52 protein-coding genes and 1 tRNA gene (2 of these 53 only partly in view) are annotated in these 56,560 nt (G+C 65.9%); 29 read left to right on the top strand and 24 right to left on the bottom strand.

The window, feature by feature from the left end:
- From M2282_RS08660 to M2282_RS08630, 7 genes are all read right to left on the bottom strand, one after another.
- A protein-coding gene (locus tag M2282_RS08660) for an FmdB family zinc ribbon protein (protein ID WP_280808370.1) crosses the window boundary here: on the bottom strand, window positions 1-238 show its 5' portion. It extends 101 nt beyond the left edge of the window; the window shows 238 of its 339 coding nt (coding positions 1-238); the start codon lies at window positions 236-238; its stop codon lies beyond the left edge, outside the window.
- 83 nt (window positions 239-321) lie between these two features.
- Window positions 322-1,770, bottom strand: coding sequence for a sodium:solute symporter family protein (locus M2282_RS08655; protein ID WP_280808369.1), 1,449 nt, complete (start codon window positions 1,768-1,770; stop codon window positions 322-324).
- A gap of 13 nt (window positions 1,771-1,783) precedes the next feature.
- Window positions 1,784-3,349, bottom strand: coding sequence for a ubiquinone biosynthesis regulatory protein kinase UbiB (ubiB, locus tag M2282_RS08650; protein WP_280808368.1), 1,566 nt, complete (start codon window positions 3,347-3,349; stop codon window positions 1,784-1,786).
- The gene (locus M2282_RS08645; RefSeq protein ID WP_280808367.1) at window positions 3,346-3,903 is read right to left on the bottom strand and encodes a ubiquinone biosynthesis accessory factor UbiJ; all 558 of its coding nucleotides are present in this window, start codon (window positions 3,901-3,903) and stop codon (window positions 3,346-3,348) included. The genes ubiB and M2282_RS08645 overlap by 4 nt, the downstream gene beginning before the upstream one ends.
- Window positions 3,904-3,954: 51 nt before the next feature.
- The gene (locus M2282_RS08640; protein WP_280808366.1) at window positions 3,955-4,980 is read right to left on the bottom strand and encodes a Tim44 domain-containing protein; all 1,026 of its coding nucleotides are present in this window, start codon (window positions 4,978-4,980) and stop codon (window positions 3,955-3,957) included.
- Window positions 4,981-5,012: 32 nt separating this feature from the next.
- Window positions 5,013-5,744, bottom strand: a complete 732-nt coding sequence (gene ubiE, locus M2282_RS08635; protein WP_280808365.1) for a bifunctional demethylmenaquinone methyltransferase/2-methoxy-6-polyprenyl-1,4-benzoquinol methylase UbiE — start codon at window positions 5,742-5,744, stop codon at window positions 5,013-5,015.
- 156 nt (window positions 5,745-5,900) lie between these two features.
- Window positions 5,901-6,314, bottom strand: coding sequence for a DUF971 domain-containing protein (locus M2282_RS08630; protein ID WP_280808364.1), 414 nt, complete (start codon window positions 6,312-6,314; stop codon window positions 5,901-5,903).
- 109 nt (window positions 6,315-6,423) lie between these two features.
- On the opposite strand from M2282_RS08630, the gene M2282_RS08625 reads away from it, so the two are divergent.
- On the top strand, window positions 6,424-7,209 hold the full coding sequence (locus M2282_RS08625; RefSeq protein WP_280808363.1) for a hypothetical protein: 786 nt from the start codon (window positions 6,424-6,426) through the stop codon (window positions 7,207-7,209).
- 18 nt (window positions 7,210-7,227) lie between these two features.
- Here the strand turns inward: M2282_RS08625 and M2282_RS08620 are convergent, their stop codons facing one another.
- The 3 genes from M2282_RS08620 to serA all read right to left on the bottom strand — a co-directional run bounded on the left by M2282_RS08620 (window position 7,228) and on the right by serA (window position 13,226).
- Complete coding sequence (locus M2282_RS08620) at window positions 7,228-7,668, bottom strand: HIT family protein (RefSeq protein ID WP_280808362.1); 441 nt, start codon at window positions 7,666-7,668, stop codon at window positions 7,228-7,230.
- On the bottom strand, window positions 7,665-11,543 hold the full coding sequence (locus tag M2282_RS08615) for an FAD/FMN-binding oxidoreductase (RefSeq protein WP_280808361.1): 3,879 nt from the start codon (window positions 11,541-11,543) through the stop codon (window positions 7,665-7,667). The genes M2282_RS08620 and M2282_RS08615 overlap by 4 nt, the downstream gene beginning before the upstream one ends.
- 450 nt (window positions 11,544-11,993) lie before the next feature.
- The gene (gene serA, locus M2282_RS08610; RefSeq protein ID WP_280808360.1) at window positions 11,994-13,226 is read right to left on the bottom strand and encodes a phosphoglycerate dehydrogenase; all 1,233 of its coding nucleotides are present in this window, start codon (window positions 13,224-13,226) and stop codon (window positions 11,994-11,996) included.
- Between the two features lie 226 nt (window positions 13,227-13,452).
- Here serA and ugpB point away from each other — a divergent pair, with 226 nt between their 5' ends.
- The 6 genes from ugpB to M2282_RS08580 all read left to right on the top strand — a co-directional run bounded on the left by ugpB (window position 13,453) and on the right by M2282_RS08580 (window position 20,964).
- Window positions 13,453-14,766 (top strand): sn-glycerol-3-phosphate ABC transporter substrate-binding protein UgpB, encoded by a 1,314-nt coding sequence (ugpB, locus tag M2282_RS08605; RefSeq protein ID WP_280808359.1) that lies wholly within the window; start codon window positions 13,453-13,455, stop codon window positions 14,764-14,766.
- A gap of 99 nt (window positions 14,767-14,865) precedes the next feature.
- Window positions 14,866-15,747 carry a sn-glycerol-3-phosphate ABC transporter permease UgpA gene (gene ugpA, locus M2282_RS08600; protein WP_280808358.1) on the top strand — a complete coding sequence of 294 codons (882 nt, stop codon included), beginning with the start codon at window positions 14,866-14,868 and terminating at the stop codon, window positions 15,745-15,747.
- A gap of 39 nt (window positions 15,748-15,786) precedes the next feature.
- A complete protein-coding gene (gene ugpE / locus M2282_RS08595; protein WP_280808357.1) occupies window positions 15,787-16,638 on the top strand; it encodes a sn-glycerol-3-phosphate ABC transporter permease UgpE in 852 nt (283 codons plus the stop codon).
- A gap of 3 nt (window positions 16,639-16,641) precedes the next feature.
- Window positions 16,642-17,649 carry a sn-glycerol-3-phosphate ABC transporter ATP-binding protein UgpC gene (gene ugpC, locus M2282_RS08590; RefSeq protein WP_280808356.1) on the top strand — a complete coding sequence of 336 codons (1,008 nt, stop codon included), beginning with the start codon at window positions 16,642-16,644 and terminating at the stop codon, window positions 17,647-17,649.
- 2 nt (window positions 17,650-17,651) lie between these two features.
- Window positions 17,652-18,398 carry a glycerophosphodiester phosphodiesterase gene (gene ugpQ / locus M2282_RS08585; protein WP_280808355.1) on the top strand — a complete coding sequence of 249 codons (747 nt, stop codon included), beginning with the start codon at window positions 17,652-17,654 and terminating at the stop codon, window positions 18,396-18,398.
- A 67-nt stretch (window positions 18,399-18,465) separates the two neighbouring features.
- Window positions 18,466-20,964, top strand: coding sequence for a DUF3772 domain-containing protein (locus M2282_RS08580; RefSeq protein WP_280808354.1), 2,499 nt, complete (start codon window positions 18,466-18,468; stop codon window positions 20,962-20,964).
- Window positions 20,965-21,012: 48 nt separating this feature from the next.
- On the opposite strand, the gene M2282_RS08575 is transcribed toward M2282_RS08580, so the two are convergent.
- The gene (locus M2282_RS08575) at window positions 21,013-21,291 is read right to left on the bottom strand and encodes a hypothetical protein (protein ID WP_280808353.1); all 279 of its coding nucleotides are present in this window, start codon (window positions 21,289-21,291) and stop codon (window positions 21,013-21,015) included.
- 111 nt (window positions 21,292-21,402) lie between these two features.
- On the opposite strand from M2282_RS08575, the gene hemA reads away from it, so the two are divergent.
- From hemA to M2282_RS08545, 6 genes are all read left to right on the top strand, one after another.
- Entirely contained in the window at window positions 21,403-22,674 is a 1,272-nt protein-coding gene (gene hemA / locus M2282_RS08570) for a glutamyl-tRNA reductase (protein ID WP_280808352.1), read from the top strand.
- A gap of 97 nt (window positions 22,675-22,771) precedes the next feature.
- Window positions 22,772-23,860: a peptide chain release factor 1 gene (prfA, locus tag M2282_RS08565; RefSeq protein ID WP_280808351.1), complete on the top strand. Its 1,089-nt coding sequence runs from the start codon at window positions 22,772-22,774 to the stop codon at window positions 23,858-23,860.
- Window positions 23,860-24,708, top strand: coding sequence for a peptide chain release factor N(5)-glutamine methyltransferase (gene prmC, locus M2282_RS08560; protein ID WP_280808350.1), 849 nt, complete (start codon window positions 23,860-23,862; stop codon window positions 24,706-24,708). Before prfA ends, prmC begins: the two co-directional genes overlap by 1 nt.
- A 32-nt stretch (window positions 24,709-24,740) precedes the next feature.
- Entirely contained in the window at window positions 24,741-25,067 is a 327-nt protein-coding gene (gene grxD, locus M2282_RS08555) for a Grx4 family monothiol glutaredoxin (protein ID WP_013543189.1), read from the top strand.
- 17 nt (window positions 25,068-25,084) lie between these two features.
- Entirely contained in the window at window positions 25,085-25,594 is a 510-nt protein-coding gene (locus M2282_RS08550; protein ID WP_280808349.1) for a cupin domain-containing protein, read from the top strand.
- A gap of 52 nt (window positions 25,595-25,646) precedes the next feature.
- The gene (locus M2282_RS08545; protein WP_280808348.1) at window positions 25,647-26,930 is read left to right on the top strand and encodes a hemolysin family protein; all 1,284 of its coding nucleotides are present in this window, start codon (window positions 25,647-25,649) and stop codon (window positions 26,928-26,930) included.
- 61 nt (window positions 26,931-26,991) lie between these two features.
- Here the strand turns inward: M2282_RS08545 and M2282_RS08540 are convergent, their stop codons facing one another.
- Window positions 26,992-27,672, bottom strand: a complete 681-nt coding sequence (locus M2282_RS08540; protein WP_280808709.1) for a lytic transglycosylase domain-containing protein — start codon at window positions 27,670-27,672, stop codon at window positions 26,992-26,994.
- A gap of 53 nt (window positions 27,673-27,725) precedes the next feature.
- Window positions 27,726-29,471: a proline--tRNA ligase gene (locus tag M2282_RS08535; protein WP_280808347.1), complete on the bottom strand. Its 1,746-nt coding sequence runs from the start codon at window positions 29,469-29,471 to the stop codon at window positions 27,726-27,728.
- A gap of 145 nt (window positions 29,472-29,616) precedes the next feature.
- Between M2282_RS08535 and M2282_RS08530 the strand changes: the two genes are divergently transcribed.
- Together M2282_RS08530 and M2282_RS08525 are read left to right on the top strand one after the other, a co-directional pair.
- Window positions 29,617-30,285 carry an RNA pyrophosphohydrolase gene (locus M2282_RS08530; protein ID WP_280808708.1) on the top strand — a complete coding sequence of 223 codons (669 nt, stop codon included), beginning with the start codon at window positions 29,617-29,619 and terminating at the stop codon, window positions 30,283-30,285.
- A complete protein-coding gene (locus tag M2282_RS08525) occupies window positions 30,233-30,826 on the top strand; it encodes a CNP1-like family protein (protein WP_280808346.1) in 594 nt (197 codons plus the stop codon). The genes M2282_RS08530 and M2282_RS08525 overlap by 53 nt, the downstream gene beginning before the upstream one ends.
- A 57-nt stretch (window positions 30,827-30,883) precedes the next feature.
- On the opposite strand, the gene proB is transcribed toward M2282_RS08525, so the two are convergent.
- From proB to rplU, 4 genes are all read right to left on the bottom strand, one after another.
- Window positions 30,884-32,023: a glutamate 5-kinase gene (proB, locus tag M2282_RS08520; protein ID WP_280808344.1), complete on the bottom strand. Its 1,140-nt coding sequence runs from the start codon at window positions 32,021-32,023 to the stop codon at window positions 30,884-30,886.
- A gap of 76 nt (window positions 32,024-32,099) precedes the next feature.
- Window positions 32,100-33,176, bottom strand: a complete 1,077-nt coding sequence (cgtA, locus tag M2282_RS08515) for an Obg family GTPase CgtA (protein ID WP_280808342.1) — start codon at window positions 33,174-33,176, stop codon at window positions 32,100-32,102.
- Window positions 33,177-33,247: 71 nt separating this feature from the next.
- A complete protein-coding gene (rpmA, locus tag M2282_RS08510) occupies window positions 33,248-33,508 on the bottom strand; it encodes a 50S ribosomal protein L27 (RefSeq protein ID WP_013543198.1) in 261 nt (86 codons plus the stop codon).
- A 12-nt stretch (window positions 33,509-33,520) separates the two neighbouring features.
- Window positions 33,521-33,832 (bottom strand): 50S ribosomal protein L21, encoded by a 312-nt coding sequence (rplU, locus tag M2282_RS08505; RefSeq protein ID WP_042578903.1) that lies wholly within the window; start codon window positions 33,830-33,832, stop codon window positions 33,521-33,523.
- A 183-nt stretch (window positions 33,833-34,015) separates the two neighbouring features.
- Between rplU and M2282_RS08500 the strand changes: the two genes are divergently transcribed.
- The 10 genes from M2282_RS08500 to M2282_RS08455 all read left to right on the top strand — a co-directional run bounded on the left by M2282_RS08500 (window position 34,016) and on the right by M2282_RS08455 (window position 43,418).
- Window positions 34,016-35,008 (top strand): polyprenyl synthetase family protein, encoded by a 993-nt coding sequence (locus tag M2282_RS08500; RefSeq protein WP_280808341.1) that lies wholly within the window; start codon window positions 34,016-34,018, stop codon window positions 35,006-35,008.
- A 52-nt stretch (window positions 35,009-35,060) separates the two neighbouring features.
- Window positions 35,061-35,137: transfer RNA gene (locus tag M2282_RS08495), tRNA-Pro, on the top strand.
- A 115-nt stretch (window positions 35,138-35,252) separates the two neighbouring features.
- Window positions 35,253-36,986 carry a type IV-A pilus assembly ATPase PilB gene (gene pilB, locus M2282_RS08490; RefSeq protein WP_280808340.1) on the top strand — a complete coding sequence of 578 codons (1,734 nt, stop codon included), beginning with the start codon at window positions 35,253-35,255 and terminating at the stop codon, window positions 36,984-36,986.
- A gap of 24 nt (window positions 36,987-37,010) precedes the next feature.
- Window positions 37,011-38,240: a type II secretion system F family protein gene (locus M2282_RS08485; RefSeq protein WP_280808339.1), complete on the top strand. Its 1,230-nt coding sequence runs from the start codon at window positions 37,011-37,013 to the stop codon at window positions 38,238-38,240.
- A complete protein-coding gene (locus M2282_RS08480) occupies window positions 38,240-39,205 on the top strand; it encodes a prepilin peptidase (protein ID WP_280808338.1) in 966 nt (321 codons plus the stop codon). The genes M2282_RS08485 and M2282_RS08480 overlap by 1 nt, the downstream gene beginning before the upstream one ends.
- Window positions 39,206-39,215: 10 nt before the next feature.
- On the top strand, window positions 39,216-39,824 hold the full coding sequence (gene coaE / locus M2282_RS08475; protein ID WP_280808337.1) for a dephospho-CoA kinase: 609 nt from the start codon (window positions 39,216-39,218) through the stop codon (window positions 39,822-39,824).
- Between the two features lie 73 nt (window positions 39,825-39,897).
- Entirely contained in the window at window positions 39,898-41,391 is a 1,494-nt protein-coding gene (locus tag M2282_RS08470) for an MBOAT family O-acyltransferase (RefSeq protein ID WP_280808336.1), read from the top strand.
- Between the two features lie 6 nt (window positions 41,392-41,397).
- Entirely contained in the window at window positions 41,398-42,417 is a 1,020-nt protein-coding gene (locus tag M2282_RS08465) for a hypothetical protein (protein ID WP_280808335.1), read from the top strand.
- 36 nt (window positions 42,418-42,453) lie between these two features.
- Complete coding sequence (gene zapD, locus M2282_RS08460; protein WP_280808334.1) at window positions 42,454-43,209, top strand: cell division protein ZapD; 756 nt, start codon at window positions 42,454-42,456, stop codon at window positions 43,207-43,209.
- Window positions 43,206-43,418 (top strand): DNA gyrase inhibitor YacG, encoded by a 213-nt coding sequence (locus tag M2282_RS08455; protein ID WP_280808333.1) that lies wholly within the window; start codon window positions 43,206-43,208, stop codon window positions 43,416-43,418. The genes zapD and M2282_RS08455 overlap by 4 nt, the downstream gene beginning before the upstream one ends.
- A gap of 12 nt (window positions 43,419-43,430) precedes the next feature.
- Here the strand turns inward: M2282_RS08455 and M2282_RS08450 are convergent, their stop codons facing one another.
- Genes M2282_RS08450 through secA form a run of 5 tightly spaced genes read right to left on the bottom strand, consistent with a single transcriptional unit; the run spans window position 43,431 to window position 50,805 of the window.
- On the bottom strand, window positions 43,431-45,377 hold the full coding sequence (locus tag M2282_RS08450) for an acyltransferase family protein (RefSeq protein WP_280808332.1): 1,947 nt from the start codon (window positions 45,375-45,377) through the stop codon (window positions 43,431-43,433).
- Between the two features lie 55 nt (window positions 45,378-45,432).
- Window positions 45,433-45,891 (bottom strand): (deoxy)nucleoside triphosphate pyrophosphohydrolase, encoded by a 459-nt coding sequence (locus tag M2282_RS08445; RefSeq protein ID WP_280808331.1) that lies wholly within the window; start codon window positions 45,889-45,891, stop codon window positions 45,433-45,435.
- A complete protein-coding gene (locus M2282_RS08440) occupies window positions 45,888-46,763 on the bottom strand; it encodes an ATP-binding protein (protein WP_093438874.1) in 876 nt (291 codons plus the stop codon). The genes M2282_RS08445 and M2282_RS08440 overlap by 4 nt, the downstream gene beginning before the upstream one ends.
- Window positions 46,760-47,989 (bottom strand): bifunctional glutamate N-acetyltransferase/amino-acid acetyltransferase ArgJ, encoded by a 1,230-nt coding sequence (gene argJ / locus M2282_RS08435; protein ID WP_280808330.1) that lies wholly within the window; start codon window positions 47,987-47,989, stop codon window positions 46,760-46,762. The genes M2282_RS08440 and argJ overlap by 4 nt, the downstream gene beginning before the upstream one ends.
- Window positions 47,990-48,018: 29 nt before the next feature.
- The gene (gene secA / locus M2282_RS08430) at window positions 48,019-50,805 is read right to left on the bottom strand and encodes a preprotein translocase subunit SecA (RefSeq protein ID WP_280808329.1); all 2,787 of its coding nucleotides are present in this window, start codon (window positions 50,803-50,805) and stop codon (window positions 48,019-48,021) included.
- Window positions 50,806-50,986: 181 nt separating this feature from the next.
- Here secA and M2282_RS08425 point away from each other — a divergent pair, with 181 nt between their 5' ends.
- Together M2282_RS08425 and M2282_RS08420 are read left to right on the top strand one after the other, a co-directional pair.
- Window positions 50,987-51,295, top strand: coding sequence for a hypothetical protein (locus tag M2282_RS08425; RefSeq protein ID WP_280808707.1), 309 nt, complete (start codon window positions 50,987-50,989; stop codon window positions 51,293-51,295).
- 53 nt (window positions 51,296-51,348) lie between these two features.
- Complete coding sequence (locus tag M2282_RS08420; protein ID WP_280808328.1) at window positions 51,349-52,335, top strand: ornithine cyclodeaminase family protein; 987 nt, start codon at window positions 51,349-51,351, stop codon at window positions 52,333-52,335.
- A 9-nt stretch (window positions 52,336-52,344) separates the two neighbouring features.
- Here M2282_RS08420 and M2282_RS08415 read toward each other — a convergent pair whose 3' ends face one another.
- The gene (locus M2282_RS08415; RefSeq protein ID WP_280808327.1) at window positions 52,345-53,493 is read right to left on the bottom strand and encodes a threonine synthase; all 1,149 of its coding nucleotides are present in this window, start codon (window positions 53,491-53,493) and stop codon (window positions 52,345-52,347) included.
- Window positions 53,494-53,594: 101 nt separating this feature from the next.
- On the opposite strand from M2282_RS08415, the gene M2282_RS08410 reads away from it, so the two are divergent.
- A complete protein-coding gene (locus M2282_RS08410; protein WP_280808326.1) occupies window positions 53,595-54,221 on the top strand; it encodes a helix-turn-helix transcriptional regulator in 627 nt (208 codons plus the stop codon).
- 92 nt (window positions 54,222-54,313) lie between these two features.
- Here M2282_RS08410 and M2282_RS08405 read toward each other — a convergent pair whose 3' ends face one another.
- On the bottom strand, window positions 54,314-55,552 hold the full coding sequence (locus M2282_RS08405; protein ID WP_280808325.1) for a threonine synthase: 1,239 nt from the start codon (window positions 55,550-55,552) through the stop codon (window positions 54,314-54,316).
- Between the two features lie 103 nt (window positions 55,553-55,655).
- Here M2282_RS08405 and M2282_RS08400 point away from each other — a divergent pair, with 103 nt between their 5' ends.
- Window positions 55,656-56,560, top strand: partial view of a LysR substrate-binding domain-containing protein gene (locus M2282_RS08400; RefSeq protein ID WP_280808324.1) — the 5' portion only. The gene runs 16 nt beyond the window's last position; the window shows 905 of its 921 coding nt (coding positions 1-905); the start codon lies at window positions 55,656-55,658; its stop codon lies off the right edge, out of view.

Genomic DNA, 56,560 nt, shown 5'->3' with positions numbered 1-56,560 from the left:
GCTTGGCGCCTTCGCTCGCAACGGGGGCGGTGGCGGGCTCGGCCTTCTTGCCGCTGCCTTCGCGGAAATCGGTCACGTACCAGCCCGATCCCTTGAGCTGGAATCCGGCGGCGGTGACCTGCTTTTCGAAGGCGCTGGCGCCGCACGCCGGGCACACCGTGAGGGGCGCGTCGGACATCTTCTGCAAAGCGTCCTTGGCAAAGCCGCAGGCGCTGCACTTGTAGGCGTAGATGGGCATGGGGAAATAGGGTCCAGAAAGCGGCGCAGCTGCCGCTCGCAAAGCCCTCGATTATAAGGGCCCACCCCGCCGCCCGGGCGGTTTCAGGCCGGCTCGGTGGCCAGTGGCCGGTGCGGCGTGTGAGTGTTCGCTACCCACTGCGGCAGAAGCGAACCGGCCGCCATGCCGGCGAACGAGGCCAGCACGCCGGCCAGCTGGGCCGGGAACACGGTGCCCCAAGGCAAGGCCAGGAACAGCAGCCAGGTGCCGATGCCGAGCAGGATCGACGCGATGGCGCCCTGCGTCGTGGCGCGGCGCCAGTAGAGGCCGCACACCAGCGGCACGAAGGCCCCCACCAGCGGCACCTGGTAGGCGCCCGAGACCAGTTCGTAGATCGGCGTGCCCTGCATGCGGATGGCGTAGGCCAGCACGGCGGCGCTGAACAGCAGCACCGTGATGCGCATGGTCCGGAGGTTCTCGCGGTCGGTGCCCGAGGGGCGGAACTGGCGCCAGATGTTCTCGGTGAAGGTGACGCTGGGCGCCAGCAGCGTGGCCGAGGCGGTCGACTTGATGGCCGACAGCAGCGCGCCGAAGAACAGCACCTGCATCACGAACGGCATCTTCTGCAGCACCAGCGTGGGCAGCACCTTCTGCGGATCTTCCTTGAGCAGCACGGCCACCTCCTCCGGCATGATCAGCAACGCGCTGGCCACCAGGAACATCGGCACGAAGGCAAACAGGATGTACGCCACCCCGCCGATCACCGGGCCGCGCTGGGCGGCCTTGACGCTGTTGGCCGACATCACGCGCTGGAACACGTCCTGCTGCGGAATGGAGCCCAGCATCATCGTGATGGCCGCGGCAAAGAAAAACACCATGTCGTGCCAGTTGGGCTCGGGCCAGAACTTGAAGAGATCCTTGCTGACCGCGAAGGCCACCACCTTGTCGGCGCCGCCGGCCATGTTGCCGGCAAACACCGCGATGATCGCCAGGCCGGCGACCAGGATGATCATCTGGATGAAGTCGGTCACCGCCACCGACCACATGCCGCCGAAGAGCGTGTAGGCCAGGATCGAGACCACCCCGATCACCATGCCCAGAGGAATGCTGATGGCGCCGGCCGACAGCACGTTGAACACCAGCCCCAGCGCCGTGACCTGCGCCGAGACCCAGCCCAGGTAGCTCAGCATGATGATCAGCGTGCAGGCCACCTCGACGCTGCGTCCATAGCGCTCGCGGTAGTAGTCGCTGATGGTCAGCAGCGTCATGCGGTAGAGCTTGCCCGCGAAGAACAGGCCCACCAGGATCAGGCAGGTGCCGGCGCCGAACGGGTCTTCGACCACGCCATGCAGGCCGCCCTCGATGAACTTGGCCGGGATGCCGAGCACCGTTTCGGACCCGAACCAGGTCGCGAAGGTGGTCGTGACGATCATGAAGAGCGGCAGATGCCGCCCCGCGATGGCGAAGTCGGTGGTGTTCTTCACCCGCTTGGCGGCATAGAGCCCGATGGCGATGGTGACCAGCAGATAGACGATGACCAACGTCAGCAGCACGGGGGAATCTCCTCTAGAACAACTTCACACGCACCAGCAATTGCATGGCGAGCAACCCCAATACAAAACCTATGCCACCGTAGATGATGGTCTGGAGCAACCTGTTGGTGCGTTTTTGCGCAGCCAACAGTTCCAGCAGTTCGCGGCGGTGATCGGGTGGCCGATTTTCCAGGAAATCGTGAAGCAATCGAGGTAGTTGCGGCAGCAATTTTGCATAGCGCGGCGCTTCGGCCTTGAGCTGCTGGAACAGCTTCTTCGGCCCGATCTGGTCGACCATCCACTTCTCGAGGAAGGGCTTGGCGGTGTGCCAGAGGTCGAGCTCGGGGTCGAGCTGGCGGCCCAGGCCCTCGATGTTGAGCAGCGTCTTCTGCAGCAGCACCAGCTGCGGCTGGATCTCGACATGGAAGCGCCGCGAGGTCTGAAAGAGCCGCATGAGCACCATGCCGAGCGAGATTTCCTTCAGCGGCCGGTCGAAGTACGGCTCGCAGACGGTGCGGATCGCCGCCTCCAGCTCGTCGATGCGCGTGCCTTCGGGCACCCAGCCGCTTTCCAGGTGCAATTCGGCCACGCGCTTGTAGTCGCGCCGGAAGAAGGCGACGAAGTTCTGCGCGAGGTATTCCTTGTCCGACTCGGTGAGCGTGCCGATGATCCCGAAGTCCAGCGAGATGTAACGCCCGAAGGTCTCCGGCGCCAGGCTCACCTGGATGTTGCCCGGGTGCATGTCGGCATGGAAGAAACCGTCGCGGAACACCTGCGTGAAGAAGATCGTGACGCCGTCGCGCGCGAGCTTGGGAATGTCGACACCGGCCGCGCGCAATCGGTCGAGCTGGGCGATGGGCACGCCGTTCATGCGCTCCATCACGATCACCTCGGGGTGGCAGAAGTCCCAGAACATCTCTGGGATCAGCACCAGGTCGAGCTCGGCCATGTTGCGGCGCAGCTGGGCCGCGTTGGCGGCCTCGCGCACCAGGTCGAGCTCGTCGTGCAGGTACTTGTCGAACTCGCCGACCACCTCGCGCGGCTTCAGGCGCTTGCCGTCGGGCGAGAGCTTTTCGACCCAGCCGGCCATCATGGCCATGAGCGCCAGGTCTTTCTCGATCACGCCGCGCATGTTGGGGCGCAGCACTTTCACAGCCACGTCGCGGATTTCGCCCTGGTTGGTGCGGATGGTCGCGAAGTGCACCTGCGCGATCGAGGCGCTGGCGATCGGCGTCTCGTCGAACTGCACGAATACGTCGCCCACCGGCCGGCGGAAAGCGCGCTCGATGGTCGCCACAGCCACGGCCGACGGGAACGGCGGCACGCGGTCCTGCAGGAAGGCGAGCTCGTCGGCGATGTCGGGCGGCAGCAGGTCGCGCCGGGTCGACAGCACCTGGCCGAACTTCACGAAGATGGGGCCCAACCGCTCGAGCGCCTCGCGCAGCCGCTGGCCGCGCGGCGCATCGAGGTTGCGGCCGATGGAGACCACGCGGGCCACCACGCGCAGCCAGGGCTTCTGGAAGCTCGTGAGCACGAGCTCGTCCAGACCGTAGCGCAGCGCGATCCAGACGATGAATACGCCGCGGTAGAAGCGCCTCATTCGGCCTGGCCCGCCGAACCGCCGGCCTTGGCCGTGCGGTCGCCGACGAACTGGCGCAGCGCCGTCACCACGCGCCGCACGCCATTGCCCAGGGTGTGCGCGGGCACGTCGCCGATCACGCGTGCGAGGTCGTCCTCGACGTCCCAGCGCACATGGTCGACCAGCCAGTTGACCTCGGCAGCCAGTTGCACGTCGCCGACGATCTGCACGGAGGGCTTGTCGCCGCGCAGCGTGGCGCGGGCGATCTCGAAGGGGGATTCGTCGGTGACGGTGAGCGTGAGTTCAGGCGTGGAACCGGGCGGCGCCAGGTCGAGCAGGCCGGCCGGCGTGGCCACCAGCTCCATGGTCACGAAGCGCCACTGGAAGCGCACCACCCTGCCCTGCTGGCGCAGCAACCGCTGCTGGGCCTCGGGCTCCTGCTGCAGCACATGGTTGAGGAACAGAACAGCGCGGTGCTGAATCTCGTGGACCGCCCAGTCCGGCGGCTGGAGGCGCTCGCCGACGCGGTTGAAGAGGTCGCCGAGAAAAGAAAAAGGGGACGATGGTGTGGCCATGTCCCCATTATCGTTTCTGTACGCGGCCCGGCGGCCGCGAACATCTGTCGTTTACTGCAGCGCTTGAACGCCGGCAACCAGCCAGCCGCCAGCGCCGCTGGTCGGCTTGGTCATGTTCCACACTTCGCGGAACGGACCCGGGCCTGCCGAGGCGTCCTCGCGGATCATGCCGGAGAACTCCACGCTCGCCATGTAGGCGTCGGGCAGCTCTTCGATGCCGAGCAGCTTGGCGTCGAGCATCACGACTTCGGTCTTGTTCGACGCACCACCGGTGTGGCTCGCACGGTCTGCCAGCTGCGTGCGGATTTCTTCGACCATCTCGTCGGTCATCATCGAACGCAGCATCGACACGTCGGCGCGGTCCCATGCGTCCTGCAGCGTCACGAAATTGCGCTTGGCGGCGCCAAGGAATCCGTCCACGTCGAAGCCCGTGGGGATGCCCCAGGACTGCGAACCACCGAGGGCGGAACCGATCATGCTGCCGCCCGCTGCGGCGCCTGCGGCCGAAAGGCTGCTGCCATGGCGGTCACCGTCGGCCGGCGTGGCATCGAAGGCGGTGGCCGAACGCTCCCATGGGCGTGCCGAAGCATCGTTGCCCACGTTGGCCGGGCTGTACTGCACCGGTGCGCTGGCATTCGCGGGGTTCCCGCCAGCGCCCTGGAAAGCGAAGCCGCCCTGGCCATTGGCACCGGCCGAAGCAGCCGAGCGCGCCTTGAAGATGCGCCACACCGCGAAGGCGGCGAACACCAGCAGACCGATCAGGAGGATGTTGCCGAAGCCGGCGCCCAGGCCCAGCGAATGTGCAAGCCATGCGAGGCCGAGGCCGGCGGCGAGACCGCCGAGCATCGCGCCCCAAGGACGCTTCGGTGCGGCGGCAGCGGGCGCGGGCGTCGCGGGCTTGGCGGCCGAGTTGGTCGCGTTCTGCTGCGCAGGGGCCGCCGGCGGCGTGGACTGGCGCTGCGTCACGTTGGACGACTGGCGGCCGAAGGACTTGCCGCCACCCACACGGGCGGCGTCTGCCTGCACGCTCACGAGCACCAACGCAGCTGCCAGGAACAAAGAACTCAAACTTTTCATGTCGTCTCCTCTAGAGCGAAAAATTCGCCTCATCAACACTTGATTCCAACATGCAGGGCAGCGATGCCACCCGTCATGTTGTGATAGTCCACATGTCCAAAACCGCCCTCTTTCATGAGGGTCTTGAGCTCCTCTTGCGAGGGATGCATGCGGATCGATTCGGCCAGGTAGCGATAGCTCGCGTCGTCGCCGGCCACGAGCTTGCCAAGGCGCGGCAGCACGTTGAAGGAGTACAAGTCGTAGGCCTTGGTGAGCGGCTTGGCGATCTTGGAGAACTCGAGCACCAGGAGCTTGCCGCGCGGCTTGAGCACGCGGTTCATTTCCTTGAGCGCGATGTCCTTGTGCGTCATGTTGCGCAGGCCAAAGGCCACGGTCACGACGTCGAAGTGGTCATCGGGAAACGGCAGCTTCTCGGCATCGCAGACCAGCGTGGGCAGCGCGACGCCGGCATCGAGCAGGCGGTCGCGGCCGGTGCTCAGCATGGCTTCGTTGATGTCGGTGTGGACCACCCGGCCGGTGGCGCCGACCTTCTTCGAGAAGGCAAGCGCGAGGTCGCCGGTGCCGCCCGCGATGTCGAGCACGCGCGAGCCTTCGCCCACGTTCGCCACCATCACGGTGTAGGCCTTCCAGGCGCGGTGCAGGCCCACCGACATCAGGTCATTCATGACGTCGTAGCGCGAAGCTACAGAGTCAAAGACGCCGCGGACACGTTGCGCCTTCTCGCTTTCGTCGACTTTCTCAAAGCCGAAGTGGGTTGTACTCATGCAACCGATGTTAGGCCGGAAGCCTACACATCAAGGCGACGACCCCGCGCCCACGGGGGCATTTGTTGCTTTTTCTTCAAACGAAGAAGCCCTGCAACGCGCGCACCTGCTGCCTGCAGAGCTATCTTTTCAATAGCACCGAAGAAATCCGAAGCATCAGTGGCTGCTGCACGCAGACCCGCCCTTGTCGATCATGGGCGCATCGCGATCGACACCCGCTTCGGCGAGCCGGCGCTCGTACTGCGCCCACAGGTCGCCTTGGTTCGCGCCGAGTTCGTAGAGCAGGTCCCACGAGTAGATGCCGGTATCGTGGCCGTCGCTGAAGGCCGGCTGCACGGCGTAGTTGCCGACGGGTTCCAGCCCGACGAGTTCGACATCGCGCTTGCCCGTCTGCAGCACCTCCTGGCCCGGGCCATGGCCCTGCACTTCGGCGGAGGGCGAGTAGATGCGCATGAGCTCGAACGGAATGCGGAAGGTCGCGCCGTCCGAGAAGCCCACTTCGAGCACACGCGACTGGCCGTGCACGGTGATTGATTGCGGCGTCGGTGCGCCCGGTTTCAAGCCTGCCATAGCGGTATTCGGTGTTCCGTTCGGAAAATTCTCGGGAGGCGCGCAGTATGCCGTGCGGCTGTGCCCGCATGCGCCTCGGCCCACGAATACCAGCGCTTAGCATCACGGCATGAAGACACGTCAACGCCATCGATCACCGCGCCCGAACTGGGCGGCCCTTGCCCTCTGCGCTGCGCTGGCAACAGGCTCCGTCATGCCGGCGCATGCCTTCCTCGGCCTGCTCGGCAAGGCAGCAGGCAAGGCCGCAACCGCCGGCAAGGCGGCGGGCACGGCCGGCAAGGGTGCTGCGGTGGGTGCAGGCGCCGTCGCTGCCGAGAGCGCAACGGGCGTGGCGGGTGTTGCCGGCAAAGGCGCAGCAGCACTGGGCGACGATGCGGCGCATGCCGCACAGTTCGGGACGCGGTCCGCAGGGCCCGAATTCAGCGCGGTGAATGCCGCACTGCCACCCGAGGTCGCCGCCTATCTCGCCAAGCCCGCGAAGGACCTGACACCCAAGGACACCTCGCGGATGATGGACAGCTACCGCCAGATGGTCGAACGCGCGGGCAAGAGCGGCGACTTCACAGCGGTCGAGCGCCTGCCCACGTCGGCGGGCACGGGCCGCACGCTGCCGGTGAACGAAACGACGGCCAAGCCGGCTCCATCGGCGCCCAGGACCGATGCAACAGCGGCATCGTCGAGCGTGCCGTCCGCGCTGCCCATTCACGCACTGCGCGTGCTGGCGCATGCATCGAATGCGGGCAACCGTGAGGCCCAGGCCGAACTGGATCGCGTGTGCCGCGACGGCAGCGCGGCATCCAAGCGCTTCTCGATGGAAATGCGCGCAACACCCGAATTCAAGGAAAGCTGCGCGAACCGAAAACTGGCGGCAACCCGCACGGCCTCCGCGCGCTGAGCGCGAACGGCCTCGCTCTCAGTCCTGCAGCAACGCCAGCCGACGGACCATCTCCGCCTCCAGCTTCGGCAGCAGCGCCTGCACATCCGCCACGCGATCGACCGGTGCCGCGCGCTGAGCGGCCGCCCAGAACGGCGAAGGAAAGTGGCTGTCCCATTCGAAGCGCGCGATCACGTGCCAGTGCAGGTGCGGCACCATGTTGCCGAGCGCGGCGAGGTTGATCTTCGTGGGCTTCAACTGCTCGCGCAGGCATTGCTCGACCACCGTCACCGCCTCCATGCACAGCACACGGTCCGCGGCGTCGAGGTCTGAAAACTCCGGCGCGTGCTCGCGCCAGATCACACGGTAGAAAGCCGGAAAGCCCACCTCTTCCGCATGGATCACGCGCACCTTGGCGCCCTCGAACACCACGCGGCCACCCGGCCCCTCGCAGAAGGGGCAGCCTGGATGCACCGTCATACCAGCACCCGCTCGATGCCGCCGTGGTTGGCGGCGGCCACGTACTTCGGCATCCAGTCGTCGCCGAGGATCTTGTTGGCCATCTCGACCACGATGTAGTCGGCTTCGAGCAGGCCATTGTTCAGGTCGTTGCCGTAGCGCGAGAGGCCCTGCAGGCAACTCGGGCAGCTGGTGAGGATCTTCACGTTGTCCTTGGCACCTACAGCGCCGCTCTCGCGCAGTTCGGCCTCGCCCTTCTTCAGTTCTTCTTCCTTGCGGAAACGGATCTGCGTGGAGATGTCCGGCCGCGACACGCCCAGCGTGCCCGACTCGCCGCAGCAGCGGTCGTTCTTGAGCACGTTGTCGCCCACCAGCGCCTTCACCGTCTTCATCGGGTCCTGCAGCTTCATCGGCGAGTGACACGGGTCGTGATAGAGATAGCCGCCACCGCCCGCACCGGCGAGCGTGATGCCCTTTTCGAGCAGGTATTCGTGGATGTCGATGATCCGGCAACCCGGGAAGATCTTGTCGAACTGGTAGCCCTGCAGTTGGTCGTAGCAGGTGCCGCAGCTCACCACCACCGTCTTGATGTCCAGGTAGTTGAGCGTGTTGGCCACGCGGTGGAAGAGCACGCGGTTGTCCGTGATCATCTTCTCGGCCTTGTCGAACTGGCCGCTGCCGCGCTGCGGATAGCCGCAGCACAGGTATCCCGGTGGCAGCACCGTCTGCACGCCCGCATGCCAGAGCATCGCCTGCGTGGCCAGGCCCACCTGCGAGAACAGCCGCTCCGAACCGCACCCCGGGAAGTAGAAGACAGCCTCGGTTTCCGACGTGGTCGCCTTCGGGTCGCGAATGATCGGCACGTAGTCCGCATCCTCGATGTCCAGCAGCGCGCGCGCCGTCTTCTTCGGCAGGTTGCCCGGCATCTTCTTGTTGATGAAGTGGATCACCTGCTCCTTGATCGGCGCCGGCCCCAGCGTGGCCGGCGGCGCGGCGGTCTGCTTCTTCGCGAGGCCGCGCAGCAGGTCGTTGGCCAGGCGCTGCGCCTTGAAGCCAATGCCCACCATGCCCGCGCGCACCGCCTTGATGGTCTGCGGGTTGGTCGCGTTGAGGAAGAACATCGCGGCCGCATTGCCGGGCCGGAAGCTCTTCTGGCCCATCTTGCGCAGCAGGTTGCGCATGTTCATCGACACGTCGCCGAAGTCGATCTTCACCGGGCAGGGCGTCAGGCACTTGTGGCACACGGTGCAGTGATCGGCGACGTCCTCGAACTCTTCCCAGTGCTTGATGCTGATGCCGCGCCGGGTCTGCTCTTCATAGAGGAAGGCTTCGACCAGCAGCGAGGTCGCGAGGATCTTGTTGCGCGGGCTGTAGAGCAGGTTGGCGCGCGGCACGTGCGTGGCGCACACCGGCTTGCATTTGCCGCAGCGCAGGCAGTCCTTCACGCTGTCGGCGATGGCGCCGATATCGCTCTGCTGCATGATCAGCGACTCGTGCCCCATGAGGCCGAAGCTCGGCGTGTAGGCGTTGGTCAGGTCGGCATGCAACGTGACCGCCTCGCCCGCCGGTGCACGCAGCAGCTTGCCCTTGTTGAAGCGGCCTTCGGGGTCGACACGGGCCTTGTATTCGGTGAAGGGGCGCAGCTCTTCGTCGCTAAGGAATTCGAGCTTGGTGATGCCGATGCCGTGCTCGCCCGAAATCACGCCGTCCAGGCTGCGCGCCAGCGCCATGATGCGCACCACCGCGGCATGCGCGGTCTGCAGCATGTCGTAGTTGTCGCTGTTCACCGGGATGTTGGTATGCACGTTGCCGTCGCCCGCGTGCATGTGCAGCGCGACCCACACGCGGCCCTTGAGCACGCGCTGGTGGATGGCGGTGCACTCCGCCAGGATCGGCGCGAACTCGGCGCCCGAGAAAATCTCCTGCAGCGGTTGGCGCAGCTGCGTCTTCCAGCTCGCACGCAGCGAGTGGTCCTGCAGTTGCGGGAACAGCGCATCGACGTTCTGCAGCCAGCCGGCCCAGAGCGCCCGCACCTCGTGCACCAGCGCCACGGCCTGCGCCACGCGGTCTTCGAGCAACTCGGCCGCCGGAATCTCGTGCGCGTCGTCAGTCTTGCCCAGCGGCAGGTTGCCGCGCGTGAGGAAGGTTTCGAGCTCGTCGGTGAGCGCGAGCTTGTTCTGCAGCGACAGTTCGATGTTGATGCGCTCGATGCCGTCGCTGTACTCGGCCATGCGCGGCAGCGGGATCACCACGTCTTCGTTGATCTTGAAGGCGTTGGTGTGCTTGCTGATGGCAGCCGTGCGCTTGCGGTCCAGCCAGAACTTCTTGCGCGCCTCGGGGCTGATGGCGATGAAGCCTTCGCCGCTGCGCGAGTTGGCGATGCGCACCACCTCGGAGGTGACGCGCGCCACCGCATCGGCGTCGTCGCCCGCGATGTCGCCGAACAGCACCATCTTCGGCAGGCCGCCGTGCTTCTTCGATTTCGTGGCGTAGCCGACAGCCTTCAGATACCGGTCGTCCAGGTGTTCGAGGCCGGCCAGCAGCACGCCCGAGCGCTTCTGCTCGGCGAACATGAAGTCCTTGATCTCCACGATGCTGGGCACTGCGTCCTTCGCGTTGCCGAAGAATTCGAGGCACACGGTGCGCGTGTGCGCAGGCATCTTGTGCACCACCCAGCGGCAGCTGGTGATGAGGCCGTCGCAGCCCTCCTTCTGGATGCCCGGCAGGCCCGAGAGGAACTTGTCGGTCACGTCCTTGCCAAGGCCTTCCTTGCGGAAGGTCTTGCCGGGAATGTCGAGCTGCTCGGTGCGCAGTTTGGTCTTGCCGTCGGCTGCGAAATACTGGAGTTCGAACACGGCGCGCTCGGCATCGTGGATCTTGCCCAGGTTGTGCCCGATGCGCGTGACTTCGAGCCATTCGGCCTGCGGCGTCACCATGCGCCACGAGGCCAGGTTGTCCAGCGCCGTGCCCCAGAGCACAGCCTTCTTGCCGCCCGCATTCATCGCGACGTTGCCGCCCACGCACGAAGCTTCGGCGGAGGTCGGATCGACCGCAAACACGAAGCCAGCGCGCTCGGCCGCATCGGCCACGCGCTGCGTGACGACGCCGGCTTCGGTCCAGATGGTCGGCACGGGGTCGGCAAGCCCGGGCAGCGAGATGTGCTCGACCTCGGTCATCGCCTCGAGCTTCTCGGTGTTGATGACGACGCTGTTCCAGGTCAGCGGAATCGCGCCGCCGGTGTAGCCGGTGCCGCCGCCGCGCGGAATGATGGTCAGGCCCAGCTCGATGCAGCCCTTCACCAGCAGCGCCATCTCCGCCTCGGTGTCGGGGCACAGCACGACGAAGGGGTACTCCACGCGCCAGTCGGTCGCATCGGTCACGTGCGACACGCGCGAGAGGCCGTCGAACTTGATGTTGTCCTTGGCGGTGAGCCGGCCCAGCACCCGCGTGGCCTTGCGGCGGAGGGCTGCGACGTCGCGGAACTTGGTGTCGAAGGCGGCAACCGCATCGCCCACCAGCGCGGTGAGCTCGCCGACCAGCTGGTCGCGCGGCATGTCGCTGTCGGGGGTGCGGCGCTTCTGGACTTCGGCCAGGCGGTGCTTGAGCGCCTCGACCAACTGGCCGCGGCGGCGCGGATTGTCGAGCAGGTCGTCAACGAGGTAGGGGTTGCGCTGCACCACCCAGATGTCGCCCAGCACCTCGTAGAGCATGCGCGCCGATCGGCCGGTGCGGCGCTCGGCGCGCAGGGTCTGCAGCAGTTCCCAGCCGCGTTCGCCCAGCAGGCGAATCACGATCTCGCGATCGGAGAAGCTGGTGTAGTTGTACGGGATCTCGCGCAGTCGGACAGGCTCTGCGGCCTGTGCCAACAGCGTATTCAACGCGGTCGGAGCATTCATCGGGTGGGGCCCTTGGCCAGGCGCTGCGCGCCCATGTAGCCGGGGGGGTGGATTTTAGGGCAGGGCTTGGGGTCTTGCCTCGCCGTTCTGGCGTTGCCCTTGTGCTAGGAGCGCGCTCGACTTGGGGGCGCCCGTCGTGAGGTTGATGCTGCTGCCCTCACCCCTGCCCTCTCCCAGAGGGAGAGGGAGTAATACGGGGAGTCGGGTCCGGGAAGGAGTGATCGACGACAGCGCTGACTGCGGCGATGGGTGCTGTGCCCTTGGGCGGCCGTTGAGGCACCGCCGAGCAGCGCAGCGACGGGCGGATCAGGGCTCGCCGCTGTTTGAGCCGAAGGCGAGTTCGGCGAGACCCCGCCCGTCGCGAGCAGCGCAGGGAAGCCGCGAAGCGGCCGGTGACGTCGGCCGCCCAAGGGCACAGCACCCATCGCCGCCCCCCGGCAACCAAAAAAATCAGAACAGCACGCGACTCCGAATAGTCCCGTTCACCTTCGCCAGCTTCTCCAGCGCCAGGTCCGATGAGGCGGCGTCGATGTCGGTCACGACATACCCGACCTTCTCGTTCGTCTGAAGGAATTGCGAAGAGATATTGATGTTGTTGTCCGAAAAGATCTTGTTGATCTCCGACAGCACACCCGGCACGTTCCGGTGAATGTGCAGCAACCGGTGCTTCCCAGGATGCGCAGGCAGCGCCACCTCGGGGAAATTGACCGAGGAAGTCGAAGTGCCGTTGTCGCTGTACTTCACCAGCTTCTCGGCCACTTCCAGCCCGATGTTGGCCTGCGCCTCCATCGTCGAGCCACCGATGTGCGGCGTGAGGATCACGTTATCCAGCCCGCGCAGGGGCGACAGGAACTCGTCCTTGTTGCTGCGCGGCTCCACCGGGAACACGTCGATCGCGGCGCCCAGAAGCTTCTTTTCCTTCAGCGCACCGGCCAGTGCATCGATCTCGACCACGGTTCCGCGCGAGGCGTTGATGAGGATAGCCCCCGGCTTCATCGCGGCGATCTCGGCCGCGCCGATCATCCATTGCGTGGCCTGCGTCTCGGGCACGTGCAGCGTCACGATGTCGCTCTGCGCGAGCAGCTGATGCAGGTCGCGCACCTGGCGCGCATTGCCCAGCGGCAGCTTGGTGACCACGTCGAAGAACGCCACATGCATGCCCAGCGCCTCGGCCAGCACCGACAGCTGCGCGCCGATCGAGCCGTAGCCCACGATGCCCAGCGTCTTGCCGCGGATTTCGTAGGCGTTGTCGGCCGACTTGAGCCAGCCGCCGCGGTGCGCCACCGCGCTCTTCTCGGGCACGCCGCGCAGCAGCAGGATCGCTTCGGCCAGCACCAGTTCGGCCACCGAGCGCGTATTCGAATAGGGGGCATTGAACACCGCCACGCCATGCTCGCGGGCCGCGTCCAGGTCGACCTGGTTGGTGCCGATGCAAAAGCAACCTGCCGCCACCAGCTTGTGGGCCGCGGCAAACACATCGGCCGTCAGCTGCGTGCGCGAGCGGATGCCCAGGAAGTGAACGTCGGCGATCTTCGCCTTGAGTTCGGCGTCGGGCAGCGCGCCCGGCAGCGACTCGATGTTGGTGTAGCCGGCGGCGCGCAGCACCTCCACGGCCGAGGGGTGGATGCCCTCGAGCAAGAGGAACTTGATCCTGCTTTTGTCGAGGGAGGTTTTGCTGCTCATGGCGGTCTCGCAAAGGGCCCTGGCCGTGGCGACAAGCTGGGCCAAAAAAGGGAGGGCGATGCTAGCATGGTGCGGCGCAGCATGCAGGCCCGCAACCCGCGCCGAGCTTGATGCCAAAGGGGTTTCCCCGATTGGAAGATGACAGCGGTCCGTGCGCCAATGTGACGCGGCTGTGTCATCCACATGCCCTAGCATCCGCGCTTTCATTTTCCCTTCAGGAGTCTTCATGCGATTCAAGACGCTCGCGCTGGCATCGGCGCTGGCCGCGACCACGCTGTTCAACGTGGCCCAGGCCCAGACCGAAATCCAGTGGTGGCATTCCATGACTGCCGTCAACAACGAGTGGGTCAACGACCTGGCCAAGCAGTTCAACGAGAGCCAGAAGGAATACAAGATCGTGCCGACCTTCAAGGGCACGTACGACGAATCCATGACGGCCTCCATCGCGGCCTTCCGCTCGGGCAACGCACCGCACATCCTGCAGGTGTTCGAAGTGGGCACCGCCACCATGATGGCCAGCAAGGGCGCCGTCATCCCGGTGGGCCAGGTCATGAAGGACGCGGGCGAGAAGTTCGACCCGGCCGCCTACATCCCCGCCGTGGCCGGCTACTACACCGCCCCCAACGGCCAGATGCTGAGCTTCCCGTTCAACAGTTCGACCACGGTCTTCTATTTCAACAAGGACGCCTTCAAGGCGGCAGGCCTCCCCACCGACAAGGCACCGTCGACCTGGCCCGAAGTGGTGGCTGCGGCCGCCAAGCTCAAGGCCAGCGGCCACAAGTGCCCGTTCACCACCGCCTGGCAGAACTGGACCCAGCTCGAGAGCTTCTCGGCCTGGCACAACGTGGAATTCGCGACCAAGGCCAACGGCCTGCAGGGCCTGGACACGCGCCTGAAGGTCAACTCGCCGCTGCACCAGCGCCATGTGGAGAACCTGGCCAGCATGGCCAAGCAGGGCCTGTTCATCTACAAGGGCCGCGGCAACGTGCCTGAGGCCTCGTTCGTCTCGGGTGAGTGCGCCATGATCAACACCTCGTCGGGCTTCTACGGCAACGTGGCCAAGAACGCCAAGTTCGCCTACGGCCTGGCACCCCTGCCTTACTACCCGGACGTGCCGGGCGCACCGCAGAACACCGTGATCGGCGGCGCGAGCCTGTGGGTCATGTCGGGCAAGAAGCCGGCCGAGTACAAGGGCGTGGCCAAGTTCTTCAGCTTCATCTCGACGCCTGAAGTGCAGTCCGCCAGCCACAAGCGCACCGGCTACCTGCCGGTGACCACCGCCTCGTACAAGCTCACCGAGGACTCGGGCTTCTACAAGCAGAACCCCGGCACCGACGTGGCCGTGACGCAGATGATCCGCAAGGTCACCGACAAGAGCCGCGGCATTCGCCTCGGCAACTACGTGCAGATCCGCGCCATCGAGGACGAAGAGCTCGAACAGGTCTGGAACGGCAAGAAGACCGCCAAGGAAGCGCTCGACGCCATCGTGACGCGCGGCAACGAGCAACTGGAACGCTTCCAGAAGGCGAACAAAAGCTAACGATTGAAGGCCGGGCTCTCTGTGTCCGGCTAATATCGCCCGCCCCCGTTCGCTCTTGCAACAGAGCGGGCCGGGCGGGATTTTTTATTCAGAGGGATCATGGAAAAACGCGTTTTCTTTCGCTCGGGCTGGTTGCCCTGGCTGCTGCTGACGCCGCAGATGGCGGTGATCCTCGTGTTTTTCTTCTGGCCGGCGGGGCAGGCCATCCTGCAGTCGCTGCAGCAGCAGGACGCGTTCGGCACCTCGGTCGAATTCGTCGGCTTCGACAACTTCAGGCACCTGTGGGGCGACTCGAGCTACGCCGCGTCGTTCAAGACGACGGCCGTGTTCTCGGTGCTGGTGGCGAGCATCGGCATCAGCCTGTCGCTGCTCCTCGCCGTGTTCGCCGACCGCATCACGCGCGGCGGCACCTTCTACAAGACCATGCTGATCGTGCCCTACGCCGTGGCGCCCGCCGTGGCGGCCGTGCTCTGGGTCTTCATGTTCTCGCCCTCGCTGGGCGTGGTGGCCTATGCGCTGGGCAAGATCGGCATCGACTGGAACCACCTGCTCGACTCGGGCCACGCCATGACGCTGATCGTGATGGCCTCGGTGTGGAAGCAGATCTCCTACAACTTCCTGTTCTTCCTGGCGGGCCTGCAGTCCATCCCGAGGTCGCTGATCGAGGCCGCGGCCATCGATGGCGCGCGCCCGTGGCGCCGTTTCTGGACGGTGCAGTTCCCGCTGTTGTCGCCCACCACCTTCTTCCTCCTGGTGATCAACGTGGTGTACGCCTTCTTCGACACCTTCGCGATCGTCGATGCGGCCACCCAAGGCGGCCCGGGACAGGACACCACCATCCTGGTCTACAAGGTCTATCACGACGGCTTCAAGAGCCTGGACCTGGGCGGCTCGGCCGCACAGTCGGTGGTGCTGATGGTGATCGTGGTGGCGCTGACGGTCATCCAGTTCCGCTACGTCGAGAAGAAAGTGCAGTACTGATGAAGCAACAAGAAAAAACCGAACTCGGCGGAGCGCAACATGGTTGAGCGGCGCGGAACGCAGGGCATCCTGGCCCACGTCATCATGATCCTGGGCGTCTTCATCGTCGCCTTCCCGCTCTACCTGGCGTTCGTGGCCTCCACGCACACCGCGCAAGAGATCGTGCAGGCGCCGATGCCGCTGCTGCCCGGCGCCAACATCGTCGACAGCTACAAGGGCGCGCTCTTCGGGCGCGAGAACAGCGCGGGCTCCAACGCCCCCGTGGCCCACATGATGTGGGTGAGCTTCGTGACGGCAATGGTGATTGCCATCGGCAAGATCTCCATCTCGCTGCTGTCGGCCTTCGCCATCGTCTACTTCCGCTTTCCGTTCAAGAAGATCTGCTTCTGGGCCATCTTCGTGACGCTGATGCTGCCGGTGGAGGTGCGCATCCTGCCCACCTACAAGGTGCTGTCGGACCTGAACATGCTGAACACGTACGCGGGCCTCACGGTGCCGCTGATCGCGTCGGCCACGGCGACCTTCCTGTTCCGCCAGTTCTTCCTCACGGTGCCCGACGAGCTCACCGAGGCCTCGCGCATGGACGGCGCGAGCCCCATGCGCTTTTTCTTCGACGTGCTGCTGCCCTTGTCGAAGACCTCGATTGCGGCGCTGTTCGTGATCCAGTTCATCTACGGCTGGAACCAGTACCTCTGGCCGCTGCTGGCGACCACGAGCGAAGACATGTACCCCGTGGTGGTCGGCATCAAGCGAATGATTGCCGGCGGCGACGGGCAGAACGAATGGAACGTCGTGATGGCCACCGCCATCCTCGCGATGCTGCCGCCCGCGCTGGTGGTGGTGCTGATGCAAAAGTGGTTCGTCAAGGGCCTTGTGGACACTGAAAAATAAGTTATGGCTGCACTCTCCCTACGCAACGTCATCAAGCGCTACGGCCACGGGCCGAAGGCCAACCAGGTCATCCACGGTGTGAGCGCCGAGATCGCCGACCATGAATTCGTCGTGATCGTCGGGCCTTCGGGCTGCGGCAAATCGACGCTGCTGCGCATGGTGGCCGGCCTGGAGGAAATCTCGGCCGGCGAAATCTTCATCGGAGGGCGCGTGGTGAACGACCTCGAACCCTCCGAGCGCGACATCGCCATGGTGTTCCAGAACTACGCGCTCTACCCGCACATGAGCGTCTTCGCCAACATGGCCTACGGCCTGAAGATCGCCAAGGTGCCCGTGCCCGAGATCAAGGTGCGCGTGGACAAGGCGGCCAAGATCCTCGAACTGGCCCACCTGCTCGAGCGCAAGCCCCGCGAGCTCTCCGGCGGCCAGCGCCAGCGCGTGGCCATGGGCCGTGCCATCGTGCGCCAGCCGCAGGTGTTCCTGTTCGACGAACCGCTGTCGAACCTGGACGCCAAGCTGCGCGCGCAGACGCGCCTCGAAATCCAGAAGCTGCACCGCGAACTCGGCATCACCTCGCTCTTCGTCACGCACGACCAGGTCGAGGCGATGACGCTGGCACAGCGCATCATCGTGATGAACGGCGGCGTGATGGACCAGTTCGCCACGCCCGAAGAGGTCTACAACCGCCCCGCCACCACCTTCGTGGCGAGCTTCATCGGCTCGCCGCCGATGAACCTGCTCAGGCACGCACCCGGCGTGCGTGCGGGCCAGATCCTGGGCATCCGCCCCGAGCACATGAAGCTCGACGAAAACGGCTGGACGGTGCAGGTCGAGCAGGTCGAACTGCTGGGCGCCGAGCGCCTGGTGTACGGCCGCATCGGCGAGGAGCAGATCATCATGCGCACCGACGAAGGCGATCACCCGCCGGTCGCGGGCGACACGGTGAAAATCGCAGCCCGCGAGGACAAGCTGCACTGGTTCGACGCCGGATCGGGCAAACGCGCAGACTGACGATGGCCGAACGCAGCCCCTGGCCCTACCCCCGCTGGGTCGCGCACCGCGGCGCCGGCAAGCTGGCGCCTGAAAACACGCTTGCCGCCTTCCGCTTCGGCGCGGCGCACGGCTACCGCATGTTCGAGTGCGATGCCAAGCTCAGCGCCGACGGCGTGCCCTTCCTGATGCACGACGCCACGCTGGAACGCACCACCAATGGCCACGGCATCGGCGGCCAGCAACCCTGGAGCGCGCTTTCGCAGCTCGACGCGGGCGGCTGGCATTCGCGCGCCTTCGCAGGCGAGCCGCTGCCCACGCTGGAAAACCTGGCCCGCTTCTGCCTGGCGAACGGCTACCTGCTCAACATCGAGATCAAGCCCACGCCCGGCGCCGAGCGCGAGACCGGCGAGGTCGTGGCGCGCGAAGCGGCCCGTCTCTGGCAGGGCGCGGCCATTGCGCCGCTGCTCACCTCGTTCCAGGTCGAGTCGCTCAAGGGCGCCGCAGCCACGCAGCCCGAACTGCCGCGCGGCCTGCTGCTCGACACGCTGTGGAACGGCTGGGTCCACACCGCGCGCGACCTGGGCTGCCAGGCCGTCGTCTGCAACCACGCGCTGTGGGATGCCGCGACCGTCGCGCAGGTGCACGGCCCAGGCATGCGATCGCTGAGCTACACCGTCAACGACGACTGGGCCGCGCAGCGGCTCATCGCGCTGGGCACCGACGGCATCATCACGGACCGGGTCGACCTGTTCAGTCCCGCCGGCTGAGGCTGCCACCGGCAGCAGCTGCACTTCTTACCGGTTCTTACGAGGTGGCGGCTTCTATGATGCGGCCATGAAACGGACCTCTCGCCTGGCGGGCTTCTGCCTTCCCGCCTTCCTGGCCCTGCTGGCCCTGTTGATGTGCGGTGGCGCCATCGCGCAGCCGGATGCCAGCATGAACGCCGGCAACGGCAATCCCAACAACACAGCCAATACCGCCGCAGCAGCAGCGCCGGCGCCCACCATCGCCGAGCTGCGCGCGCAATTCGCCAAGGCTGCGCCCGTGCCCGGGGCCACAGCCGCTGCAGGCACCGCAACCAATGGCGAGGACGATGCGCGCAAGCAGCTTGCGCAGATCAACGACATCGGCTTGCAGGCCGACAAGTTCGTCGCCGCCCGCACCGGCGACCTGGCCGACCTGAACGCGCGGCTGGGCGAACTGGGCAACCCGCCTGCCGCCGGCGCCACCGAAGATCCCAACATCACGCGCCAGCGTGCGCAACTGACCAAGGAGCGCAATGCGCTCGACGCCGACATCCGCCTTGCCAAGCTGCTGTCGATCGACGTGCGCCAGCGCGCCGCCGACCTGGTGCTGCAACGGCGCCAGCAGTTCGAGGCCGAGCTCACCAGCCGCGCCGCCTCGCCGCTCACCGGCACCTTCTGGAACGATCTGCGCGAGGCCTGGCCCGACGACATCGCCCGGCTGCAGGCCATAGGGTCGGCGCTCGGCGACGGGTTCGAAGAGGCATGGCAGCCCGAGAGCCGCACGGCGGTGATCGCCGCGCTCGTCGGCGCCCTGCTGCTCGCATGGCTGGGCGTCTGGGCCGCCGAACGCGGGCTGACGCGCCTGGCGATGCGCGTGCTTCCCGCCGGGCGGCTGCGCCGCTCGCTGCTGGTGATCGCCATCGTCGCGAGCCACGTGCTCCTGGTCGCGGTGGCTGCGCACGGCTTCGTGGAAGTGCTCAAGGCCCATGCGACCTGGGATGCGCAGGCGCGCAAGGCGCTGCAATCGACGGCGCAGGCGCTGACCTTCATGGCGTTCGTCATCGGCCTGGGGCGCGCGCTGCTGGCGGCGGCCCGTCCGTCCTGGCGCCTGCCGCCCATTCCCGACGCCACGGCCAAGCGCCTGTCGGTGCTGCCGTGGCTGGTGGCATTGGTGGCCGCGCTCGCCTGGACGCCCGCGGAGATCAACGCGCTCATCGACGCCAGCTTCGCCGCCGTGGTGACCACGCATGTGCTGACGGCGCTGCTGCTCACCGCGCTGATCGGCATCGTCGTCTATCGCCTGAAGGCGCTGCGCGCCGACGCGCCCGAGGCCGGGCTGCCCGAGCGGCCGATGTGGGTCGGCCTGCTGGTCGCGCTGATCGGCGCGCTGGTCATCGCGATCTGGGTGCTGGTGGCCGTGGGCTATGTGGCGCTCGCGAGCTTCCTGGCCTCGCAGCTCACCTGGAGCGGCATCGTGGCCGCGGCGTTCTACGTGCTGTTCAAGTTCGCCGACGACCTGTTCATGGCGCTGGTGTCCTCGCGCAGCGCGTTCGGCCAGAAGCTGCAGAAAAGCTTCAACCTGGCGCCGCAGACCCTGGACCAGGCCTCCACCGTGCTTTCGGGGCTGAGCCGGGTCGGCCTGTTCTTCTACATGCTGATCGCACTGGCCGCGCCACTGGGCACCGGGCCGGGCGAGGTGTTCCAGCGCAGCGGCAAGTTCGGCACCGGCGTGAAGGTGGGCGAGTTCCAGCTGGTGCCGGGCGCCATCTTCAGCGCCATCGCGGTGGCGGTGGTCGGCTTCATCGTGCTGCGGGTGTTCAAGCGCTGGCTCGAGCGCAGCTACCTGCCCAACACAAAGCTGGAGCCGGGCATGCAGAGCTCGCTCACCACGCTGCTGGGCTACGTGGGCGGCATCATGGTGATCGCATTCGCACTCTCCGCCCTGGGCATCGGCATCGAGCGCATCGCGTGGGTGGCGAGCGCGCTGTCGGTGGGTATCGGCTTCGGGCTGCAGGCGATCGTGCAGAACTTCATCTCGGGGCTGATCCTCCTGGCTGAACAGCCGGTGAAGGTAGGCGACTGGGTCGTGCTGGGCACGGCCGAAGGCGACGTGCGGCGCATCAACGTCCGCGCCACCGAAATCGTGCTGGGCGACCGCTCGACGCTGATCGTGCCGAACTCGGAGTTCATCACCAAGACCGTCCGCAACATGACGCTGTCGAATGCCGAAGGCCGTGTGCTTATTCGCCTGCCGATGCCGCTGACCACCGATGCGCAGCGCGTGCGCGACCTGATCCTGGAAGCCTGCCGCGCGCACGAAGGCGTGCTGGAAACGCCGGCGCCCTCGCTCACGCTGGAAGGCATCGAGAACGGTCTCCTGATCTTCCAGGCCATCGCCTATGTGGCGAGCCCGCGCCTGGCGGGCGGCGTGCGCAGCGACCTTTTGTTCGTGATCCTCGACGAACTCAAGAAGGCCGGGCTGCCGATGGCCACACCGACCACCTTCATGATGGCACCCACCGAGCCTGCTGCGGCCGCGCCGGCGCCCGCGACGCAGAACTCGCCGATCCCGGGCATGCCGACCTGAGCCTTCGCCCTTTCGTGTCCAAAAGCCTGCCGGCTGGCCTGAACGGTTTCAGCCGCGCCAGCCGCGCATCGCCAGCCATTGCACGGTGCCGCAGACCGCCACGAGCGCTGCGTAGGTCGTCATTGCCCCGTCGCGCCCGAACGCCATCAGGCCGACGACGAGGACCCCGACGCCGGCTGCGAAAGTGATCGCCCATTGCATCCACCAGCGCGGAACGCCCGTGCGGCGCCCGCCCAGCAACCGGCCCACCAGGACCAGCACCAGTGCGACGAACGCGGCGGGTGCCACAAAATTAAGCAGGTGATCGAGGAGGGCCGGCAGGTCCATCGGGCAGGGGTGGGACAGGGCGCCACCATGTGGCGAAGGTTATGGCTGTTATAGGGAAAGCCATTTGTCCCTCGTCAAGCCTCGTGCGGCCGCTGATTTTATAATCACGCCATGTCAGTCTGGGCTCTTGGCTTGAACCACACGACCGCGCCGCTCGATCTGCGCGGTCGTTTTGCGTTCGCGCTCGATCAGATCGCCCCGACGCTGCAGAGCCTGCGCAGCTCCTTTCCCACTGGCCGGCACCCCCAGGTGGAAGCCGCGATCATCTCGACCTGCAACCGCACCGAGATCTACTGCGCCTCCGAGCACATCGCGCTCGACCACACGGTCGGCTGGCTGGCCGAGAGCGGCGGCGTCGCCCCCGCCCTGCTGCGCTCGCATGCCTACACGCTGCACGACGACGAGGCGGCCCGCCACGTCTTCCGCGTGGCCAGCGGACTCGATTCGATGGTGCTCGGCGAAGCCCAGATCCTCGGCCAGATGAAAGACGCGGTGCGCGCGGCCGAGAACGTCGGCGCCCTGGGCACCACGCTCAACCAGCTGTTCCAGCGCTCGTTCGCGGTCGCCAAGGAAGTGCGGACCTCCACCGAGATCGGCGCGCATTCCATCAGCATGGCCGCCGCCGCGGTGCGGCTGGCCGGGCAACTCTTCGAAGACCTGCGCAAGACGCGGGTGCTGTTCGTCGGCGCGGGCGAAATGATCGACCTCGCGGTCACGCACTTCGCGGCCAAGGAGCCGAAGTCCATCGCCATTGCCAACCGCACGCTGGAGCGCGGCGAAAAGCTCGCCACGCGCTTCGGCGGCGAGGCGATGCGGCTGGCCGACCTGCCGGCGCGGCTCGCCGAATTCGACATCGTGGTGAGCTGCACCGCGAGCACGCTGCCGATCATCGGCCTGGGCGCCGTCGAGCGCGCGCTCAAGGCGCGCAAGCACCGCCCGATGTTCATGGTCGATCTGGCCGTGCCGCGCGACATCGAGCCCGAAGTGAAGGCGCTCGAAGACGTCTACCTCTACACCGTCGACGACCTGGCGCAGGTCGTGCAACAGGGCCAGGCCAACCGCCAGGCCGCGGTGGCGCAGGCCGAAGTGATCATCGACGCTGGCGTGCAAAGCTTCATGCACTGGCTGGGCCAGCGCGGCAGCGTGCCGCTGATCCAGCAGCTCAACGCGCAGGCCGACGAATGGCGCGCCGCCGAAATGGCGCGCGCCCGCAAGCTCCTGGCCAAGGGCGAATCGGTCGATGCGGTGCTCGAGGCGATGTCGCGCGGGCTCACGCAGAAGATGATGCACGGCGCCATGGCCGAACTGCATTCGGGCGATGCCGCAGCGCGCGAGCAGACGGCGCAGACCATCTCGCGGCTGTTCCTGCGCAAAGAGCGTTAGCGACGCTGGTCAGCGGCCCGGCCCTGCGTGCCGCGGCCTCCAGGCGCCCTGCCGCTGCACGCGGCATCCATCCCCCATTTTTCCGAGCTCTTCTTCCGTGAAATCCTTTCTGCGCCACCAACTCGAACGCTACGTCCAGCGCCTGGGCGAGCTCGACTTCCTGCTCTCGCGCGAGGACATCATGAGCGACATGGCGCAGTACCGCACCATCTCGCGCGAGCACGCCGAGATCACGCAGATCGCCGGCCGCTACGAGCGCTACAGGCAGCGCGAGGCCGACATCGCCGGCGCGAAGGAAATGCTCGACGACCCGGACATGGCGGAGATGGCACGCGAGGAAATTGCCGGTGCCGAAGCCGAACTGGTACAGCTCGAAGAGGAACTGCAGCGCCTGCTGCTCCCCAAGGACCCCGACGACGCGCGCAACGCCTTCATGGAAATCCGCGCTGGCACGGGCGGCGACGAATCGGCCCTGTTCGCGGGCGACCTGCTGCGCATGTACACGCGCTACTGCGAGCGCGCGGGCCTGCGTTGCGAGATCGTGAGCGAGAGCGCGAGCGAACTGGGCGGCTACAAGGAAGTGGTGATCCGCATCGTGGGCGAGGAAGTCTTCGGCAAGCTGCGCTTCGAATCGGGCGGCCACCGCGTGCAGCGCGTGCCGGCCACCGAGACCCAAGGCCGCATCCACACCAGCGCCTGCACGGTCGCCGTGCTGGCCGAGCCGGACGAAACCGTGGCGGTGCAGATCAACCCGGCCGACCTGCGCATCGACACCTACCGCGCGAGCGGCGCCGGCGGCCAGCACATCAACAAGACCGACTCGGCCGTGCGCATCACGCACATCCCGACCGGCATCGTAGCCGAGTGCCAGGACGACCGCAGCCAGCACCGCAACAAGGCCAAGGCGCTGCAGGTTTTGTCGGCGCGCATCCAGGAGAAGGACCGCAGCGAGCGCGCCGCCAAGGATGCGGCGATGCGCAAGGGCCTGATCGGCAGCGGCGACCGCTCGGACCGCATCCGTACCTACAACTTTCCGCAAGGGCGGCTCACCGACCACCGGATCAACCTCACGCTCTACAAGCTGCTGGCGATCATGGAAGGCGATCTCGGCGATGTGCTTGAGGCGCTGCGCGCCGCACGCGAGGCCGAGCAGCTGGCCGAGTTGGAATCGAGCCTGCCCGCGTGATGACCGAAGCCACCGCACCGTCCACCGTGGCGCAGGCGCTCACTGCGGCCGTGGCCCTGGGCGTCGACCGGCTCGATGCCCAGTTGCTGCTGCTGCACGCACTGGGCCGCGCACCGCACGACCGTGCCTGGCTGCTGGCGCACGACACAGATGCCTTGTCCGACGCCGCATGGGTGGGGCTTGCGGCGCAGCTGTCGCGCCGCCTGGCGGGCGAACCGGTGGCTTATCTGATCGGCACGAAGGAATTCCACGGCCTCGACTTGCAGGTCGACGCGCGGGTGCTGGTGCCTCGCCCGGACACCGAGACGCTGGTCGACTGGGCCCTCCAATGCCTCGAAGGCCGCACCGCCCCGCGCGTGCTCGACCTCGGCACGGGCAGCGGCGCGATCGCGCTGGCGCTGCAGCATGCGCGCCCCGATGCGCAGGTCGATGCGGTCGATGCCAGTGCCGACGCGCTGGCCGTCGCGGGGGCAAACGCCCGGCGCCTCGGACTGCCGGTGCGTTTTGCCCAAGCCAATTGGCTCGATGGCGCCGCGGACGGCTACGCGGTCATTGCCAGCAATCCACCCTACATCGCCGCCAACGACCTGCATTTGCCCGCGCTGCGGCACGAGCCCTCCTCCGCGTTGGTCGCGGGCCCGGACGGGCTCGACGACATCCGCCAGATCGTCCAGGCCGCCCCCGATCACCTCGCCGAGGGCGGCTGGCTGCTGCTCGAACACGGCCATGACCAAGCCCCCGCCGTGCGTCAGTTGCTCGAAACCCGCGGCTTCGCCGAAGTCCAAAGCCGGGACGACCTGGCAGGCATCCAGCGCTGCTCGGGCGCAATCTGGCGCGCGGTGAAATAATCCCCTTCAGCCCCCACTTTTCAGGAGTCCCCATGTCCGACGCCCAGCAACGCATCGACGACCTCGTCAAAACCAACGAACTCGTGCTCTTCATGAAGGGCAATGCCAGCTTCCCGATGTGCGGTTTCTCGGGCCGCGCGATCCAGATCCTCAAGGCCGTCGGCGTCGACACCAAGACGCTCAAGACCGTCAACGTGCTCGAAGACGACGGCATCCGCCAGGGCATCAAGGAATACAGCAACTGGCCCACGATTCCCCAGCTCTACGTCAAGGGCGAATTCGTCGGCGGCTCGGACATCATGATGGAGATGTACGAATCGGGCGAGCTGCAGCAGGTGCTGAACGGCAACCCCGCCTGATTCCGCCCCGGCTCGCCATGAGCCACGATCACGCGGACCACGGCCACTCGCATGAAGGCGAGGAAGGCCCCGCCTGGAAGCACGACGGCGTGCGCGTGATCGGAGCCAACCAGCTCGACGCCAACACGGCGCAGACGCCCGGCATGAACCGGGCGGCCGCCATCAACTTCGCCCGCGTGGGCGCACAGAAGCTCTGGGCCGGCACGGTGACCATCCATGCCGACGCCAAGACCGGTGCGCATCACCACGGGCACCTCGAATCGGTGATCTACGTCGTGCGCGGCCGGGCCCGCATGCGGTGGGGCGAGAAGCTCGAGTTCACGGCCGAAGCCGGACCGGGCGACTTCATCTACGTGCCGCCCTATGTGCCGCACCAGGAAATCAACGCCAGCGCGACCGAGACGCTCGAATGCGTGCTGTGCCGCAGCGATGGCGAGGCAGTGGCCGTGAACCTCGACATCGAGCCCGTCGAAAAACCCGAATCGGTACTCTGGGTCGATCCGACCCATCCGCACGGCGGCGTCTGAGGGATTTTCGCGGGCCGAGTCATGGCACCATGGCGCTCTTCGCCGTGCCACAATGAACCTCACCCAAAGCCTGCTCATCATCGTGTTGCTGATCGCGATGAGCGCGTTCTTCTCCCTTGCCGAAATCACCCTGGCCGCCTCGCGGCGCCTGCGCCTGCGCCAGATGGCCGACGAGGGCGACCCGCGCGCCGAGCGCGTGCTGCGCGTGCAGGAGCAGCCCGGCCACTACTTCACCGTGGTGCAGATCGGCCTCAACGCGGTGGCGATCCTCGGCGGTGTCGTGGGCGAAGGCTCGCTGAGCCCGTACTTCGCCATGTTCTTCGAGCGGTGGCTCGGCGTGGATGCTTCCGCCAACGTCGCCTTCCTGTGCTCGTTCGTGATCGTCATCGCGGTGTTCCTGGTGTTTGCCGACCTGTTCCCCAAGCGGCTCGGCATGAGCAACCCGGAGCGCATCGCGGTGCGCATGGTCGGGCCGATGCTGGTGCTGATCACCACCTTCAAGCCGCTGGTGTGGTTCTTCACCCGCTGCACCGACCTGCTGTTCAAGGTGCTCGGCATGCCGATGGCGCGCGACGACAAGATCACCTCGGCCGACATCCTCGCGATGACCGAGGCCGGCGCGCGGGCCGGCGTGCTCGCGGTGCGCGAACAGCAGGTGATCGCCAACGTGTTCGAGCTCGACACGCGGCTCGTGAGCAGCGTGATGACGGCGCGCGACAGCATCGCCTGGTTCCTGCACGACGACCCGGAATCGGTGCTGCGCGCCCGCATCGTGGCCGAGCCCTTCTCGGCCTACCCTGTGTGCGACGGCGACATCGACCACGTACTCGGCTACGTCGATGCCAAGGACATGTTCCAGCGCGTGCTGAGCGGCCAGCCGCTGGCCTTCGACCAGGGCCTCACGTTGCACAAGGCGCTGGTGATTCCCGACCGCCTTTCGCTGACCGAGGTGCTCGAGCAGTTCCAGCAGGCGCACGAAGACTTCGCGATCATCGTCAACGAGTACAGCCTGGTGGTGGGCGTGATCACGCTCAACGACGTGATGAGCACGGTGATGGGCGACCTGGTGACGATGCCCGACGAGGAGCAGATCGTGAAGCGCGACGAGAACTCGTGGCTGATCGACGGCGTGACGCCGATCCAGGACGTGCAGCGCGCGCTGCAGATCGACGAACTGCCGCATGCCGACGAATACGAGACGCTCGCGGGCTTTTTGATGGTGATGCTGCGCCGCGTGCCCAAGCGGACCGACAGCGTGACCTGGGCCGGCTACACCTTCGAGGTGATGGACGTCGACAGCTACCGCATCGACCAGGTCATGGTCACAAAAACCTAGCGCGAAGTCCTGGCTCGCGCCGCTGGGCAGGGCCGCTTTCGCCTATTCGCGAAAGTGAGATTCAAGCTGCCGAACGGGCCTTTTCGCGTTCGCGATCTCTTTCGAGCTCGCGCGCCTTGTCGTCGTAGGCCCAGAGCCGCTGGTTCGCGAACACCGCGTTCGGGTACGGCGACTTGCCGCGGCTGCCGTTGTAGCGGCCCAGCGTCATGTACAGGTCGCCGTTCTCGCGGTCGAGGTAGTGGCGCAGGATCACGCAGCCGAAGCGCAGGTTGGTCTGCATGTGGAACAGCTTGGCCGAATCGCTGTCGCCGATCACGCGGGTCCAGAACGGCATGACCTGCATGTAGCCGCGCGCACCGGCGCTCGACACGGCGAACTTGCGGAAGTTGCTCTCGACCTGCACCAACCCGAGCACCAAGCTCACGTCGAGCCCCGAGCGCTTGGCTTCGTACCAGGCGGTCTGCAGGAATTCCTTGCGCGAGGGCCAGTCGGCGATCTTCTTCTTGAGCCGCTCGCTCATTTCGCCGAGCCAGCGCAGGTAGGCCAGGCGCGCCTCGGTGGTCGTGAATTCCGGCACCGGCGGCGCCTTGTTGTGGATGGCCGAACTCAGCGCGGTGCGCACCGAATCGATCAGGGGCTCTTCGATCTGGGCGCCGGCAAAGGCGGCCTGCGGCAGCGCTGCCAGCGACAGGACGCCCGAAGCCGCGGCGACGCCGAGGCACCTGCGCCGGGAGATGGCCATGCCACCCGCCTCGGCGGCTGCTCCGGGGTCGTCGTTGCAGCGGCCGGGCAAGCTCATGCGGCGAGCTTGCCGGCGATGAAGTCGGCGATGCCGGCCGATGGCACCTTCGTGGCGGCCGTGTCGCGGCGGTGCTGGTATTCCAGTTGGCCTTCCTTCAGACCGCGGTCGGAGATGACCACGCGGTGCGGCACGCCGATCAGTTCCCAGTCGGCGAACATCGCGCCCGGGCGCTCGCCGCGGTCGTCCAGCAGCACGTCGACGCCCTTGGCGAGCAGCTCCTCGTAGAGCGCCTCGGCGGCCACCTTGACCTCGGGGCTGCGGTCCATGCCGATCGGACAGACCACCACGGTGAACGGCGCCAGCGCGTCGGGCCAGATGATCCCGCGCTCGTCGTGGTTCTGTTCGATGGCGGCGGCAGGCAGGCGGGTGATGCCGATGCCGTAGCACCCCATCTCGAGCAGCTGCGGCTTGCCGCCTTCGTCCAGGTACGTGGCGTTCATGTCCTTGCTGTACTTGGTGCCGAGCACGAAGACATGGCCGACCTCGATGCCGCGCTCGATGGCCAGCAGTCCCTTGCCGTCGGGCGAGGCATCGCCCGCCACCACGTTGCGCAGGTCGGCCACGATTTCCGGCTCGGGCAGGTCGCGGCCCCAGTTGACGCCGGTCATGTGGAAATCGACCTCGTTGGCGCCGGTGATCCAGTCGGCCAGCACGGCCGCCTCGCGGTCGGCAACCAGCTTGACGGGCTTCTTCAGGTTCAGCGGGCCGAGGTAGCCGGGCTTGCAGCCGAAGTGCTCGTCGATCTCGGCGAGCGTGGCGAAGCGGAAGCCCTGGTCCAGGCCCGGCACCTTGCTGACCTTGATCTCGTTCATGTCGTGGTCGCCACGCAAGAGCAGCAGCCAGACCTGCGAACCCTTCGGGTTGCCGGCCTCGTCGAGGTTGTCGGTGGCCAGCACCAGCGACTTGATGGTGGTTGCGAGCGGCACGCCGAGCAGCTCGGCCACGTCGGCGCAGGTGCTCTTGCCGGGGGTCGGCGTCTTCTCGAGCGACTTGGCTGCCGCGGGCCGCGGGCCGGCCGGAGCGAGGGCTTCGGCCTTTTCCATGTTGGCGGCGTAATCGCTGTCGGGGCAGTAGACGATGGCGTCTTCGCCCGTGGCGGCGATCACCTGGAACTCCTCGCTCAGGTCGCCGCCGATGGCGCCGCTGTCGGCCGCGACGGCGCGGTAGCGCAGGCCGAAGCGGTCGAAGATGTTGCGGTACGCCTGCGCCATGACCTGATAGCTGGCCTTGGCCGCATCGAGGTCGCGGTCGAAGCTGTAGGCGTCCTTCATGATGAATTCGCGCCCGCGCATCAGGCCGAAGCGCGGACGGCGCTCGTCGCGGAACTTGGTCTGGATCTGGTAGAAATTCTTCGGCAGCTGCTTGTAGCTGCGGATTTCCTGGCGGGCGATGTCGGTCACCACCTCTTCGCTGGTGGGCTGGATCACGAAGTCGCGGTCATGCCGGTCCTTGATGCGCAGGAGCTCGGGCCCCATCTTCTCGAAGCGGCCGGTCTCCTGCCAGAACTCGGCCGGCTGCACGACCGGCATGGCGAGCTCGACGGCGCCGGCGCGGTTCATTTCTTCCCGCACGATCGCCTCGACCTTGCGGATCACGCGCAGCCCCATCGGCATGTAGGTGTAGATGCCCGTGCCGAGCTTCTTGATCATGCCGGCCCGCATCATCAGCCGGTGGCTCGCGACCTCGGCATCGGCAGGCGCTTCCTTGAGGGTGGAGACAAAAAATCGGGAAGCTTTCATCGGGATCGGTGTGCTGAATTCGCTGGATTCGACGTTCGGAAGTGGGGGACTGCTCCCCCGGAGAGACCCTGAGAGCCTGCATCGCAGCTTGCCGAGGGCAACCCGGCATGCATAATCGACTCAGTTCAAAAATTGGGGTTTGATTATGCTCGACCGGGACGGCTTCAGGCCCAACGTCGGCATCATCCTGCTCAACCAGAGAAACCAGGTTTTCTGGGGCAAACGCATACGCACGCATTCCTGGCAGTTTCCGCAAGGCGGCATAGACCGCGGCGAAAGTCCCGAGCAAGCCATGTTCCGGGAACTGCATGAGGAAGTGGGGCTCCATCCGGAGCATGTGCGCATCGTGGCCCGTACCCGCGACTGGTTGCGCTACGAGGTGCCGGATCGGTTCATCCGCCGTGACGCACGGGGCCACTACAAGGGCCAGAAACAAATCTGGTATTTGCTGCAACTCACCGGCCACGACTGGGATCTGAACCTGCGTGCCACCGACCATCCCGAATTCGACGCCTGGCGCTGGCATGACTACTGGGTGCCGCTCGACGTTGTCGTCGAGTTCAAGCGCGGCGTCTACGAGATGGCGCTCACCGAGCTTGCTCGCTACCTGCCTCGGCAGGATTTCCGCAACCGCTTCCTGCGCAGCAACGTGCGCGCCCGAGAATTCGAGCGCCATCCGCTGGACGCTGGAGCGCCCGCGGGCCTCGACCTGCCGCCCGGCGGCAGTTTCGACCCGCATCCCGACATTCCTTCCGCGAGCGATGAACCTCCTCTCCCCAGCAACAACGCGCCCTTCTTTCCGACGCAACGCTGAGCGCGTTCTTCTTCTGGCCTGCTTCGGCATCCTCGCCGGGTGCGGCACGGGCAAGTACGACACCGACAACCCCGACTGGGCACAGGCAGGCTCGGCGCCTCCGCCCAAGCGGTCCGAGACGGACAAGGAGTGGGAAGAAACCGCAGCGCCACCGCCGCCGGCCTTCAGCGAAAGCCGCCTGCTGCCGATCGAGATGCCGCCGTACATGAGCCTGAAGTTCGGCATCGATCCGGGAACGATCACGATCACGCCCGATGGCATCGTGCGCTATGTGGTGGTGGCCAGCAACCGCAGCGGCGGCGCCGTCAATGCCTTCTACGAAGGCGTGCGTTGCTCGACCGCCGAGATGAAGAGCTATGCGCGCTACAACAACGGCACATGGCAGGAAGTGACGAAGCAGGAATGGAAGCGCATCAAAGACATGAACTCGCGCTATACGGTGGCGCTGTCGACCCAGGGCATCTGCCGCGGCAATGCGCCACGCAGCTCGGTCGGCGAGATGGTGCAGAACATCCGCAATCCGATTCGCGAAGTGCAATAAGCACCTTGCAGGGGTAGATGAACGAACGGGGCCTTGGGCCCCGTTCTTGTTTGCCGATCAGCTGGGCATCAGCACCATGTTGTCGCGGTGGACCATCTCCGGCTCGGCCACATAGCCCAGCAAGCGCTCGAACTCCGCCGAAGGCTTGCGGCACAACAGCCGCGCCTCCACGCTCGAGTAGTTGGCCAGGCCCCGCGCCAGCTCGACGCCCTCCGCGTCGCGCACCGCGATCACGTCGCCGCGCGAGAACTCGCCCGACACGCCAGTCATGCCGATCGGCAACAGGCTCTTGCCTTCGGCGCGCACCTTGGCCGCGGCGCCTGCGTCGACGACGACGGCGCCACGCAGTTGCAGATGGTCGGCCATCCAACGCTTGCGTGCCTGGTGCTTGGCCGTTTGCGCCACGAGCAGCGTGCCGATGGATTCGCCGCGCGTGAGGCGCAGCAAGGCGTCGGCCTCGCGGCCCCAGGCGATCACGGTCGAGGCGCCCGAGCCCGCGGCGCGCTTGGCCGCCAGGATCTTGGTGATCATCCCGCCGCGGCCGATGCTGGAGCCCGCGCCGCCTGCCATGGCTTCGAGTGCCGGGTCGCCTGCGGCGGCTTCGTGCACGAACCTGGCGTCCGGGTCCTTGCGCGGATCGGCCGTGTAGAGGCCCTTCTGGTCCGTAAGGATGATCAGCGCATCGGCTTCGACGAGGTTGGCCACGAGCGCGCCGAGCGTGTCGTTGTCGCCGAACTTGATCTCGTCGTTGACGACGGTGTCGTTCTCGTTGATGACCGGCACCACGCCCAGGCGCAGCAGCGTGACGAGGGTCGAGCGCGCATTGAGATAGCGCTCGCGGTCGGCGAGGTCGGCGTGCGTCAGCAAGACCTGGGCGCTGCCGATCTGGTTTTCGCGCAACTTGGTCTCGTACATCTGGGCCAGGCCCATCTGCCCGACGGCTGCGGCAGCCTGGAGCTCGTGAATTTCATGCGGCCGCGTGCGCCAGCCAAGGCGCTTCATGCCCTCGGCGATGGCGCCGCTGGACACCATCACAACCTCGCGCCCTTCGCGCACCAGCGCGGCGAGCTGCCGGCACCATTCGCCGATGGCGGCTTCGTCCAGACCGCGGCCCTCGTTGGTCACGAGGCTGGAGCCCACCTTGACGACGATACGGCGGGCATCCCGCAAGGCAGTGGATCCGGAATTCGAGGTCATGGAGGGGTGTCGCGGTCGTGAATGCTGCTGATTTTGTGATCTGTCGAGGAGCATCGATTCCGATGCCGTGCCGCACTCAGGCCGGATCGGGCGGCAGCTGGACAAAGCGCGGATCGACCTCGACCGGCACCTGTTCCGCCACCTGCTGGGCCTTGACCTGCTGGTAGACGGCCTGCACCAGATGCTCGCAGCCCTCGCGCGTGAGCGCCGAGATCTCGAACACAGGACCCTTGAAGCGCAGGCGCTTGACGAAGTCCTTGACCAGCGCCGCGCGCTCGTCGCCGGGCACCATGTCGAGCTTGTTCAGCACGAGCCAGCGCGGTTTTTCGAACAGCGCGGCATCGTATTTCTTCAGCTCGCCCACGATGGCCTTGGCCTGGGCGACGGGGTCGACGGCATCGTCGAACGGGGCCATGTCGATCACATGCAGCAACAGCCGCGTGCGCTGCAGATGGCGCAGGAAGAGGTGGCCGAGGCCGGCGCCTTCGGACGCGCCTTCGATCAGGCCGGGCAGGTCGGCCACCACGAAGCTCTGCTCCGGACCGACGCGCACGACGCCGAGATTCGGGTGAAGGGTGGTGAAGGGATAGTCCGCGATGCGGGGCCGGGCGTTCGAGATGGCGCTGATCAGCGTCGACTTGCCCGCATTCGGCATGCCGAGCAGGCCGACGTCGGCGAGCACCTTCAGTTCGAGCTTCAGGCTTTTCTTTTCACCAGGCCAGCCGGGCGTCTTCTGACGCGGCGCGCGGTTGATGGCGCTCTTGAAACGCATGTTGCCGAAGCCGCCGTCGCCGCCCTTGGCGATGGTGATGACTTCACCTTCGGTCAGGAGTTCGTACAGCACTTCGCCCGTTTCGGCATCGCTGATGATCGTGCCGACCGGAACCTTGAGCGTGATGTCGTCGCCCGCTGCGCCGAACATGTCGGAGCCCATGCCGTGCTCGCCGCGCTTGGCTTCATGCCGGCGCGAATAGCGGAAATCGACCAGGGTGTTGAGGTTCGAGTCGGCCACCGCGAACACGTGGCCGCCGCGGCCGCCGTCGCCGCCATTGGGGCCGCCGAATTCCTTGTACTTCTCATGACGGAACGACACGCAGCCGTTGCCGCCATCGCCGGCGGCGATGTCGATGAAGGCTTCGTCTACGAACTTCATGGGATGTCCAGTCTACAAATGAAGAAGCCCCGGCAAAGCGGGGCCTCGGGCTGGTCGAAGTGACGCGAGGCTTACGCCGCGGGGGTCACGTTGACCATGTGCTTGTTGAGCGCACCCTTGTGACCGAACGACACGTGGCCGTCGACCAGGGCGAAGAGCGTGTGGTCCTTGCCCACGCCGACATTCACGCCGGGGTGGAACTGGGTGCCGCGCTGACGCACGATGATCGAGCCTGCGCTGATCAGTTCGCCGCCGAACGCTTTCACGCCGAGCATCTTGGGCTTGGAATCGCGCCCGTTTCGCGTTGAGCCGCCGCCTTTTTTCTGTGCCATGGAATGTGCTCCTTAGCCGGCGATCGCGCCGATTTGCAGTTCGGTGAACTGCTGGCGATGGCCTTGACGTTTCTGATAGTGCTTGCGACGGCGCATCTTGAAGATGCCGACCTTGTCGTGCTTGCCGTGCGACAGTACCGTGACTGTCACCGTTGCGCCGGACACCAGGGGCGTGCCAACCTTGATTTCAGCGCCGTTTCCGACAGCCAGAACCTGGTCGATCACGATTTCCTGGCCTACGTCCGCAGCAATCTGTTCTACTTTAATTTTTTCGCCGGAAGCAACGCGATACTGCTTGCCGCCGGTTTTTATGACCGCGTACATGTAAGACCTCTTAGAAATGAGTCTCCGCAGCGAATTCCGCAGAGCCCAAAATTATAGCGCGGTTTGTGTTCGCTAACACCCCCTGCCTCGATCGAGCCCCGGCAAGCAGGCCGCCCTCCCTATAATTTGCGCCTTCCGACCCCCGGGTCGCCTTCATCTTCAGCAGCGCGCCGCGCCTCCGCTTTGCAAGTCCCCGCCGCCGACACCTCCCCCACCGCCACCGTGCTGGACCTGATTGCCGGCGACATGGTCGAAGTCGACCGCGTGATCGCGCGCCGCCTCGACACGGGCGTGCCGCTGGTCAGCCAGGTTTCCCAATACATCATCTCCGCCGGCGGCAAGCGCCTGCGGCCCGCGCTGCTGCTGTTGATGTCGGGCGCATTGGGTTACACAGGCGACCAGCGCTTCAACTTGGCCGCCGTGGTGGAGTTCATCCACACCGCCACCTTGCTGCACGACGACGTGGTCGACGAATCGACCCTGCGGCGCGGTCGCGCAACCGCCAACGAGTCGTTCGGCAATCCGGCCAGCGTGCTGGTCGGCGACTTCCTGTATTCGCGCGCATTCCAGATGATGTTGGACGCAAACAACATCCGTGTCATGGAAATCCTGGCTGAAGCGACCAACGTGATCGCCGAAGGCGAGGTCCTTCAGCTCATGAATATGCACGACGCGTCGCTGGACGAAACAGCATACCTGCGCGTGATCCGCTCGAAGACCGCCAAGCTTTTCGAAGCCAGCACCCGGCTCGCCGCCGTGCTGGCAGGCGCCTCGCCGGAAACCGAAGACGCCTGCGCCACCTATGGGCAGGCACTGGGCACGGCCTTCCAGGTGATCGACGATGTCCTGGACTATGCAGGCGATGCCCATGAAACCGGAAAGAACGTCGGCGACGACCTTCGTGAAGGCAAGACCACGCTTCCCCTGATCTTTGCCATGCAGCGTGGCACCCCGGCGCAAAGCGGACTGGTGCGCGCCGCCATCGAGGCGGGCGATACGGCGCAGCTGGGCAAGGTGGTGGAGATCGTTCGCGAAACCGGCGCCCTGGATGCGTCTCGCGCGGCTGCGGCAGCTGAAGCAAAACGCGCAATTGATGCGCTGCGCGACTTCCCGTCCAATTCGCATGCTTCCGGTTTGCTACAATTGGCGGCTCAGTTGCTTGAGCGACGTGCCTGAAACACCTCACCAGAGTTGGCATCTAGGACGACTTCTTTTTCTTGCAACCAATCGGGGTGTAGCTTAGCCTGGTAGAGCGCTACGTTCGGGACGTAGAGGCCGGAGGTTCGAATCCTCTCACCCCGACCAGCCTTCACGGCTGGCATAAATAATGGCCACGCCTGTTGCTGTGTAGCGATTTACAGCACGGGGGCGATGAGCGATGATCGTGAAGCACTTTCTCACATCTTTTGCAATTCGCTGAATGGCCGCTGCCGAACTTCCAGTTAAAGAACTCTCGCAAGTTGCCCTGCCGGGCTTGGCGCGCGCACTGGTTTCGGCCGGCAAGTTGCCCGCGAAGATCGCGGAGGACATCTACCAGAAGTCCCTGAGCGGCCGCACCAGCTTCATCGCAGAGCTGACCGGTACCGGCGCTGTTTCCGCAGCAGATCTGGCGCACACGCTTTCCACCGCCTTCGGCGCGCCGTTGCTCGATCTCGACGCCATCGACCACCAGCGCCTGCCCAAGGACCTGCTCGATCCGAAGCTCTGCCACGCGTACCGCATCGTCGTTCTCAGCAAGCGCAACAACCGTCTCATCGTCGCAACAGCCGACCCCTCGGACCAGCAGGCGGCGGAAAAGATCAAGTTCGCCTCGCAGATGGGCGTGGACTGGGTCATCGCCGAGTACGACAAGCTCTCGAGAATGATCGATGCCGCCGCCGCGAGTGCAGCGGAGACCATCAACAGCATCGTCGGTACCGAATTCGAATTCGACGACGCGTCGTCCGACGCATCGAACGACGTCAGCGAACAGGCAGTTGCCGAAGTGGAGGATGCGCCGGTCGTGCGCTTTCTCCACAAGATGCTGCTGGACGCCGTCAGCATGCGCGCTTCCGACATCCACTTCGAGCCCTACGAGCACCACTACCGCGTGCGTTTCCGGGTCGATGGCGAACTGCGCGAAATTGCCAGTCCGCCCACGGTCATCAAGGACAAGCTGGCGTCGCGCATCAAGGTCATTTCGCGGCTCGACATCTCCGAAAAGCGCGTGCCGCAGGACGGCCGCATGAAGCTCAAGATCGGGCCGGACCGCGTGATCGACTTTCGCGTGAGCACGTTGCCCACGCTGTTCGGCGAGAAGATCGTGGTGCGTATTCTCGATCCCAGCAGCGCCCGCCTGGGCATCGATGCGCTGGGCTACGACGCCGTCGAAAAGGAACGACTCCTCCACGCGATCGGCCGGCCTTATGGCATGGTGCTCGTCACCGGCCCCACGGGCTCGGGCAAGACGGTGTCGCTTTACACCTGCCTGAATCTGCTGAACCAGCCGGGCGTCAACATTGCGACGGCAGAAGATCCGTCCGAAATCAACTTGCCGGGCGTCAACCAGGTCAACGTCAACGAACGTGCCGGGCTGACCTTTGCCACGGCATTGCGGGCTTTCCTGCGCCAGGATCCCGACATCATCATGGTCGGCGAAATCCGCGACCTTGAAACTGCCGATATCTCGATCAAGGCCGCGCAAACGGGCCACCTGGTGCTCTCGACGCTGCACACCAACGATGCGCCAACCACGCTCACGCGGATGCGCAACATGGGCATCGCACCCTTCAACATCGCATCGAGCGTGATTCTCATCACCGCACAGCGCCTCACGCGCAGGCTTTGCACGATATGCCGTGTGCCGGCCGACATTCCGCGCGAAGCATTGCTCGAAGCAGGCTTCAAGGAAGAAGACCTCGACGGCTCATGGAAGCCTTACCGCCCCGTGGGGTGTTCGGCATGCAGCAGCGGCTACAAGGGCCGGGTCGGCATCTACCAGGTGATGCCGATCACCGAAGCCATCCAGGAAATCATCCTGCGCGATGGCAGCGCGCTGGACATCGCCCAGCAATCCGAGCGTGAAGGCGTGCGCTCGCTGCGCCAGTCGGGTCTCGGAAAAGTCAAGCAGGGTCTCACTTCGCTCGAAGAAGTGGTGGCCTGCACCAATGAATAACGAACACTGAATACCGGAGATCGAATGGCAACAGTGGCATCCTCCCGCACCCAAGTCACGCACAAGGAATTCGTCTTCGAATGGGAAGGCAAGGACCGCAACGGCAAGCTGGTGCGCGGTGAACTCCGGGCCGCCGGCGAAAACCAGGTGCAGGCCGCGCTGCGCCGTCAAGGCGTGCTCGCCTCCAAGATCAAGAAGCGCCGCATGCGCTCGGGCAAGGCCATCAAGCCCAAGGACATCGCGATCTTCACGCGCCAGCTCGCCACCATGATGAAGGCCGGCGTCCCGTTGATGCAGTCCTTCGACATCGTCGGCCGCGGCAACGCGAATGCAAGCGTGTCAAAGCTTCTCAATGACATTCGAAGCGACGTGGAAACCGGCACGTCGCTGTCGGCGGCTTTTCGCAAGTTTCCGAAGTATTTCGACAACTTGTACTGCAATCTGGTGGAAGCGGGCGAAGCGGCCGGTATCCTGGAAGATCTGCTGGACCGTCTTGCCACCTACATGGAGAAGACCGAGGCGATCAAGTCGAAGATCAAGTCGGCATTGATGTATCCGACTTCCGTCGTCGTTGTCGCGTTCGTGGTGGTCGCGATCATCATGATCTTCGTGATTCCGGCCTTCAAGCAGGTCTTCACCTCGTTCGGTGCCGACCTGCCCGCCCCGACACTGTTCGTGATGGCCATGAGCGAGTTCTTCGTGTCTTACTGGTGGCTGATCTTCGGGGGCATCGGCGGCGGGTTTTACTTTTTCATGCAGGCATGGAAGCGCAACGAGCGCATGCAAAAGTTCATGGACCGCTTGGTTTTGCGCATACCGATTTTTGGCACGCTGATTGAAAAATCCTGCATCGCACGGTGGACGCGAACGCTTGCCACCATGTTTGCGGCCGGTGTGCCATTGGTCGAAGCGCTGGATTCCGTGGGAGGGGCTTCCGGCAACTCCGTCTATGGCGATGCCACTGCCAAGATCCAGCAGGAGGTCTCGACCGGCACCAGCCTCACGACCGCCATGACCAACGCCAACCTGTTTCCCTCGATGGTGATCCAGATGACCTCCATCGGCGAGGAATCCGGCTCCATCGACCACATGCTGGGCAAGGCGGCCGACTTCTACGAATCCGAGGTGGACGACATGGTCGCCGGCCTCTCCAGCCTGATGGAGCCCATCATCATCGTGTTCCTCGGCACGATCATCGGTGGCATCGTGGTGTCGATGTACCTGCCCATCTTCAAGCTCGGCCAAGTCGTCTGATGCTGGTTTCGCAAGGGTTCGACGCCGCATTGGCCGGCGTGCTGGGGCTATTGATCGGCAGCTTCCTGAACGTGGTCATCTACCGAACGCCGGTCATGATGTACCGGGAGTGGCTGTCCGATGCGGTCGCCAACCTGATGACGTCGAAGGACGTGCCCTCGCTCTGGTCGCTGGTCTTCGGCCCGAAGACCACGCCGCCCGCGGGGCTCGAAACCGCGGCGGACAAGGCTGCAACGGCGATCGAGAACCTCCCGCCCTTCGATCTCACCCGCCCCGCGTCGCGCTGCGGTGCCTGCGGCCACAAGATTCGCTGGTACCAGAACGTCCCCGTCCTGAGCTACCTTTTCCTGCGCGGCCGCTGTGCTTCGTGCAAGACCTCGATCAGCCCCCGCTATCCCTTGGTCGAACTGATCACGGGCGCCCTCTTCGCCCTGTGCGGCTGGCGCTTCGGCTTCACGCCTGCTGGCGCTTTGTGGGCGGCATTCGCAGCGCTGCTGATCTGCCAATTCCTGATCGATTTCGACACCCAGTTCCTGCCCGATTCGCTGAACTACGCCCTGCTCTGGCTGGGCCTCATCGGTGCGGCCATGGACTGGACCGGCGTGCCCCTGAGCTCGGCCGTGTGGGGCGCCGTGTTCGGCTACCTGAGCCTCTGGCTTGTGTACCATGCCTACCGCCTGGTCACGGGCAAGGAAGGCATGGGCTATGGAGACTTCAAACTGCTCGCAGCGCTGGGCGTCTGGCTCGGTGCCGACTACCTCATCGCCATCATCCTCGTCTCTTCGCTGGTGGGCGCCGTGATCGGTATCACCCTGCGCCTGGTCGGCAAGCTGGCCCACAAGGACATCCCGATCGCCTTCGGCCCCTTCCTGGCGGGCGCGGGCCTCGTGTGCCTCGCGATCGGCCCCGAACTCGTCAGGCAATGGGTCCCCTTCGCGTTCCCGCTCGGCGCGCTGATCCATTGAGAAACCCGACATGGTTCGGCGCATCGGCCTGACGGGCGGCATCGGCAGCGGCAAGAGCACCGTTGCCGCGCTGCTGGTTGCCCAAGGCGCTGTGCTGGTCGACACCGATGCGATCGCAAGAAGCATCGCGCAAGCTGGCGGCATCGCGATGCCCGCCCTCGAAGTCACCTTCGGCCGCACCGTCATCGCTGCGGACGGCGGCCTCGACAGGGCCGCCATGCGCCAGATCGTGTTCGCCGATGCCGACGCCAAGCGCCGCCTCGAATCCATCCTGCACCCCCTGATCGGCACGGAAACGCAGCGACAGGCTGCTGCCGCAGGCAAAGACGCCGTCGTGGTGTTCGACGTGCCGCTTCTCGTCGAGTCCGAGCGCTGGCGCGCCATCGTGGACCGGGTGCTGGTGGTCGACGCCACCGAAGCCACCCAGCGCAAGCGCGTCATCGCACGCTCGGGCTGGACGCCCGCAGCCGTCGATGCGGTGATCGCCCAGCAGGCGCCGCGCCGCATGCGCCGGGCCGCTGCAGACGCCGTCATTTACAACGAGTCGTTGACGCTCGAGGAACTCGAAACCGAAGTGCAAGGTCTCTGGAAGCTGTGGGCTGCGGCCACCACGCGATAATCCGAGACCTGCCGCTGCCGCGGCCGCATAACGATTACGACAAAAAGGCGCTCGCCGCAGTGCCCTCCCCGAGATGCTTTTCAACTCGTATCCCTTCATTTTTGTCTTTTTCCCGTTGGTCCTGATCGGGTTCTTCCTGATCGGCAAGCGCAACGCCCGCGCCGCCGCCGGCTTCCTCGCACTGGCTTCGCTCTTCTTCTACGGCTGGTGGAGCGTGCAGGCCTTGCCGCTGCTGCTGGGCTCCATCTGCGTCAACTACTGGTTCGGACTGCAACTGTCGCCCGCGCCGGGTCGCGACGACCGCAAGCGCAAGACGCTGCTGATCAGTGCACTGGTGGTCAACCTGGGCGTGCTGGCCGTCTTCAAGTACGCCAACTTCTTCCTTGAAAACGTCGACGCCGGCCTGGTCGCGGCGGGCCTCACGCCGATCGAGCTGGTGCACATCGTGCTGCCGATCGGCATCTCGTTCTATACCTTCACGCAGATCGCTTTCCTGGTCGACTGCTGGCAGGGCAAGGTGCATGAGCGCAGCTTCATCCACTACCTGCTGTTCGTGACCTACTTCCCGCACCTGATCGCGGGGCCCGTGCTGCATCACGCGCAGATGATGCCGCAGTTCGCGAACAACGCCACCTACCGGGTCGACCCGAACAAGGTGGCGATCGGCATCGCGATCTTCGTCTTCGGCCTCGCCAAGAAACTCCTGATCGCCGACCCCCTGGGGCAGTACGCCGACATGATGTTCAACGGGGTGCACAAGGGCATCGAGCCCACGCTCTACACCGCCTGGTTCGGAGCGCTCGCCTACACGCTGCAGATCTATTTCGACTTCTCGGGCTACTCGGACATGGCCGTCGGCCTGTCGCTGTGCCTGGGCGTTCAGCTGCCGCTCAACTTCCGCTCGCCCTACAAGTCGACCAACATCATCGAGTTCTGGCGCCGCTGGCACATCTCGCTGTCGACCTTCCTGCGCGACTACCTCTACGTGCCGCTGGGCGGCAACCGCAAGGGCCCGGCGCGGCGCTACCTGAACCTGTTCCTCACGATGCTGCTGGGTGGCCTCTGGCACGGCGCCGCCTGGACCTTCGTGATCTGGGGCGCCCTGCACGGCCTGTTCCTCATGATCAACCACCTCTGGAACGCCAAGGTGCGGCGCAACGCCACGCCCGGCCGCATCGCCCGTGTGCTGGGCTGGTTCCTCACTTTCCTCTGCGTGGTGGTGGCCTGGATCGTCTTCCGCGCCGATGGCATGCACACGGCCATGGCCATCTACAAGGGCATGCTCGGCCTGCACGGTGCACCGCCGTCGGCGTTCAGCGAGCTGGGTCCGGTTCCGTTCCGCAAGCCAGAGTTCTTCCGGACGCTGCTGATCGGCATCGTCATCTGCCTGGCGCTGCCGCCCACCATCACGCTGGAGCGCTGGATTCCGCATCCGAAAGTTGTTGCAGGCCGGCCGGTGATGGCGTGGCTCTCGACCGCAGTCCTGGCCATCGGCACCTTCGCGCTGTTTGCCTGGTGTGTCTCGAAGCTGGGCAACTACAGCCCGTTCCTCTACTTCCAATTCTGATTCGACATGACGATGCCCGCGAAAGTCTGGCTGCGGTTCTTCTTCATCGGCTACATCGTGCTGATGGGGCTGTGGATCGTTTCGCTGACCAGCCCCATTCCCTACGGCGACCTCACGCGGATCGGGCGCCTGTCCGAGCGCGAGTTCGGCTGGACCGCGCCCCCGCCCAAGGTCGACCCCGCATTGCTCAAGGGCACGCCGGTCGATCAGGCCGACATCATGGTCATCGGCGACAGCTTCTCCATGACCTTCCGCTGGCAGTCCAAGCTCGTTGCGGCCGGCTACCGTGTCTCGACCACCTACTGGGGCCAGTACGAGAACGCGCTGTGCGGCGACTTCGACCAATGGATCCAGCGCTCTGGCTTCAAGGGCAAGCTGATCATCATCGAGAGCGTCGAGCGCCTGCTGGGCGACCGCACCAAGGACAGCGCCAAGTGCCAGAAGATGGTCATGCCCTACGACGCCATGACGCATCCCCTCGTCAAGCCCGACGAAACCGTGCCCGACGCCTCGCCCAACTGGAACGTGCAGTACATGACCGGCATCACCACGTACTACAACACGTGGAAGGCCAAGAAGGCGGCCGCCGACACCTACTTCGACTGGAACACCTGGGTGCGCCCTGTGCCCGACGGCTGCAAGTACTTCTCCCACCGGCTGTGCGACAAGATGCCCTTCTTCGCCGAGGACGAAGACAATGGCCCGCTGACCACCGCCCACCTCGAGTGGATGAAGGATTTCACCAAGGCGCACACCGCCATCCCGATCATGTGGATGGTGATCCCCAACAAGACCACGGTGTACCTGAAGCCCGACTACTCGAAGGATTTCGAAACGGGCTTCCGCGAATCGAAGCTGACGGGTCCCGACCTCTACGCTTTTACACGCGAGAAACACACCCAGGTGCGCGATTTCTATTTCTCGAACGACACTCACATGTCGATGCACGGCCAGCTCCTGCTCGGCGACCGCATGCTGGCGGCCGTGCGCGAAGTGCTGCCGACGCCCCCTTCCAAATCACCCTGAAGTTATGATCCCGCGACAGGAAACCGATAAAAACGCGTGATCCTTTACGAGTACCCCTTCAACGAGCGCATCCGCACCTACCTGAGGCTGGAACACCTGTTCCGTCGCCTCGGAGAACTGGTGCCCTCGGAATCGCCGCTCTCCCACCACTACGCCCTGATCACGATCTTCGAGATCATGGACGTGGCGGCGCGCGCCGACCTCAAGGCCGATGTGCTGCGAGACCTCGACAAGCACAAGAACGTCTTCAACAGCTACCGCGGCAATCCGGCCATCGCGGAAACCGTGCTCGACCAAGTGGTTGGCCAGCTCGAAGGCAACTTCGCCGCGCTCAACGGCGTCGCCGGCAAGGCCGGCCAGGCGCTGACGGAAAACGAGTGGCTCATGAGCATCCGCAGCCGTGCCGGCATTCCGGGCGGCACCTGCGAGTTCGACCTGCCCGCCTATCACGCCTGGCAGCACCGCGCGCCGGCGAGCCGCCGCGCGGACGTGGAGCGCTGGTCGAACACGCTCTCGCCGCTGGCCTCGTCCATCTACCTCCTGCTCAAGCTTCTGCGCGACGCCGATGTGCCCTACAAGGTCATCGCCACGAACGGGCAGTTCCAGCAGAACCTGCCGCAGGGGCGCAGCTTCCAGTTGCTGCGGCTGCGCATCGATCCCCGGCTCGGGCTGGTCCCCGAAATCAGCGGCAATCGCCTCATGGTTTCGGTCCGGCTCATGCGGCACGAGGCCGACGACCGTTTGCATCAGAGCACGGAAGACGCGCCCTTCGAACTGACACTCTGCGCATGACGGGCAAGGTGAACGACAAAGGCGAGCGGATCGTCCGTTGCCCCGCATGCGGCGGCGACAGCATCTATGCGCCCTCCAACCCCTATCGCCCCTTCTGCAGCGCACGCTGCAAGGGCGTCGATCTCGGCGCTTGGGCCAGCGAGGAATTCCGCATGCCGGCCGAGGCGCCGCCCGACGACGATCCGTTCGGCGACCCCAAGCTCCAGTAGAACGCTGCCGCTTTAACGGCTGCCGTCACCCAGAAACACCTTGTCCAGATAGCCCGCGTGCGCCCGCACGTAGAAGGGCCGCAGGTGCTCGCGGTCCTTGTAGACCGGCGTGCCGTCAGGCATGGAACGCACGCATTCGCCCGATTGGCAAAGCTGCGCCAGCACGTCGATGGCCTCCGCGCCGCTCGAAGCGGCAATGCGCTTGAGCCGCTCGTTGAGTTGCGCCTGCTCGGGTGGCAACGGGCCGGTGGTGGTGCTGGTCAGCGCCGTCATCCGCCCCATGCGGTTGCCCTCGATCAGGCGACGCGGCTCGAACTCCACGCTGCGTGCGTTGTCCAGCAGCAGGTACACCTTCTTCTTGCCTTGGACCAGTGTCGTCAGCAGCTTTTCGAGCGCGTCGAGCGAGCGCGCGAGGCCCGGCCCCCCGTTGTTGATCGGGTAGGCCGATCCACTGTCCTGGAAGTAGAAGGCCAGCGGGAAATTCCCGGTGAAGTAGCAGTTCCAGCAGGCGCCGACCACGACCGTGTCGATCCGCGGATCGAGCGCCAGTTCGAGCATGCCGGTGCGCGCCTTGTCGCAGCCCTCATTGCCATCCGACAGCACGCCGGGCACAGGCGGGCAGGCGCCATAGGTGGCGAAGTACGCCGTGGCCATCTGCCCCGGCGCACTGCGCGCGAGCTCCAGCGCGCGCGGCGCGTACTGCTGCACATGGCTGTCGCCGATCAGCAGCACCTTGCGCGCGCCGTTGCCGGTGCGCTCGACCTTATGCGCTCCGAGCTTTTCCTGCTTGAAGCCGTCGTAGTAGTTGTCGTCCACCGTGGCGTCGGTCACCTTGCGCAGCAGATCGCTGCCGTTGCGCGGCGGCATGCCGCCCAGTGCCAGCACACCGACCAGCGCGACCGCCACGCCCGAACCGGCCAGCGCGCGCAGCATGCCGACGCTCGTGCGCGCCCGGGTGAAGCGCTCGAGAAACCGGTAAGTGGCCCACGCCAGCAAGACGCTCGCAACCACCGCACCCGCACGCACCCACGCCGACGGATTGCCTTCCGCCACGATCCGCGCGTACACCAGCAGCGGCCAGTGCCACAGGTAGAGCGGGTAGCTGATGAGGCCGATCCACACCATCACCCGGTTCGAGAGCAGGTACTTGTTGAGAACCCCGCCCGGCCCGGCCGCGATGCAGCTCACCGTCCCCAGCGTCGGCAGCAGCGCCCACCAGCCCGGAAAGGCCTTGTCGCTGCGCGTCATCACGAGCCCCAGCACGATCAGCCCCACGCCCAGCACCGACTGGACATGGCTGCGCCACGCGCTCGGCGCGACCGGCTTGAGCCGCATGCACGCCAGGATGCCGCCGACCATCAGTTCCCAGAAGCGCGACAGCGGCGAATAGAACGCCGCCTCGCGGAACGGATGCACGGTCATCACGTTGACCAGGAACGACGCCACCGCGATCACCCACAAGAGCCGCACGACCGGCCAGCGCCGCCGCCACGCCACGCCCAGCAGCAGCGGCCAGAAAATATAGAACTGCTCCTCGATGCCCAGCGACCACAGGTGCAGCAAAGGCTTGGTCTCGGCCGCGGTATCGAAGTACCCCGACTCGCCCCAGAAGATGAAGTTGGCCACGAAGGCCGCCCCGCCCGCCGCCTGCTTGCCGAGTTCGGCGAACTCCCGCGGCAGCAGCGCATACCAGCCAAAGGCCAGCGTCGCCACCAGCACCACCATCAACGCCGGAAAGATCCGCCGGATGCGCCGCGCATAGAAGTCGCGGTAGCTGAAATCGCTCGCCGCGTGGCTCTGCATGATGATCGTCGTGATCAGGAAACCCGAGATCACGAAGAAGATGTCGACCCCGATGAAGCCGCCCGGCAGCGCATCGGGAAACGCATGAAAGGCCAGCACCGACGCCACGGCGACGGCGCGCAGGCCGTCGATGTCGGGGCGGTACTTGGGATGCATCTTCGGGGTCAGGCCGCGGGCACTGTGCGGCCGTCGTGCCGGCCGGTCGCCCGCATCAGGCCAGGGTCGAGACGGCCAGCGCCGCCGACGCGGGCAGGCCGCGCTCCTGCACCAGCCATTCGAGCACCGGCAGTGCGCCGGGCAGCACCGGCGCCACGTCCAGCGGCAGTTGCTGCCACGCCATCGCCTGGCCTTCGCGCATCTCGAACTCGCCGGTCCATGCCGTCACCTTGCACCAGTGCAGGCGCACCAGCGCATGCGGATAGTCGTGCTCCGTGACCTTCCAGACGGAGGCGCCTTCGATGGTGATGCCGAGCTCTTCGTGCAGCTCGCGGCGCAGGGCTTCTTCGACGGTTTCGCCGGCTTCGATCTTGCCGCCCGGAAACTCCCAGTAGCCCGCGTAGGCCTTGCCTTCGGGCCGGGTCGAGAGCAGCAAGGCGTCGTCGGTCAGGCGGATCAGCACGCCGACTGCGACCTCGGTGTGCTTGCGCGCGCCGTTCTCTTGTGCGCTCACGCGTTGCTCCGCCCCGCGTAGTCGCGGGCGAACTGGTAGGCCACGCGGCCGCTGCGCGATCCGCGCTCCAGCGCCCAGACCAGCGCCTCGGGCCGCGCCGCCGCGATGGCGGCCGCATCGACACCGAACGACGAGAGCCACTGCCCCACGATCGTCAGGTATTCGTTCTGGCTGAAGGGATAGAAGCTCACCCAGAGGCCGAAGCGCTCGGACAGCGAAATCTTCTCCTCGATCACCTCGCCCGGATGCACCTCGCCATCGTCGGTGTGGGTGTACGTGAGGTTTTCCTTCATGTACTCGGGCAGCAGGTGGCGCCGGTTGCTGGTCGCATAGATCAGCACGTTGGGCGTCGACGCGGCAATCGACCCGTCCAGGATCGACTTGAGCGCCTTGTAGCCCGGCTCGCCCTCGTCGAAGCTCAGGTCGTCGCTGAAGACGATGAACTTCTCGGGGCGCTGCGACACCACCTCGACGATGTCGGGCAGGTCGACCAGCTCGGCCTTGTCGACCTCGATGAGGCGCAGCCCCTGCGGTGCATAGGCCTGCAGGCAGGCACGGATCAGCGACGACTTGCCCGTGCCGCGCGCGCCCGTCAGCAGCACGTTGTTGGCCGGCTTGCCTTCGACGAACTGGCGCGTGTTGCGCTCGATCTTTTCCTTCTGGACGTCGATTTCCTTGAGCGAATCGAGCGCCATCGTGGCGACGTGCTTCACCGGTTCCAGCACGCCGTGGCCGGAGTTGCGGCGGCGGTAGCGCCAGGCGATCGAGGCGTTCCAGTCAGCGGGCGCGGACAGCGGCTGCGGCAGGATCGATTCGATGCGCGTGATCAGCTGTTCGGCGCGCTCGATCAGCTTCTGGAACTGCTCGTTCATGACCGGTAATCGGCGTTGATGGTCACGTATTCGTGGCTGAAGTCGCAGGTCCAGACCGTTTCGCTCGCTGTGCCGCGGCCGAGGCCCACGCGCACCGTGATCTCGCTCTGCTTCATCACGCGCTGGCCGTCTTCCTCGCGGTACGACGGGTTGCGCCCGCCCTTCACGGCCACGTGCACGTCATCCAGGAACAGGTCGATGCCGGTCTGGTCGAGGTCGGCAATGCCTGCATAGCCGACGGCCGCCAGGATGCGGCCCAGGTTCGGGTCGCTGGCGTAGAACGCGGTCTTGACCAGCGGTGAATGCGCGATCGCGTACGCGACCTGCTTGCACTCGGCAGCATCGCGGCCGCCTTCCACCTGGATCGTGATGAACTTGGTCGCGCCTTCGCCGTCGCGCACGATGGCCTGCGCCAGGAGGCGGGCAACGTTCTGCATCGCCGCCACAAGGGCCTGGCCGTCGGCCGAGTCCAGTGAGGTGATGGTCGCGTGCGCCGCCTTCTGCGTGGCGATGACGACGAACGAATCGTTGGTCGAGGTGTCGCCGTCGATAGTCACGCGGTTGAACGAGGCGTCGGCCAGCAGCTTGGCCAGCGGCTGGATCAGCGACGGATCGATCTTCGCGTCGGTCGCCATGAAGCCCAGCATGGTCGCCATGTTCGGCCGGATCATGCCGGCGCCCTTGCTGATGCCGGTGATGGTGACCGTGGCGCCGCCGATCTGGACCTTCTGGCTGAACGCCTTGGGGATCGTGTCGGTGGTCATGATGCCTTCGGCGGCACGTGCCCAGTGGTTCTCGGAAGCGTCGGCCAGCGCGGCGGGCAGGCCGGCTTCGATGCGGTCCACGGGCAGCGGCTCCATGATCACGCCGGTGGAGAACGGCAGGATCTGCTCGGGCGCGATCTCCAGCTTGCGCGCGAGCGCGATGCAGGTGGAGCGCGTGCGCATCAGGCCGTCTTCGCCGGTGCCGGCGTTGGCGTTGCCGGTGTTGATCACCATCGCGCGGATGCCGTAGTTGGCCGCCAGATGGTCGCGGCAGACCTGCACCGGCGCCGCGCAGAAACGGTTCTGGGTGAACACCCCGCCGACCGCCGAGCTTTCGTCGATCAGCACGACGGTCAGGTCCTTGCGATTGGCCTTTCGCACGCCCGCTTCGGCCACGCCGATGCGAACGCCGGGCACCGCGAACAAGGCGGCGGGATCAGGGGCGGACAGGTTCACGGGCATGGGGTTCTCTCAATGAAAGGTTCGGGACGTCAGCTCAGCTTGCCGTGGCACTGCTTGTATTTTTTGCCGCTGCCGCAGGGGCAGGGGTCGTTGCGGCCGACGCGGGCAAAGGCGGCAGCCTCGGCGCTCAGGGCGCCGGTGCCGACGGCCGCAAGGCGGCGCTGGCTTTCCTCGTCGACACGCACTTCGACCTCACCGGTCTCGGTCGGCGCGCTGTAGGTGATGTTGGCCACGTTCTCGCCGCGGCTTTCCATCGCTTCGGCGGCTTCCTCGAGCTGCTCGCCCGACTGCACGCGCACTGTCATGAGCTGGCGGGTGACTTCGTTCTTCACCGAGTCGAGCAGCTGGCCGAAGAGCTCGAAGGCTTCCCGCTTGTATTCCTGCTTGGGCTGCTTTTGCGCATAGCCGCGCAGGTGGATGCCCTGGCGCAGGTAGTCGAGCGAGGCCAGGTGTTCGCGCCAGTGGGTGTCGATGCTCTGCAGCAGCACCATGCGCTCGAATTGGGTGAAGTTCTCCTGACCGATCAGCGCCAGCTTGGCGTCGAACGTCTCGTTGGCGGCCTTGACCACCTTCTCGAGCACGTCCTCGTCGGAGATCGCGTCGGAGGCCTCGACCTCCTTCTTGAGCGGCATGTCCAGGCCCCACTCGGTGAAGAGCGTCTTCTCCAGGCCTTCCAGGTCCCACTGCTCCTCGACCGATTCGGCCGGCACGTACTGGCGCACCAGGTCCATGAAGCAGCCTTCGCGCAGCGCGGCGATCTGCGCCGTGAGGTCGGCCGCGTCGAGGATGTCGTTGCGCTGCTGATAGATTACCTTGCGCTGGTCGTTCGAGACGTCGTCGTATTCGAGCAGCTGCTTGCGGATGTCGAAGTTGCGCGCCTCGACCTTGCGCTGCGCGCTCTCGATGCTGCGGGTGACGATGCCCGCTTCGATGGCCTCGCCGTCCGGCATCTTCAGGCGGTCCATGATCGCCTTCACGCGGTCGCCCGCGAAGATGCGCATCAGCGGATCGTCCAGGCTCAGATAGAAGCGCGAGGAGCCCGGGTCGCCCTGTCGGCCCGAACGGCCGCGCAGCTGGTTGTCGATGCGGCGCGATTCATGGCGTTCGGTGGCGATGATACGCAGGCCGCCGAGCGATTTGACGAACTCATGGTCCTTGGTCCACTCCTCGCGCACATGCGCGATGTCGGCCTGCTTGGTCGCTTCGTCGCGGCCTTCGTCGTTCTCGATGGCCTCGATCATCTTCTCGATGTTGCCGCCCAGCACGATGTCGGTGCCGCGGCCGGCCATGTTGGTCGCGATGGTGATCATCTTCGCGCGGCCGGCCTGCGCCACGATGTCGGCTTCGCGCGCATGCTGCTTGGCATTGAGCACCTGGTGCGGCAGGCCCGCCTGGGTGAGCAGGCCGTCGATGATCTCGGAGTTCTCGATCGACGAGGTACCCACCAGCACCGGCTGGCCGCGCTCGTAGCACTCGCGGATGTCCTGGATCGCCGCTTCGTACTTTTCGCGCGTGGTCTTGTAGACGCGGTCGAGCTGGTCGTCGCGCTTGCTGATGCGGTTCGGCGGAATGATGACGGTCTCGAGACCGTAGATCTCCTGGAACTCGTAGGCCTCGGTGTCGGCCGTGCCGGTCATGCCGGCCAGCTTGTTGTACAGGCGGAAGTAGTTCTGGAACGTGATCGAGGCCATCGTCTGGTTCTCGGCCTGGATCTCGACGCCTTCCTTGGCTTCCACGGCCTGGTGCAGGCCGTCGCTCCAGCGGCGGCCGGTCATGAGGCGGCCGGTGAACTCGTCGACGATGATCACTTCGCCCTGCTGGACCACGTAGTGCTGGTCGCGGTGGTACAGGTGGCGTGCGCGCAGCGCCGCCGTCAGGTGGTGCATCAGCGTGATGTTGGCCGGATCGTAGAGCGACGCGCCCTCGGGAATCAGCTTGAGCTCGCCCAGAATGCGCTCGGCGTTCTCGTGGCCGTCTTCGGTCAGGAACACCTGGTGCGTCTTCTCGTCGACCGTGAAGTCGCCGGGCACCGTGACGCCTTCGCCCGTGCGGGGGTCGGCCTCGCCTTCCTGCTTGGTCAGCAGGGGCACCACCTTGTTGATGGCGAGATAGAGGTCGGTGTGGTCTTCGGCCTGGCCGCTGATGATCAGCGGGGTGCGGGCTTCGTCGATCAGGATCGAGTCCACCTCGTCGACGATCGCGAAGTTCAACACGCGCTGGACCCGGTCGCCCGGCTCGTACACCATGTTGTCGCGCAGGTAGTCGAAGCCGTATTCGTTGTTGGTGCCGTATGTGATGTCGCTGCCGTAGGCTTCCTGCTTTTCCTCGCGCGGCATCTGCGGCAGGTTGATGCCCACCGTGAGACCCAGGAAGTTGTAGAGCCGGCCCATCCACTTGGCGTCGCGGCTGGCGAGGTAGTCGTTCACCGTGACCACGTGCACGCCCTTGCCGGACAGCGCATTCAGGTACACCGGCAGCGTGGCGGTCAGCGTCTTGCCTTCGCCGGTGCGCATTTCGGAGATCTTGCCGTTGTGCAGCGCCATGCCGCCGAGCAATTGCACGTCGAAGTGGCGCATCTTCATGACGCGCTTAGAGCCTTCGCGCACCGTGGCGAAGGCCTCCGGCAGCAGGGCGTCGAGGCTTTCGCCCTTGGCCACCCGGTCCTTGAACTCCTGCGTTTTCGCGCGCAGCGCGTCGTCACTGAGCTTCTCGAACTCGGGTTCGAGCGCATTGATGCGTTCCACCGTCTTGCGATACTGCTTGAGGAGCCGGTCGTTGCGACTGCCGAAGATCTGGGTCAGGAAGTTGGTTGCCATTGGGTGGAGATGGGCGGGCGCCTGACACGACAGGCACTGCGACCGGATTCCCTAAGATATGGTGAAAGCAGTTGGGCGCGCTCGTTTCGAAATCAAGTTCGACGTGAGCAGCCTTTTTTCCGGCGCGAACGCCGGCAAACCGGGCATTTTAGCTGTCTTGTTTCTGTCTGCCGGATTACCGATGTATCGCCGCCTTCCCCCCGCCGTCAGCCTGCACCGGGCTGCAGAAGACTCCCCCACGCTGGGGAGCCTGATGGCGCGCGCGCGCGACAGCGCCGAACGCCTCAAGGCCGTGGAGGGCCTGATCCCGCCGGCCATGCGCAGCGCCGTGCAGGCGGGGCCCGCCGAGGGGGACGTGTGGTGCCTGCTGGTCAAGGGCAGCGCAGCGGCCGCCAAGCTGCGCCAGCTCGCACCGATGCTGGTGACGCGGCTCAAGAACAGGGGCTGGGACGTCGCGACGATCCGGATCAAAGTGCACACGGGACGCTGATCCGACACTCGTCCCTGATTGATTTTTCGTCTGAAAGTAGATAATATTTCCAGATGACACCCTCGACGTCGCCCGCCGACGCGCTGCTCCTGCTGCTCGACAAGCACCAGGTCAACGCCCTCCTCTCCCCCGACGATGTGCTCCAAGCCGTGCGCGAGGCCTTCGTCCTTCACAGCGGCCGCGAAGGCCGCGTCTTCCCGGTCGTGCGCGAGCCCCTGTCCACCGGCGGCGTGTTCGGCATCAAGTCGGGCGACGTGCAGGCGCAGGGCCTGCTCGGCTTCAAGGCGGCCGGCTTCTGGCCCACCAACCGGCAGCGTGGCGGCGAGCCGCACCAGGCGACGATCCTCCTGGTCGACCCCGCCACCGGCCGGCCGCTGTGCGTGATCGACGGCAATGCGATCACGACCGTGCGCACTGGCGCGGCCGGCGGGCTCGGCCTGCAGCAACTGGCACGACCCGAAAGCACGCGCCTGTGCATCTTCGGCACCGGCGTGCAGGCGCGCATCCAGCTCGACTTCGCGTTGCGCCTGCTGCCCTCGCTGCGCGAAGTTTTCTATGTCGGCACCGATGGCGGCAGCAACGCCGCGTTCGAGGAAAACTTCGCGGCGCGCTGCAGCATCGCGCCCGCCGCCGACCGCAACGCCGCCGTCGCACAGAGCGACATCGTGATCACCGCGACGCCGGGCGGCGGCGCATTGTTCGATCTCGAAGCCGTGCAACCCGGCACGCACCTGAACTGCGTGGGCGCCGACACGCGAGGCAAGCGCGAACTCCCCGAAGGCCTCCTGGCGCGCGCCCGTCTTTTCGTCGACGACCGCACGCAGGCACAGCAGATCGGCGAGACCCAATGGGCGCCCGACACGCCGAACACCGAGTTGGGCGACCTGCTGAGCGGCAAGACCCCGTTCGCCCGCGCTCCCGGCGACATCACAGTCTTCGACATGACCGGCCTTGCACTGCAGGACCTGACCGTGGCGCGCCTGCTCCACGAGCGCGCGAACGCAACGGGCACAGGCACCCGTCTCGCCTGGCCCTGGTAGATCAATGGATCAGGCGGCAGCGCCGCCGAACAGCTCGGTCATGAACTGCGTCGATTTCAATCCCGTGCCGGTCAGCAGAACGACCGTGGTTTCACCGGCCTTGATGTCGCCCCGCTGCGCCAGCACATCGATGGCCGCAGCGGCCGTTGCGGACGTCGGTTCGGCATAGAGGCCCGTCGAAGCCAGCCGACGCACCGCTGCCGCGATCTGCTCTTCCGTCAGCGTCACCGTCTTGCCGTTCGTCTCCCGCAGCGCCTGGAGAATCTCCTGCAGGCGCACCGGTCGCTTGATCGCCGTGCCCTCGGCGATCGTGGGCTTCACGATGCGATCCACCAGTGTGTCCACGCCCGCAACAAAGCTCGCATCCACAGGCGAGCAATTCAGCGGCTGCGCCACGAAGATCCGCGGCAGCTTCGCGATCTGCCCCGCGGCCAGCAGTTCCTTGAAGCCGATCCAGCATCCGAGCACATTGCTGCCCGCGCCCGCTGGAATCACCACGTTGTCGGGCGCGACGAACCCCAGGTCTTCCCAGAGTTCATAGGCCAGCGTCTTGGTGCCCTGCAGGAAGAACGGATGCCAGTTGTGGCTCGCATAGAAGATCGATTCGGACTGGCGCACCGCCTCGTGCTCGGACTCCTCGCGCGGCCCCGGCACGAGCTGCACCTCGGCGCCGAAGGCCCGGATCTGCGCCACCTTGGGCGCCGGCGTGTAGCTGGGCGCGAGCACCTTCACCCCCATGCCCGCCGCCGCGCCCGATGCGGCGATGGCCGCGCCGCCGTTGCCCGAGCTGTCTTCCAGCACCGCGTCGATGCCCAGCTGGCGCAGGAACGACATCATCACGGCCGCGCCGCGGTCCTTGAAGCTGCAGGTCGGGTTGAACCATTCGAGCTTGAAGTACGGCTCGAAGCCGCCCCAGCGTTTTTGCACCAGCGGCGTACAGCCTTCGCCCAGGCTCACCGGCTTGTCGATCGCCATCGGCAGCGCCGCGCGGTAGCGCCACACCGAACGCTCGCGCGAATCGATGTCGTCGGGCGTGATGCCGGGCAGCGGCGTCACCATCATCGGATGGCCGTCGTCGGAGCGCCAGCGGCGTTCCAAGAGTTCGTGGGTCCTGCCGGTGCGGGGATCGATATAGCGTGCGGGTTCGTGGCGTGTCATTCGCGTCTCTCCTGAAATCTTTCCAGATTTGGATAATATATCCAGATATGTACTTTTAGTACAATCTGGATTCTTCGTCCAGACCTGGATACATTCCCGGCATGAAAAAGAAGTCGAACAAACAGCTCCTGGAGATGCTGCGCAACATGGCCGAAGGCTTGGGAGAGACCTTCGCGCCCTTCTGCGAAGTCGTGGTGCACGACCTCAGCAACCCCAAGAATGCGATCTACGCCATCGAGAACAACCTGAGCGGGCGGCAGGTGGGGCAATCGGTCACCGAACTCGGGCTGGCGCGCATCCGCGATCCCGAATACCCGGCGGTGATCGCGAACTACGCGAACACCTTTTCAGACGGGCGCAAGGTCAAGAGCACCTCTATCGGCGTGAAGGACGAGAGCGGCGAGTACGTGGCCGCGCTGTGCCTGAACGTCGACCTCACGCTGTTCCAGAGCTTCCAGGGCGCGATCTCGCAGTTCACGCGCATCGACGACCGCGAGGTGCACGAGAGCCTGGCCACCGGCGCAGGCCATTCGGGGCGCATCCACGCGCGCATCGACGAGTTCGCCGCATCGCGCGCGACCACCTCGCGATCGCTGAAACCCGCCGACCGCAAGCAGCTGGTGCAGGAGCTGAAGAAAGCGGGATTCCTGGAGATTCGACGCGGCGCCGAGATTGCCGCGGCGCACATGGGCGTCTCGCGCGCCACCGTGTACAGCGACGCGAAGTAGCGACCCGGCTGCGGGCCGATCTCGCGCGCAACCCGTTGCCGGCGGCCGTAAAGGCCCGGCGATGCATCGTCGGCATGGGAGATTCCTCGGCTTCAGACGGCCGGGTCGGGCCAGCTCGGATCGCTCGATGCGTTGGCAGTAAGCATCAGCACGACATGCGCATCGGCCGCGATGGCCTTGCTCTCCCGCAGCTGCCGCAACGCGGCCAGCCCGCCGGCCGCGCACAGCTCGGCGCTCACGCCGGCCGCCGTGAGAAGCCGCCGTGCCGCACGGGCCTCCTCGTCGCTCACCACCACCGCGCCGCCGCCGGTGGCCGTCGCGGCCTGCCACTGCAGGTACGTCACCGTGGCGCCCGCCGTCGAGAACTGCGCGGTGTGGCCGGGGTAGCTCCCGTTGATCGCGCCGCCCGCGAACACGCGCGCAAGGCGCGGGAACGGCTCCACCAGCCAGAGCCGCGGCAGGCGCGGAATGCGCCCCGCGGCCAGCAGGTCGCGAAAGCCCGCATAGATGCCCCAGGCCAGATCACCGCGCGCTGTGGGAATCACGACGTGGTCCGGCAGGCCGGCGTCGGCCACGCACTCGGGCGCAATGGTCTTGTAGCCCTCGATGGCCAGCGGCGCGCTGCCAAGCGCGGGCAAGCGGTAGTTGGTCAGCGCGAGATAGCCCGGGTACTGCGAACGCTCGCGCACGAAGGCCCAGCGGCCGGCGTTGTCGGCGAACACATAGCGCCGCGCCCCCAGCGCGTCGAGCTGCCGCGTGTAGGTGGCCGGCATGCCCTCGTAGGTGGCCACCTCGCAGCGCAGGCCCGCGGCCCACGCGTAGTGCGCCGCCGATACCGCCGCGTTGCCCGACGAGGCGAGCACCAGCGTGTGGGCGCCGAAGTCCAGCGCCTGCGCCACGCCCACCGCCGTCATCCGGTCCTTGTGCGAACCGGTGGGGTTGCTCGCTTCGTCCTTGAGATTCAGCCGCGCGACGTCGAAATGCCGGGCCAGCTCCGGCATCTCCAGCATCGGTGTCTGGCCCTCGCCGAGGGTAAAGCCCGGCGCATAGGGCATGGGGATGGCATCGACGCCATCGGGCAGGTAGCTGGCACGCAGCGCCACGTGAAAGCCCGCGCGCTTGCAGGCGGGACAACCGCTGTGCGTGAGCGTGACCGGGTAGAGCGCATCGCAGCGCAGGCACTGCAACCCCTGCAGGCGCGGATTGCGCACCGGCTTGAGCGTCCGGGCGAGGCCGCTGGATGAAGGGTAGGAGGGGTCCCCCGGACGCGTGGCCGAGGGGTTTGCCGGCAGGGCGGCGAACTTGAAGTCCAGAACTGGCGAGGGCGTCACGGGAGGGGCGGGTTGGAGGTTGTGCCCGATTCTTATGCAACCGGAAATAAAATTACGCACATCCAGATACTCAATCGATAAATAAACTTATCGCTGACCGCCGATGCGATTCACCGAAATCGAAACCTTTCGTGCCCTGATGCGCGGTAGCTCCACCCGCAAGGCCGCGGCCCTGCTGCATGTGACGCAGCCCGCCATCAGCCAGTCGCTCAAGCGGCTCGAAGCGCAGGCGGGGATGGTGCTGTTCCAGCGCACCGGCGGGCGGCTGGTGCCCACGCCCGAGGCGCGCGCGCTGTGGGTCGAGGTGGAGCGGGTGTTCATCGGCATGGACGCCATCGAGCATCGCGTGAAGAGCCTGCGCGATTTCGGCCTCACGCAGCTGGAGCTCAGCTGCTTTCCTGCCTATGGCCTCGGCTTCATGCCGCGCGCCCTCGCCCGGCTGAAGGCGCACCGCGGCGCGAGCCCCTGGCCTCAGGTGTCGCTGCAGGTGCTGAGCTCCAAGGACGTGCGCGACCGGGTGGCGATGGGCATTTCCGATTTCGGCCTCATGGCCGACGAGCTTTCGCTCGAAGGCATCGACCACTCCACCTTCTCGCGTTTGCCCGGCGTGGTCGTGATGCCCGAGGGCCATGCGCTCGCGCGCTTCAAGACCATCAAGCCGGAGCAGCTGGCGGAGACGCCCTTTCTCTCGCTCAATCCCGAAGACTCCTCGCACCAGCGGCTGGAGGCCGCGCTCGCGCCGTACGGCGTGGCGCTTCGGGTGCTGGTGCAGACGCCCTATGCGGCCAGCGTGTGCGAGATGGCGCTGCGCGGCCTGGGGGTGGGCCTGGTCAATCCGATCACCGCGCTCGACTATGCGGAGCGCGGGCTGGTGGTGCGGCGGCTGTCGATCGACGTTCACTTCACCTGCATCCTGGCGCTGCCCGCGGGCAAGGTGCTCTCGGCGACGGCGCGCGACTTTATCTCGCTCATGCGCCTGCAGCTGGCCGAGGACGAGAAGCGCATCCA

Origin of the sequence: Variovorax boronicumulans (assembly GCF_029892485.1) — a bacterium.
Classification (GTDB): Bacteria; Pseudomonadota; Gammaproteobacteria; order Burkholderiales; family Burkholderiaceae_C; genus Variovorax; species Variovorax boronicumulans_B.
Note: the sequence above shows the minus strand (reverse complement) of the source record. Positions and strands in the feature narration are given on the sequence as shown.

Bases quoted from the DNA above. Each gene is read 5' to 3' on its own strand.
- ubiB (WP_280808368.1), bottom strand. From the start codon at position 3,349: ATGAGGCGCTTCTACCGCGGCGTATTCATCGTCTGGATCGCGCTGCGC.
- M2282_RS08645 (WP_280808367.1), bottom strand. From the start codon at position 3,903: ATGGCCACACCATCGTCCCCTTTTTCTTTTCTCGGCGACCTCTTCAAC.
- M2282_RS08640 (WP_280808366.1), bottom strand. From the start codon at position 4,980: ATGAAAAGTTTGAGTTCTTTGTTCCTGGCAGCTGCGTTGGTGCTCGTG.
- ubiE (WP_280808365.1), bottom strand. From the start codon at position 5,744: ATGAGTACAACCCACTTCGGCTTTGAGAAAGTCGACGAAAGCGAGAAG.
- M2282_RS08630 (WP_280808364.1), bottom strand. From the start codon at position 6,314: ATGGCAGGCTTGAAACCGGGCGCACCGACGCCGCAATCAATCACCGTG.
- M2282_RS08625 (WP_280808363.1), top strand. From the start codon at position 6,424: ATGAAGACACGTCAACGCCATCGATCACCGCGCCCGAACTGGGCGGCC.
- M2282_RS08620 (WP_280808362.1), bottom strand. From the start codon at position 7,668: ATGACGGTGCATCCAGGCTGCCCCTTCTGCGAGGGGCCGGGTGGCCGC.
- M2282_RS08615 (WP_280808361.1), bottom strand. From the start codon at position 11,543: ATGAATGCTCCGACCGCGTTGAATACGCTGTTGGCACAGGCCGCAGAG.
- serA (WP_280808360.1), bottom strand. From the start codon at position 13,226: ATGAGCAGCAAAACCTCCCTCGACAAAAGCAGGATCAAGTTCCTCTTG.
- ugpB (WP_280808359.1), top strand. From the start codon at position 13,453: ATGCGATTCAAGACGCTCGCGCTGGCATCGGCGCTGGCCGCGACCACG.
- ugpA (WP_280808358.1), top strand. From the start codon at position 14,866: ATGGAAAAACGCGTTTTCTTTCGCTCGGGCTGGTTGCCCTGGCTGCTG.
- ugpE (WP_280808357.1), top strand. From the start codon at position 15,787: ATGGTTGAGCGGCGCGGAACGCAGGGCATCCTGGCCCACGTCATCATG.
- ugpC (WP_280808356.1), top strand. From the start codon at position 16,642: ATGGCTGCACTCTCCCTACGCAACGTCATCAAGCGCTACGGCCACGGG.
- ugpQ (WP_280808355.1), top strand. From the start codon at position 17,652: ATGGCCGAACGCAGCCCCTGGCCCTACCCCCGCTGGGTCGCGCACCGC.
- M2282_RS08580 (WP_280808354.1), top strand. From the start codon at position 18,466: ATGAAACGGACCTCTCGCCTGGCGGGCTTCTGCCTTCCCGCCTTCCTG.
- M2282_RS08575 (WP_280808353.1), bottom strand. From the start codon at position 21,291: ATGGACCTGCCGGCCCTCCTCGATCACCTGCTTAATTTTGTGGCACCC.
- hemA (WP_280808352.1), top strand. From the start codon at position 21,403: ATGTCAGTCTGGGCTCTTGGCTTGAACCACACGACCGCGCCGCTCGAT.
- prmC (WP_280808350.1), top strand. From the start codon at position 23,860: ATGACCGAAGCCACCGCACCGTCCACCGTGGCGCAGGCGCTCACTGCG.
- grxD (WP_013543189.1), top strand. From the start codon at position 24,741: ATGTCCGACGCCCAGCAACGCATCGACGACCTCGTCAAAACCAACGAA.
- M2282_RS08550 (WP_280808349.1), top strand. From the start codon at position 25,085: ATGAGCCACGATCACGCGGACCACGGCCACTCGCATGAAGGCGAGGAA.
- M2282_RS08545 (WP_280808348.1), top strand. From the start codon at position 25,647: ATGAACCTCACCCAAAGCCTGCTCATCATCGTGTTGCTGATCGCGATG.
- M2282_RS08540 (WP_280808709.1), bottom strand. From the start codon at position 27,672: ATGGCCATCTCCCGGCGCAGGTGCCTCGGCGTCGCCGCGGCTTCGGGC.
- M2282_RS08535 (WP_280808347.1), bottom strand. From the start codon at position 29,471: ATGAAAGCTTCCCGATTTTTTGTCTCCACCCTCAAGGAAGCGCCTGCC.
- M2282_RS08530 (WP_280808708.1), top strand. From the start codon at position 29,617: ATGCTCGACCGGGACGGCTTCAGGCCCAACGTCGGCATCATCCTGCTC.
- M2282_RS08525 (WP_280808346.1), top strand. From the start codon at position 30,233: ATGAACCTCCTCTCCCCAGCAACAACGCGCCCTTCTTTCCGACGCAAC.
- proB (WP_280808344.1), bottom strand. From the start codon at position 32,023: ATGACCTCGAATTCCGGATCCACTGCCTTGCGGGATGCCCGCCGTATC.
- cgtA (WP_280808342.1), bottom strand. From the start codon at position 33,176: ATGAAGTTCGTAGACGAAGCCTTCATCGACATCGCCGCCGGCGATGGC.
- rpmA (WP_013543198.1), bottom strand. From the start codon at position 33,508: ATGGCACAGAAAAAAGGCGGCGGCTCAACGCGAAACGGGCGCGATTCC.
- rplU (WP_042578903.1), bottom strand. From the start codon at position 33,832: ATGTACGCGGTCATAAAAACCGGCGGCAAGCAGTATCGCGTTGCTTCC.
- pilB (WP_280808340.1), top strand. From the start codon at position 35,253: ATGGCCGCTGCCGAACTTCCAGTTAAAGAACTCTCGCAAGTTGCCCTG.
- M2282_RS08485 (WP_280808339.1), top strand. From the start codon at position 37,011: ATGGCAACAGTGGCATCCTCCCGCACCCAAGTCACGCACAAGGAATTC.
- M2282_RS08480 (WP_280808338.1), top strand. From the start codon at position 38,240: ATGCTGGTTTCGCAAGGGTTCGACGCCGCATTGGCCGGCGTGCTGGGG.
- coaE (WP_280808337.1), top strand. From the start codon at position 39,216: ATGGTTCGGCGCATCGGCCTGACGGGCGGCATCGGCAGCGGCAAGAGC.
- M2282_RS08470 (WP_280808336.1), top strand. From the start codon at position 39,898: ATGCTTTTCAACTCGTATCCCTTCATTTTTGTCTTTTTCCCGTTGGTC.
- M2282_RS08465 (WP_280808335.1), top strand. From the start codon at position 41,398: ATGACGATGCCCGCGAAAGTCTGGCTGCGGTTCTTCTTCATCGGCTAC.
- M2282_RS08455 (WP_280808333.1), top strand. From the start codon at position 43,206: ATGACGGGCAAGGTGAACGACAAAGGCGAGCGGATCGTCCGTTGCCCC.
- M2282_RS08450 (WP_280808332.1), bottom strand. From the start codon at position 45,377: ATGCATCCCAAGTACCGCCCCGACATCGACGGCCTGCGCGCCGTCGCC.
- M2282_RS08440 (WP_093438874.1), bottom strand. From the start codon at position 46,763: ATGAACGAGCAGTTCCAGAAGCTGATCGAGCGCGCCGAACAGCTGATC.
- argJ (WP_280808330.1), bottom strand. From the start codon at position 47,989: ATGCCCGTGAACCTGTCCGCCCCTGATCCCGCCGCCTTGTTCGCGGTG.
- secA (WP_280808329.1), bottom strand. From the start codon at position 50,805: ATGGCAACCAACTTCCTGACCCAGATCTTCGGCAGTCGCAACGACCGG.
- M2282_RS08425 (WP_280808707.1), top strand. From the start codon at position 50,987: ATGTATCGCCGCCTTCCCCCCGCCGTCAGCCTGCACCGGGCTGCAGAA.
- M2282_RS08420 (WP_280808328.1), top strand. From the start codon at position 51,349: ATGACACCCTCGACGTCGCCCGCCGACGCGCTGCTCCTGCTGCTCGAC.
- M2282_RS08415 (WP_280808327.1), bottom strand. From the start codon at position 53,493: ATGACACGCCACGAACCCGCACGCTATATCGATCCCCGCACCGGCAGG.
- M2282_RS08410 (WP_280808326.1), top strand. From the start codon at position 53,595: ATGAAAAAGAAGTCGAACAAACAGCTCCTGGAGATGCTGCGCAACATG.